Consider the following 57,671-nt stretch of genomic DNA (forward strand, 5'->3'; position numbering starts at 1 on the left):
TCTAAGGAAATGAGTAAAAGTCAGAATATTAACTGTAGAAAATACAGCTAGTTCATCAAAATGGTGAATTTCGGCTCAAATAGATGGAGGAAATCCAGTTAAATCGAAAAAGCCAACCGCCACAAGCGGCAGTTGGCATTGACCATTGATCATTCCGCGTCGGCTCGGCTACTCAGGTCCCACAAAACGTTTGATACGCACAAGCCGATGGCTCAGGCAGCGCAGCATACTCCTCCTGCTCAGGTGAGTGCGCAAAGGGGTTCGCTAGCACAGCAAGCAGTCGCTCCATCACACTATTGTCACCATGTTCGACCGCGGCTTCTAGCGCTTCTTCTACTCGATGGTTACGCGGAATGACTGCAGGATTGCTGCTGCGCATCAATTGCTGTGAGGCCGTTTGGTCTTCCTGTTGTCTGCCTAGTCTCGCCTGCCATTGTTCCTGCCAAGGGGCAAATTCTGGCGCGCTAAACAAGGCTGATTCCTCTATTTTATTAAACGTCAATGCTAAGAACGTATTCGTATAATCCGCATTATGCTTCTCCATCATGCTTAGCAAGCCTTCGATCAGCGCAAGATCGTCTTGCTCTTCATGAAAGATCCCTAGCTTCGCTCTCATTCCCGTGAGCCACGCTTGTTGATATGTCTTGGAAAACTCGGACAGCGCACCCTCGGCAAGTTTAATAGCTTGCTCCTCGTCAGCATGCAGCAGCGGCAAAAGGGTTTCTGCAAATCTAGCGAGATTCCATACTGCAATAGGTGGTTGATTGCCATAGGCGTAGCGACCATGCGTGTCGATGGAGCTGAACACCGTGGCTGGGTCATAGGCATCCATGAAGGCACAAGGACCATAATCAATCGTTTCACCGCTAATGGCCATATTATCGGTGTTCATCACACCGTGAATAAAGCCAACAAGCTGCCATTTCGTAATGAGCTTGGCTTGACGCTTGATCACTTCCTGAATGAAGCGAAGGTAGCGTCTCTCACTGCCGTTCTCACTCGCATCGACTTCTGGATAATGTCTCTGTATGGTATAGTCCGCAAGAGTCTGAATATCCTCCACCGTCCCATATTGTGCTGCATATTGGAAAGTACCAACACGGATATGGCTTGCCGCTATGCGTGTCAGAACTGCGCCTCGCTGCTCCGTTTCACGGTAGATGGTATCGCCGGTTGTAACCACAGCTAGACTGCGCGTCGTAGGAATGCCAAGACCAACCATCGCTTCGCTGATAATATATTCACGCAGCATCGGCCCAAGACCTGCGCGGCCATCGCCTCGACGGGAGTAAGGTGTTCTGCCTGGCCCTTTCAATTGAATATCCACTCGCTCACCTTGCGGAGTGATCTGTTCGCCCAGCAGGATGGCGCGGCCGTCTCCCAGCATGTTGAAATGCCCGAATTGATGAGCGGCATAAGCTTGCGCAAGCGGTATCGAACCTTCTGGTATATGGTTGCCAGTGAGCGTTGCAACACCTTCATCTCTTCGCAAAGCCGAAGCATTTAATCCCAGCGCCTCTGCCAATGGCTCATTCAGAACAATCAACTTCGGTGCGCGCCCGGGTGTAGGGGCAACCTTCGTAAAGAAAGTTTCCGGAAGTCGTGCATAACTATTATCAAAGTTCCAGCCTGTATCTGGTTTTGCAATATTCGTAATGTGATCTGTCATCGTATCTCCTCTTTCTTACTCCAACATGCTACTTTCCTAATTATATCATAGTCGACAAAAAAACCTCTTCATAAGCATAATCGAAGAGGCTTTCTTATCGTTCGTTTCTATTTCTGATGCTGCGTTGCAAATCGTTTTAATATGGTAATCGTATTAAAGTGCATGCCCTCGTGATATAAGGTGAAGTTTAGGAATTCTCCAATAGTATTTAGGAGTAGACCGCTGCCCGTTGTAAAAGGTTTTTCGACTTGCTCATCTAAGCGATTCTGTAAGATACTCTGAATCCGCTTCGGTTGCTCAGCAAGCAACGCAAGTAATGTCTCATGCGTAGGAAGTTCCTCCTGCCAATCGGATGGACGGGTACCTTTTGCAAATAATCGCTCAAAGTTTTCAGGTATTTGTATCGGCTCGCCAGCAAAATGAAAGGCAAACTTCTCTTGCACGAAAATAATATGCCCCAAATTCCATCGGATGTTGTTATTAAATCCTTCGGGGATGTGGTCTATTGTGCTTTCCGATAGTCCTGCAACTGCTTTGATGGTTGATTGACGAATAAAATCCAGTTGCTTGAGAGTGATTGATTCCATAAGTTATCCTCGCTTTTTTTACTCTACTGTAGCACGTTTCCAGCAAGCTTGCGCCACATTTTTCAAAATCAAAGCTTGCTCCCACCGACTAGAGAGCTCCCGACCATCTTGCCCCCTGATCGCATAAGGTGCAGGACCCAGCTCGCAGACGAAAGGAAGCACATCGCCGGGCTTAGCACCCTGCAGCCAATAACGCATCGCTTGGGTCCACCATTGCTCATAACGCGCTAACATCGCATCCGAATAGCCCACATCGATTTGAATTTGCTCACCAGACGATATACGGCTATGAATCGCTGACGTTCGTTGCAGCACCCTATCAAGAAGAGGCTCTCCCTTTTCTTGCTTCTCCGTCATTTCCCCTGCCAGCACATAGTGGGAAATATCCAGAGTAAACCGCAGATTAGGCAGCGCTTGCGCGTATTGCACAGTGCGGATCAAGTCTTGTGTAATTTTGCCACGATGCGTCTCCACATAAAATGGCAGGCTATTCGCAGCCGACACAGCGGCGAGTCCACCTAGCAGATCAATGGCCTCTTCGTCAATTACAAAAGCATCCGCCACCTGCCCATTCACATACAACATATCCATATCAGCGGCATGCTGAATATGTGCTGATAAGTCAGCCGGGCTGAATGGGAAACAATGCGAGCCAAAGCTTAGACTGTATTGATTCAGAAGCCTTTTCCACTCATTCCTAGCATCTATCTCCGGCACTCTCGCCAAGATGCCAGTAAAGCCTGCGCTTGCAATGCGCTCAAGCTTTGCCTCTAGCGAAAGCTCAGCTTCTAACTCCATCATCGCCCACATGGATTGATGAATTTCGAGCCGTGGAGGGCGATTAGAGCCATCATTGATCCTGGTTATATCGAATTTGCCCATCATTCGTATTAATAGCCTCCTAGGCTACCCGCCGGTTTATTTTTATTCAGGTCACCATGCGCCTCCATGTACACGGCACGTTTCTTCACCGTTCGCTCAGCTTCTTCCTGTGCCGCACGCGCATCTCCGCCATGTACATCTTCAATCATCCAACGCTGTCCAAAGCCTGCATGCACGACCTCATCTGCCCAGTCAAAATCTTGAAACGTCGTCATAAGCGGATCCTTCGCGATATCGCGGCAGAACTCCCACTCTTCGCGCTTGCCTGGCGGATACTTCATTGCCGCCTTCTCAATAGCAATCGTGAGATGCGAATATGCCTCCGTTCCTTCAAAAAGCTGCGCTGTCATATCGTACCACCCCGTCCAGTTCGGGAATTGATAAACATCGTACCCTTTCGCACGAAGAGCAGCCTCGCCGAACCAACTGTGACGAACCTCATCCCACATATGCCTAGCGGTATCCCGGTAGAAATGCCATGGTTTGCCCTCTGTTGTGACATGGACATAAGCCACGCCCTCCGCAGGTGACATCTCATAATACCTCGACAGCATCATCGTCATGAATCTTCCTTCCGTATTATCCGGGAGATTCATGCCCTGCATTTTCACAACTTGTGACGTGAAACGAGTGTCCCGTGTACTGACTTGCGGCATGACGAATGGCTCCGTTACGATTCGCGCAGATGGATCTACGGGAACTCGTTCCTCCCATCCTGTAATACCGCCCGCTGCTGCAAGCAGCTGTTCCACATACATTCTCCAGCTCTGCGCTTGTGCCTTCTCCGTGTCCGATGCGGATTGCAGCAGATATTGAAGTGCCTCGCGACCCCAGTCCACTTGCTCCTCGCGGTCGATGAGCTGATGCTTCAAGATATGAAGCGTAGGTTCATCAACGAGAGGCTGTGCTTTGCCTTTATAGGCATGAATAGCCGCAATTTGGGCAGGCTTCACCACGTCAAAGAGTGCAGTCAACAAACACAACGTATTTGCTGAATTCAGCACCGTTTGCATAAGCTCATTGAGCGATGCGTCTGGACATTTATCGAATGCAACCGTGCTCATGCGCAGCTGCTTAATTCGATTGCGGAACTGATCGTGATGCTCCGCATCCTGCGAGCTTAGGCGTGCAAGCGCTCCTTTTATTTCATATTCAGGTCTAGCCGCCATATGAGCAGCTTCGATCCGCATAAGTTGACGATCGACATAAGCAATTCGTTGTAAGGTTTTGGCCGATTCCTCTACGGACATGCCAATACGATCCCAATCCTTGATTCCCATGAATGGATGCAGCATAAGTACCCCTCCAGTATCTTTGCACTATAATATGAACTCATAAACTTATCATAGTGTTATTTACTATAAGAATACATGCATTGAATCACATATAAATTTGCACTAAAATACATAGAACCGCGGTTTACAGTTCCTCATTGGGCCCGATAAAACCTAGTCGGACGGTCATTGCCCATTTGGCAATTTTCAGCGTTTCAGCTATGTTCGAATACGATAACATCGATTGTTTATCGGTTCCTTGCAAACCCCATACCACAATACTTTCATTCTGCGGCACTCTAACGCTCTGTTGTAATTTCATTTCACCTGTCATGCCGATTCCCGCTGGTTTATCCACTCTGACTGCCGAACTATAGTAACCATTACGTCCGATGATTGCATATTCCAGCTCGCTATAGACAACACCGTTAGGATCTTGGCGATCTTTAAACGAATACACAAAATCACCTTCAAAATGGTAATTACCCATCTCGTCTTTGTCATTTTCCATCATGCTCATACTCATTCCCGCTGACGTATTCTTCTTCACACCATCATTCCAATAGTCGAAACTGACTGCAAGATTCTGTTGTGGCCCCTGATATTGAAGCGCAATTGAACCTGACATCAGCCCCATAAATGGCTTCAACTTTTCGTTGTTTTTATCAAATAGCGGTTCAGGAGAAGCTGACCACGTGGATCTGTCTGTTTTATCATCCACCTGAAACTCAGGAACACTCATAACTTTACGGCTTGAGACGTCATTCACAACGGCCCAAGTGATTAGACCTGCCAATACGATGACTGAAAGTATCTGCGGTATTTTAGTTGCACGCATTCCTGTGCACCTCCACGAAGTAATAAATGCTTATATTTTATAATACTACCACAATTTGGTTGAATCAGCGTGTGAACGTTTCGCAAGTTGATCCTCAGATTGCCTTGGCAAATTCCGCTTGCCAGAATTAACTGGATTTCCTACATCTATTCCCGGGTAAAACCAGCCTTTGGGGAGTTTAACTGGATTTCCTGCATCTAATTTTGCTCGAAATGTCCCATTTGACCAAATCGGCCTGAAATAACGGGAGGAAATCCAGTTAGTTTGCGAAATGCCGCCATTTCGCTTAAATTAGCTACAGAAAATCCAGTTATTCGCTTGGCCGCTAGGATCCCCTGTGGATAGCACCGAGCTTATATTTGTACCCAGACGAGGCGCAACGCCTGGTGCATGAGAAAAAGGACGATAGTCCGCTTCGTCAAATGACTTTACGGGTATCGTCCTTTTATTTAGCCTCTTTTTATCGGTGCTGCAAGCACGATTTTCCCTCTTGGATTATCTCCAACAGCATCTGGTTCAAGGGTAATCGCCACCGTATCGTAATTCTGAGGATTAAACGAATAATATAACGCCCCGTTGCCATCCTGAGATAAGAAGGTACCGGCATTATACGTATTCTCGCCTTTGATCAGCCAAACTTGATATGCCTCCGTGCCTTTTAGTTCTGGCAGATTCTCTGCTTGAACAACAAGATTTTAGATTCTTTTAAGAAATAAATAAGCACCTGTTTAGATCTCCAATTTACAATAAGAGAGGAGTGAGTCAATTAACGGGGGCTAAGCCATATATGAGTAAAAAGCTAGGAATAATCTCGATTATCATCATTATGGCGGTTGCGATCGTGGCGATATCCCCATATATCACCTTAAATCCAGCAAATAGTCGCGTTACACTTGATGCGAATTTCCCGTTGCACTACATCGTGCTGACGAGTCATATTGCACTTGCTTTGGTTGCTCTGGTCAGCGGCTTGTTCCAATTTCATGCACGCTTTCGCACCAACTATCCTGCCTGGCATCGAGCGCTCGGACGCATCTATGTCTATAGCATCATGCTTAGCGGATGTCTAGGTCTTGTCTTAAGCTTCTACGCAGAAAACTTCACGAAAGCCATGGCGTTCCTGGTCTTAAGTGTGCTTTGGCTGATCACCACGTGGAATGGTTTCCGCTTTGCGGTCAAAGGGCAGCTCGCCCAGCATCGGATCTGGATGATGCGAAGCTATGCTGTCACACTCGTTGCCGTAGCTGCCAGAGTTATCGTGCCGATCTGCATACTCCTTTATCTGGCCATGCATGGCTTCCATCTTCCTGAGGGTGGCCGAGCGCAGATGGTTGCAGAGATTCTCAACATCAACGTGTGGTTCGGATTGATCCTTAATCTTGTTGTCGTGGAATGGTATTTACTGCGGCGGATGAAATGAAAAAGAGGGCTTTCCACCTAGTCTTGTAACTAGTGGAGAGCCCTTTCCTATGAGATGTATATCCTACTTCTCGCCATTGTCCAAAATAAGCATTTCCTCATAATTGATCGCCTGCAATAATTCAAGAACAGTTCCGCTTGAGATTTGATTAGCCTCTTCCAACTCTTGGATCCCATCCCGCTTCATCTGTACGCTTCGCAGTTGAACAAGCTTCAGTTGATGTAGGAAATCACCTTCCGAATGCTCACTGAACCGCTTGCCTTCGCGCTTCTGCATGCGAGCATAATGTTGGATAACGAGCAGTGTCTCTAACTGATGCTTCGACGACTTCACGTTGCGAATGGCCGTAACCGCTGCCTCTTGCAGCTGCTTCTCAATCGATTGCAGCTCTTCAAACATCTCGGTGACGGACCTAAACCTCTCCGGAAGCCCTTCTCTTCGGTGCTGCTGAATCTTGCGATTCATCAGGCCCAGTTTTAATCTGACCCAGAGATACTGCAGCCTTGCAAGAAAGAACGATTCCGACTGCGGCTGATGCAACAAAGTAAATACGGACTGCAATTGCGGTGAAATTACACCTTGCGCAATTAACTCAGCAAGCCTTGCGGCTTCGGCTGTACGCCCAATTTGTTGAAGTTCACGAATGTAAGCCCCCGATACTTTGACCGTTCCATAACAGTCCATCCGAATTTGCTCTTCCAGCTGTTGAACAACCGCGAGAGTCGCTTCCATATTTTCCTCATTCTTCTCCGATTTGAGCGATTGAATCGTTTTCTTGGCTAGCTGGATACTTGCTTCTTTCAACGACAAGGCTGCCTGGTCGGAGGTTGCCGCGGTTACTGACTTTCCGATAAACGGCATTGCGAAGGTAGCAGCTAACATACTGATCAAGATCACACTAGCCGAAATAAACAAAATGGTATGGCGCAGAGGAAATGGCGTCCCATCTGATAATTCAAACGGGATCGATAATGCCGTTGCTAACGTGATCGTACCGTGGACTCCGCAAAAACTAGCCGCAAGAGCAAAGCTCCTCCTGCTCGTATAGGTATTCGGCTCTGTCGTACTTTGATTTGTAGGAACGAACTCATCGTGGAAAAGATAGACCCAGATGTACCTAGCCACAAATAGCGCCGCGAAGATCGCAACCGCTAATCCAAGCTCTTTCAAGATAGAAGCCTCGCCACTATGCACTAAACCTGTTATGACCTCTGGCAGCAATAAGCCGAGCAAGGCGAATACGAGTCCATTCAAAATGAAGCTTAGCACTGACCATGTATTGGTCGAAATGATGTGTAGTTTGGTTGTTGTTTGCTGTAACCGATCACGTTCTAACCCGTGCACAATCCCCGCAACAACGACGGCTAAGATGCCTGAAACATGGATTTCCTCAGCAACCATAAAAATCACGAACGGTGTCAGCAACTGAATGGTGACGAGCGAGTTGACTTCTTCCAGCCCTTTCCTTCGTAAAAATAGTCTGAAATTCACCAAGAGTGCCCCTAGTACGAGTCCAACGATGATGCCGCCAATGGCGACAAGCAGGAATTCCCAAGCTGCTGATCTAACCGAAAAGACACCTGTCATCACAACGCCCAAAGCTACTTTGAAGGAAACAAGACCTGCCGCATCGTTAAGCAGCGACTCCCCCTCTAGGATCGGCATTAAACCTTTGGGAAACGTCCGCCCCCTCGTCATCGACTTCACAGCAACGGCATCTGTTGGAGACATGACGGCCGCTAGAGCGAATGCGACGGGTAGCGGCATCGCGGGTATTAGATAATGAATAAAATATCCAATACCTATGACGGTAAAAACAACAAGCCATAATGCCATAAGCAAAATGGGTTTGCGGTACTCCAGCAATTCTTTGCGTGAGATGACACGACCATCTCCAAATAAAATGGGTGCGATCAGACAGACCATAAAGGCTTCTGGTTCGAAATCGAAATCCGTAGGAACGAATGGCAGCCATGACACCAAAGCACCTAAACCAATTAAGTAAAAGGGCAACGGGATTCCGGGAAAGCGCTTATTGAGCAGTGTAGCTGTTACGATTACTGCTGCCACTATGAATAAAGGCAACAAAAGTTCCATCAAAACTTGCCTCTCTTTCATTTCCTTGTAGAGGGAATTATTGGGTAGCATCCGCTATTCAGTAAGGTTCTATTCTGCCATGCAAAAGTAAACATACTGGTTTCTATCTAAAAATACCATAAATCTTGAAAATAAGCAGTTGTGCTTAATTCCAGACTAATTAATGTTTATGGAATGGTAGTTATACTAGGTGTAAGTCGTTTGATGAACGGCTAATTCGCTTATATCTGGAGGGATGCTAATCTAAGATTCAAAAATGTATTCGTCAGTCGAGTTCGGAAAAAAAGGTTCACTATTGAATACAATCGGAAAGGTGCTGAAATTTAATGATCTATGATCGCTGTATGCGAAAACTTATTCTACTTATTTTCATTAGTGCTATTGCATTACTTACTCTCGCTGGGCATTGGACAAGTCGGGCTTATGCGGCCGATGATCCACCACTACCAACTAATTTATCTGACGTAGAGTTCTTCGGACAATGGCATGCAGGAACCGCTACATGGACCACTGAGGGTAAAATTAACTACAGCTATAGCAGTGGATTGTCACCTGTTGAAACCGCTGTCAAACAAGGCGATTACATAGAGGCTAGAGCAGCCTTACTGACTTATTTCAAGAATAGAACAGGACGCGGGGTCATTCCTTTCGGCAGTGTAGGTTCATATCTAGGCGCTGATATGGCGGGTGACAATATTCTGTCAACGGATGCCGACACCCCAATCGGGACTTTAACCCTCTCCGGAAGCGCTAACCAAACCGTATCTACGGATGTAACTTCCGATGTACAAGCGGTTGCCCTTTCAGCAGTAAAAACTGCCTCTTACTTCTTGCTGGGGTACGATAAGGATACTACCCCTATCGTCTTCAACAGTCGGGAAGCTTCTGCCAACAAGCCTCGCCTGGAGCTTATGGTTAATGGCGTACTTCAAACACTTGAGCCTGCTCAGGACACCTACACCCGGAGTGGCACCTTCTCCACAACCAATTACGGCTCTAGCACCGAATTGCTTGTGCAGGATGGATTAGGCACAGCAGGCGTGGATAATATGCGTCCCTACCTGGCGTTCGATCTAAGCGGAATTACGGGGACGATTACCTCCGCTTCGTTGAAACTGTATGGGAAAAATACAGGAACTGAAAGTTCACGAAAAGTTGTCATCTTCCGCACCTCTACGACCGGTTGGAATGAGTCCAGCCTCACCTGGGATACTCAAAAATCCGGCACCTTCTCCTGGAACGGGGTGTCCACCGGGCCGACTTGGGTGCAGCCGACAACCGGAGCTTTTGATGAGTATAACTATCTCATTACACGCTTTCAATTTCTGGGACCACTGACAGCCGCCTATCTGCAATCTGGCGACCAAAAATATGCCCAGAATGCGATTCGCTTAATGCTCGATTTTATACAGGATCAGCTCTACTCATACCCACGCTCACTGGATACCGCGCTCCGTGCCTACGGTTGGGTAAGATCGTATGATACGCTGCGGAGCAGCACGTCCATGAGCAGCGATGCTAATACAGCGATTTTGAAAAACTTGTGGTTAACTGCTGGTTATTTGGCTACGCCTGGCGGGTACTCAGGAAAAAACTGGGCCGTCAGCGAATCCCGAGGTTTGCATACGATTGCAACTTATTTTCCTGAGTTCAACACGTCAACAGATTGGATCACCCTTGCCAAAAAACGTTTAGATAACCTTGTCACCTCTCTCATCCTGCCAGATGGCGGATACGTAGAAGCTTCTAGCAACTACACCGCAGTTACTTTGCAGACGCTCTATGAGTTAGAAACGCTGGCACGAATTAACAATGACTCGATGTCACCGACATTCCGCAATGCGGTCATTAAACTAGCGGTGTTCGTCATGAATTCCGCACTCCCGAACGGAAGCCATCCGATGTACGGGGACGGAAGTGCATGGAACGTCCAAAGCTTATTGAACAAAATCGATCAGCTCTACAACGTGCCTGAACTGCGCTACTTTGCCACTTCCGGTGCAAGCGGAACGGCCCCTTCTTATACCAGTAGCTACTATCCGGATCATCAGACAACGACGATGCGCAGCGGTTGGCAGCCGAACAGCAATTATCTGTATTTCACGAATAGCGGCGGGGTACATGGACATATGGATCAGAATGCTGTGTTAGCTTACGCTTACGGCCAAATGCTGCTTACGGATACAGGCACCAAGTGCTATGTCACGGATCCCATATGTTCCTGGCAATTCAATGACACCGAGTCGCACAATACGATCAAAATTGGTGGACTCAGTCAAATGAAATACCACAACACATATGACGTCAACACCGATACGGTAGATGCTTTCTCGACCAATGATGTCTTTGATTTTGCGGAAGGAACGACGATTGCTACGCCAGGTTACGAGCACAAACGGGATGTTCTGTATGTGCGGCCTAATTATTGGATTGTTTCGGATCGGGTCACCGGTGGTGATCAGACCCCTGTTAACTACCAGCAAAACTGGCACACGCTTCCGGGGGCTAATCCTGGCATAGACTCGGTAACGGGGACCGTCTATACGCAATTCGCAGGCGCTCCTAATATTCATATCATACCCGCAGATCCATCTACCCTGAGCGCCTCGAAAAAACCTGGGTTTTACGGATCAACAAGTGTGACCAATGAAACCTACGCAAGTTATGTGAAATCGGTTGCCGGCGATGTCACATTCGATACTGTCCTCTACCCAACACCAGCAAATGTAACGAGCAATGTGTATGTTACCCGACTGCCCGTCTCCCCGACGGTCAATACAACAACCTCAACCGCTTTGCAAATCACTTTCAATGACGGCAGCGGTAAGACAGGGATTTACTATCTCTCTCACGAGGATAGGCCTGACCAGCTTCGCAGCTTTGACAACTTTGCCTTCGACGGCAAGATGGCCTACATCGAGAAACCCGCTTCCGGCAGTTCACTTGTCGTTGGCATCCGTAATGGCCACACCTTGCTACGCAATGGACAGGCCCTGATTCAATCCGCTGACGCCATCAATGATATGGGGCTTGCGTGGGCAAGCACTTCGCTGCGCATTAGCGGCGACGGCCTGCTTCCTGATACGGATACAGCCCATGCTGTGGCCATCTACGCCCCTGGCATCACGAGCGTCATCCTCAATGGGACTACGGTCCCCTTCACAAGAAGCAGTGACTTTATTTATGCGGTGCGCCCGTCGGTACAGCATCAATGGGCGTCTTATACGGATTTTGGCAATGAGCAGGGAGCCAATCATTGGTACTATGAGACAAGCGACGGCACGCCGCTAGCGTGGCATGAAGCCGGCCTGCCTTCCGGCACGGTTGGCAGCGATGAATTTAACTCAACCACGCTGGGTACTCAGTGGCAATGGGTGAACGAGGTGCCAGCCAAATGGAGTTTAAGCGCTGCTCCGGGTTCGATGCGCATTACGACTACCTCCGGCGATATTTGGGTAGACTCTCCTGCGCAATATAATATTTTGCTGCAAGACCCTGCTTATACGGATTTTGTTGCAGAGACGAAACTTCACTTCCAGACGAGTGCCAACTATCAAGCGGGTGGCCTCATTCTTTATACGGATAACGACAATTATATTAAAGTCGAGACAGCCTACAACAGTGCGTATACGGCTACTGGCAGCAAGGGAATTCGGATGTTGTCCGAGTTTAATAAAGTCAGCCGGACGAATGTACAATTGGCGAATATAACGCCTGGCGCCGATGTGTACTTGCGACTGAGCAAAATCGGTTCAACCGTAACCGGTTATTACAGTACGGATGGCTCCACATGGACGAAAATCAATCAGTTGGCCAACGTCAACCTCATTGCTCCACGCATTGGCATCGAAGCCATGCACAGCGGATCAGCGCCTGCGGTGCTGGCTGACTTCGACTACTTCCACATCTCGAATGCAGAGGCGCTTCCCGCCCGCTGGTCGGCGACCGGCGACGTCGCTCCCCTTATTACGAAAAGTGGTATGGTTCCGGGCGAGTCTAAAGATGCCGTACGGCGGTGGGTAGCACCAACAGTTGGTACCGTCCAGCTGTCCGCTTTAGTCAAAAGCCATGCAAGTTCTACAACAAGTGATGGTGTACAAGTAAAAATCACCCGCAACGGCAGCCCCCTCTGGCCGAAATCAGGCTGGCAGCCGATTGCGGCAACGGATACAAAGGGCGTCTCCATGAATGAGATATTCTCTGTAGAGGCCGGAGATACATTGGCCTTTATTACGAACCGGAATGTCACGGCCACCAAAGACAATGTCGATTGGACGATCTCACTTGAACTGAACACTGCGGTTGCAACGCCGGATATCAGCACTTTCGAGAGTGGCAACGCCAACGGCTGGACGCCTCTGCATGCGGTGAATTGGTCTGTTCAAGCAGATAACGGGAATTTGGCCTACACGATTGTCACAGCGGAGCCTGCCGCACAAGGCGGTACGCCGGGCGAGTATACCCTGCGCGATGGCAGTGATTACGATGACTTCCACTTGTCGCTCAAGATGCGGCTAACCGATACGTCGGCTTCGGCGGAAACTAACGGCGTTGTTCTTTTCAATTATCAAGATGTGAACAATTACTATTATGTCAGATTCGATAATAACCCCGCTAAAACGGAGCTGTTCAAAGTCGTAAATAGCGTGCCAACGCTCATCGGCAAGTCAAACGGCGAAGAAGAGGCAGATTTGCTCAAAAACACCGCCTATCACACGATTGGCATTCGGCGAGAAGGACACAATGGCGCCATTGTTGCTATGTTCGATAATAAGCCGATTATCCGGGCTAACGATTCCCAATTCCGTGGCGGCAAGATCGGGATGGGGGCTATCAACAGCCGCGTCTATTGGGATGATGTGGCGATTCTAAATATACAAGAGGCATCCACACCGGCAAGTCCGACGGAATTCCCCGTCGCCACGCTGACAGGCGCTTCACAAGCAGCCACCTCAAGTACATTGCATGTCCAGTATGGGTTGACGAATGCTCCTGCCGTTTCAGCCCAAGATGTCATTGTGAGTTATGACAAGGAAGTGTTCTCCTATGTAAATGCCCAACCGGCCACGGGGCAAACCGTCGTTCAATCTGTCTACCACGATGCCAACGCTGGCACCATCCGTTACCTGCTTATTCACCCTGGCGCCGGACAAGCCATAAACGGGACCACCGCTCTGCTGGATCTGACGTTTAAAACAGGAGCTGCCCCAAGCAGCGGACAAATTAATCTCACTAAAGCGCTGCTTTCCGACGCCAATGGCTTGAAGACATCGGCATCCATTCAGCAAGCTTCACTACTCATTCAAGTAACGGACTTATCCGCGCTGAAAGAAGCGATTACCCTTGCGCAGAATTTGTACGATACGGCAGTCGTCGGCTATGCCATTGGTCAGTATCCTACGTATGCCAAATCCGTACTCCAACAGACCATTCAATCTGCGATTGCGGTGCGTAATCTCCCTTCTCCGACCGGAGACCAGATTACGCAAGCCACATCTGCTTTAACGGATGCTATGGCCGCATTTCATAGCTTTGTCATCACAAGCAGTACAGGCGATCTAAACGGAGATTTACTGATTGATGTCAGTGATCTTGGCATCGTTGCTGGTCACCTCGGCATGCAGCCCGGTGATGCAGGTTGGAATCCGAGCTATGATCTCGACGGAGATCATCTGATTAGTAGCTATGAACTAGATCTTATCACTCTCAAAATTATGGCATCATAAACCGATAATTGAAGCTGTTCTACAGGTCCAACAGGCCTGTCAGGGCAGCTTTTTATCACATGTATAGACGTAAAAAAACCTCAATCCCCACTTTAGATGTGGAATTGAGGCTAATCTCTCTTACGTTACGATTTCATTATTCCTTAATTGCTCCTAAGATAACACCTTTCACAAAATATTTCTGCAGGAATGGATATAACAGTAGAATAGGCACCGTAGCTACAACGATCATGGCGTATTTGATTGTTTCCTGTAGTAAACCTTTATCAAAGTCACTGACGGACGTCATCATCGAATCCGAACTATTGCTAATCAATATTTCTTGCAGTACCAGTTGGAGCGGGTACAGTTCGCGATTTCGCAAGTAAATCATAGCATCCAGGTAAGAATTCCAATGGGATACACCATAAAACAACACCATAACGGCCATAATTGGTAGCGACACAGGGATAAAGATTTTAAACAATATGGTAAAATCATTCGCCCCATCCATACGTGCTGACTCTTCCAACGCGACCGGCACGCCTTGAAACGAGGTCCGCATGACGAGCAAGTTCCATGTGCTGATCGCCGAAGGCAGAATCATAACCCATCTCGTATCGAATAGATGCAAGCTTTTAATAATCAGATAAGTAGGAATCATGCCGCCAGAAAAAAACATCGTAAACACGATTGCAAACATAATCTTGTTGGCCAGCAAAACATTTCGGCGTGATAAACCGTATGCAGCAAATGAAGTCAATATGATATTCAATGCCGTGCCCACTACGACGTAAAATAACGTATTCGAATAACCAATAGCAATCATTGGATTACTAAAGACGAGTCGGTACGATTCCAGACTGAAACCGATTGGAGCGAAGAGAAGCCCCCTATGCTGCAGCAGATCTGCTGGTGAACTTAATGAAGCGAAAACGACATAGAGGAAGGGATACAAAGTTACAACAATTAAGCCTAACATAAATACAATATTGATAACGTCAAAGGCACGTTCGCCCCTACTTGGGGGTATGTTCATTGTGTACTCCCTCCTACCACAGTTTATGATCGCTTAATCTTCGGCTGAGGGCATTGGCAGACAGAAGCATAATAAAGTTGATGATATTATTCAACAGTCCAATCGCTGCTGAAAAACCGAAATCAAATTGCAACAGACCTCTCCGAAATACGAAAGTCGATATAACGTCGGCCGTTTCGTAGGTGTTGGAATTGTAGAGCAGCATAATTTTTTCTAGACTGCCTCCAGCCATTAAATGACCGATTCTCAGTATAAGCAGAATAACAACAGTCGGCATAATCCCTGGAATCGTTATGTTCCATACTTGCCTTACCCTTCCCGCACCATCCACGCGAGATGCTTCATATAAGGAAGGGTCAATGCCGGACATTGCCGCCAAATAAATGATGGATCCCCAGCCAACTCCCTGCCATACACCGGATGAAATGTAGATCGATCGAAACCATTCCGCTTTTAGTAGAAAAGAAATCGGCGCTATGCCGAACCAGTCTGTAAGTTGATTAACTAATCCTTTGGTAGAGAGGAAATCCACCATCATCCCAGCAACAACAACGACCGATATAAAATGCGGCAAATACGTGATAGACTGCACGATGCCTTTGAAGAATCTCTGTCTCAACTCATTAAGTAGCAGCGCAAGCACGATGGGAGCCGGGAAATTAAACAAAATTTCATAGAGGCTGAGCAGTACCGTATTGCGGAATATACGCACGAAATAATAACTGTTAAAAAACGCAATAAAGTGTTTGAAACCGACCCAATCGCTATGCCATATCCCCTTCGATGGAACGAAGTCCTTGAAAGCTACTTGCAAACCATACATGGGCATATATAAGAAAATAAAGTAATACACAACAACGGGAAGCAGCATCAAATAAATGTATTTATTTCTTCTCAAATCACTTTGTAATGTTCGAAATCCATTTGTTTTCATGGGTTGATCTCCTCATCCTGAAGCGTTATTCAGCAGTTGTCCTTGCAAGAATCTGCTCCTGCAAGGACGGTTAGCCTATAATTAACGTTTCAAATAGCGGTCATATGCGGCTTGTTGGATTTTTATTGCGTCCGCCATACCCATCTTATTCAATTTCTCAACAAATTTATCGAAGTTTTCCAGAGGTTCTGCTCCCATGATAAACTTGTCAAACATCTCGTCATTATACGTTTTCATATCCGTCATTAAGCTAGCTATTTTCGATGATTCTTCCGATGTAAAAGAAAGTGGTGGCAATGCTCCGCGATTGTCCGTATTGGTCCAAGCTTTCAAAGCTTCACTCTGTTGAGGAAGAGCGGCATTCTGTTCCATGTAACGCTTATCCTGAGAAAGCGGTGCCCCAAATGGGATCGCGTATTTCGTAAGTGCAACACCAAATGCCAGTCCATCTTTGTTTTTCATCACATCATCGGTATATTTGGGATAACCATTTTCCAGCGTATAACTCTTACCTTCGATACCGAAGTTAAACAACAATGAGCCTTTCTCGCCGTACTTATAATCTAGCCATTTGACCGTCTCGATGACATGCTTGTTAGCCTTGGTAATCGCAGCACCTAATCCGTTGAATATAGCATCTTGTTGGCCCAGTACAGGCTTATCGCCCTTTTTCAAGGTCGGATACGGTGCCCCTACAAGATCGAAGGCAGCGTTCTTATCCTTCATAGCTGCCAAATATTTACCAATACCTCCACCTATCGCCATATCCGTCGCACCAACAAGTTCACTTGTTACTTTGGCATCCTTCTGCTTGGCATCCGTAGCAGCATAATCTTGATCAATTAAACCTTCTTTGTACCAAGCTCGCATCGTTGTCAGAAATTCCTTGTACGCCGGCAATACCGCCCCATGCTGCACCTTACCGTCAGCGATATAGAAATCATTGCGGATTCCCCAGGCATTAATGAGGTAATTCCCCCAATTCAAGTTACCTTTGTTGATCAAAAGAGGCAGTTCATCTGCCTTCCCGTTGCCGTTTGGATCTTTTTCTTTGAAAGCTTTCAACACGGTATGCCACTCATCAATTGTAGTAGGGACTTGAAGCTGCACTTTATTCAGCCAATCCTTGCGAAGAGCAAGGCCGAAATAGGTCTGAAGCGACGGGTCGTTCCGAATGAAGGGAAAGGAATAGATATCGCCATTATCCGTTGAAATTTGCTTACGGATTCCCGGGTTCCCATCTAATATTTTCTTCAAATTAGGTGCGTATTTATCAATGTAATCGTTTAACTTGATAATAACACCGTTATTCAGTGCATTTTGTCCACCACCAGGATAACTGTTCCAGTTCCATTCAATAACATCCTGATAATCTCCAGAACTGAGCATGAGATTGAACTGGTTCGTTTCCTGACCATTGGTCGGATGTTTGAAATCCACATGAATGCCAGTGATTTTCTCCAGTTCTTTATAAGCCTCCATGCCGTTCAAATCCATCATCCCGCTAGGACGGCTAGCTGCAAGCTGGGAATAATAGCTGATTGTAAGCGGACTGCTGACAATCTTGCCATTATCCGCTGTAACCGGTGTTTGCGTTCCGGCAGGTACATCTGTACTTTCCTTTTTCGTCGTACTATCCGTGCTGCAACCTGCCATGATGGCTGCCAATGCCACTGCAATAACCGTAGATGTAAACACCGTTCTGTTCCGTTTTTTCTCAGCCATTAACCATTTGACCATACTTATTATTCCCCCTGCTGTTCTGAAATTAGATCATGCTTTATGACCTTGGCTCGATTGTACGGTCATTTCCCCTTTACAGAAACAGTCAGAAACTAAGATTCATGCATCCAAAATAAGATTCCTCTGATCCATTCTTAATCTGCATGTTCTCATCCTAAGCTACTGCGGAATTGTCCTGGTGTAATCCCCTCGTATTTCTTAAAAACACGGATAAACCCTACATCATTCGCATATCCAACCTTGATCGCCACCTGCGCTATCGTAAGTGTTGGGTCTTTCAGTAGATGCTTGGCTTCCTCAATTCTTATCGTCACAATGAAATCAGCGATGTTTCTGCCACTCGCTTTTTTGAAGAAAGCGGATAAGTACGGAGGTGTGATTCCCAAGTGGTCGGCAATAGACATAATACTTAGCATGTTATCTCCGTAGTGCTGCCTAATATAGCGGTTGATTTGCTCCAGCATTCGTTCGCTTCTGTCGCTGCGGTTCTCTTTCAAATGTGTGCAAACAAGACGGTACTGCTCTTTGATACCATCAAACATGCTCTCTGCCGTCTCGACACCAGCCCATTGGCCAATGGATTGGAAGCGTTGAACCATACCTCCATCGGAATCAGGGAATACTTGAACGACTTTCAGCAGTGTGCTTGTTACATTAAAGAACAAGCATTTGCTAAGTTCAGGTGTTATATGATGGTTAATGAAATTTTCCTTAAACACTTCATCCAGCAGCTTCTCTACTTTGGCATAGTCACCCGATTTGACCAAATTCACGAGTTGTAGTTCAAGCTCCAGCGGATAGTAGTAGTAGGTTTCCAAATCTTTCAATTCGCTTGGCACAATAACCCGCTTACGTTCCTGAACCGATTGATAGTCCAACGCTTTGAGAGCGTCACGATAGGCTTCGCCAATGCCGTTGGCATCCGATTGAATGCCACTTATACCTATCGTCAATGCTAGATGAAAACGACTCTTCAACACTTGAACAAGATTACCTGCGATTTTACGCAAATCCTCATCCCACTGCCCCGTCCGCTCTTCGTTTAAATTCATCAGGATCGCAATTCGCCCACGCTCCAGTTCTACACTGAAGCCAAGATGCTGTTCTCCTGCTAACTCATCGGCAATATTAGCGATAATGAAGCTGACAAAAGGCCATTCCCGTTCCTTTCCATCTGCTCCTAAACTATCTTGATCATTCACTTCGATCATCATTACCGCATAATAGTTCGACACAAAAGTAAGTCCAATAAACTGCAAAGATTCCGGTTTCAACTCACTGGATTCCACATAGCCTCGAACGAGTCTGCTCAGGAAATTGACCCTGATAATCGGTGCTTGCCGTGATAGCAGCCCCCTCAACTTCGACTCGGTTAGTTGCGCTGATTCGATCGTTGTTTTGATCCATTCGTACTCACTGATTCCATCCCTCGCACCGCCAGTGCCGTGTTTCGAGATCGCATTAAGAACATCACGCACAGGTACATAATTCCGATACGTCAGATAAAGGGAAATGGATACCCCTCCTAGAATGGCGAGAATCAGCATGGCAAGCGCCCATCTTTTAACCGCGGCTACACGATCCATAAACACGTCATAAGGAACCGCATAGACATATTTCCAGTCGTTCACTTCCGATGATGTATAAGAAACCACCACGTGCTGGTCATCCCAATTTTTTTCCAACTTACCTTGACACATCGACATCTCCTCATAGCGAACTTGGAGTTTCTGCCCTTTGGCCAGATCCTTTGTCGAGCTGATGATTTGATTATCTTTGTTCAAAATGTAAATATCTCCACGATTCACACGAGCTAGCTTCTGCAGTAAGCTGCGGAACTTGTCCTCGTCAATCATCACGAATAACATTCCTTTGTTCGACGACCTATCTAGCAAAGGCAGGGCTCGCATATAAGGAATGATGCGCTTGGATGCATCCGAAGTCTGTATTGTCATCGCAGGCAGAAACGTCTTAACATGGGAGCCCTCACGGAAGTCCCTGACCCAGCTCACAGCATCCTTATTCTCAAAGCGATATACGTGATCAAATAAAATGGATGGTGTCGTCTTCGTCTCCGGACCGATCATCATCTCGCTTGCAGTGATGTATACATAGAAATCGTCAACAAATGGGCTAATATTGCGATATCGTTGCAAATCTTTAGAAAATTCAATGGCACTATACACATCGGCATCCGTCAGCTTCTCTCCATTGCTGAGGAGCAATTGCAGCTTCGGATGAAAGGCTATTTGCTGCTCAAGCTGATCCAGTTCCTTCAGTCGACTGTCTTCTGCCTCACGCAGTTGCTCGAGCAAAGCTGCATTCGTGTTGCCTACCGTTATTTCCACCACATTTTTGGCTTTCCAGTACAACATGGCGCCAATCATAACGGCTAGCATAAGTATCGCAATATAAGACCAGAAGAATGGCACAATGACACTTTTCATCCCGCTGCTGTTTCGAGGTATCAATTTCCTTAAGAACCCATCAGCCATCCAATATCCCTCTCTCATTCACATTAGCCGCAGCGGTTGAAGACATGTCAATCCTTAGAATGACCACAACTGCCAGTTCCGTCCCGTGGCTTTACATAATGCTTCCAAATAATAGAAGTCTCCCCAAATAGCATAGAGATGTTGTTCACCGCGTTCTGTTCTGCCGTAGCAGCATGACAAAACCCCGTTTCGCGTCAAATCCGCCGCTGATGAATACGATTGTAACGCTTCGAGTAGTTGAACTCCTTTGTTTATATAAAACTGTTGCTTGAATGGATCTTCTACATCCTTCGCCAAGTCAAATATACCCGAAGCAGCGATCACGGAGGCCGAGCAATCTCTTAACTGATGCCCTTCTGCTTGCAGACGGAAATCCCACATAGGAACCATGTCGTTCGGGAGATTCTCCAGAAAATAGTCCGCCATTCGCTCCGCTGTTTCGCGATACATCTCATCACCCGTCTGTGCGTAAGAACAAGCAAATCCGTATACTCCCCATGCTTCGCCTCTGGCCCACGTCGATTCGTTCGCATAACCGTCCACCATAAATCCGCCAATCGGTTTGCCGCTGTCCGGATCGAAATCAAACGTATGATACGTCGAATAGTCGCTGCGAACTAGATGCTTTCTCGAGCTGCCTGCATGCGCTTCAGCAGCATTCCGATAGCGGTTATCTCCCGTGATCTTGCTAGCTGCATACAGAAGAGGCAAATTCATCATACAGTCAATTATAATCTTGCCTCTTCGTACGTCACTGTCCACAGCTCCCCATGCCCGAATGAATCTTCCCTGCTCATTGTAACGCTCCAGGAGTTTATCCGCCGCGTCGATCGTCAGTTTGCGGAATACTTCATCACCGGTGAGCCGGTACATCACGACCGCATATAACTGATAGAGAAAACCAAGATCATGGTCTATATACCCTGAACGCAATCTTTCCTGATACAAAGGCAAATAACCGTATAAATAATCCAAGTAGCGTCGCTCTTCGGTCAATAAATAAGCGATCGCTACCATCCCTGTCCAGAACGATCCTGTCCAACTGCCGTCCTCGGCCATGTTCTCCATGTACTGGCCATCCGAATGAATATGAGGAAAGCCATATCCGTATTGCTCCATATTTCGATCTACCTTGGCTATAATCCTTTGAATTTCTTGCTCAAAACTCTGATACATGTGGAAGTACCCCCTATGATTGTTAAACTCTGCTCCGTCTCCAGCAAAGCTTTAGCTAATTATATCTGTGGGATGGTTACATGCGAACGATACATACTCATGATTCATAGCTTGTTTATAAGATTTAGGGGAAAATTGTCGTACAAGTAGGCATCCATAAAAAAAGAAACCTCTCATGGCGTTAAACGGTCGTAACGAGCAACCATATAACGTCATGTAAGGTTTCTAATGTAGAAGCGGAATGTTCAAGCCACTCAATACCAACTTGTAAACACCGAAGAAGTTCCATAAGTTAGCGGCACCGTTGCGCCCATCATCACAACTGGCCCCCACCAAGTATGCAGCGAGATGCCCGTCACTAGGCTAATGATCATCATTGCAGGCAGCACTAAGATTGGGATGGCCGTCTGAATTGCTTGGTGTTTCATCGGATCTTTAATCGGGAATAGAGATAGGAAGGGTGCCGTCAGTTCATCTTTGCAGAACGATTTGCGCCAGAAGACAAGCAAGACAGCTGCAACAATCCAGACGAGGATTTTAATTGCACCTGGCAGAATAAACAGAGCTCCGCTGATGACAACTACAAACTGAATGGATTGCCGCCATTGCAGACCATTCCGGAAATACGATTTCACTAGTAGCTCCGCAATGCCAGTGCCAGCTCCCTTTCCTTTGAGCAATCGTTGCGATCTGCTGAACAGAAGCGGGTAGCGGCGGGTTGGCTTTCTTTTGCGCTCCATCACACGGATGAGCATGAGAGAAACGATCCGCATCCGAGCATCACGTTCGCGTGCGACATCCGCGAAGAAGGTACCTTTTTCACGCAGCCGTACCCGAGTTAGAAGTAGGAATGTTCCGATCAATACCAAGATCACAAGCCAACTGTACAGAAGTTGATCCCTGATCTCCACGACTAACCATTGGAAGACGAAGACGCCGGCTGCAAAAATTACAATGCGCAGCAACCACAATAGGAACCGTTGGAAGCGAAGCGCTAGCAATTGTCGAATGAGGCCGATGTTCAGCTTCACCACATAGGTCAGCAGCCAAAAACACACGACTTGTGCAATGCTAAACGTGTAAACAGGCACTAATAAGGGTAGGAAAAGAAGCGTAGCAAGCAACGACGTAACCCCTTGCAGCACCACCGAATACCGATAGCCAAGATGCATGAGATGTCGAAACCAGCCTTCATTTTGCCGGAGAAACAACTGATCTCCTTCTTCAACAAAGTAACGCAACGTGCCCAGCCATGTGAATATGTAAAAAAGTGTAGCCACCGTATGTATGGATATCCCGCCTAACCATGCTGGGGGCGTCATGTACCACGCATAATAGTGATAGCCCGCCACGATCAGCAGAGGAATGACGAAATATATGGCGATGACCCAATCCACAGCCATGCGTATAGCTCGATACTGAAATTTCAAATCCGAACGTACTCTGCGTGTAAATACCTGAAAACTGCTGTTCAAACCGCTCTCGCCCCCTCTCATAGTAAGGAATGGAAGCAGTCGAATAACGTAGCATCCGGCATGTCGCATTGTTTTTGAATGTCTTGCAAGGTTCCGTTCGCTACCAATCTGCCACCCGAAAGCAGTACAAATGAACTGCAAATCCGCTCCGCTGTATCCAGTACATGGGTACTCATCAGAATGCCTGCCCCACGCTGCCGTTCCTCTTCTAGCATCCCCAAGAAATCCTTGATCGCCTTCGGATCTAGTCCAATGAAGGGCTCGTCCACGATATACACATCGGGTTTATTCAAAAACCCAAGAATGAGCATGATCTTCTGCTGCATCCCTTTGGAAAATTTCCCAGGCAATTGATGCTTCTCATCTAATAGGCGAAACCGATGCAAGAGATCGTCAGCACGCTCTAAGAACACGGTGCGATCCAGCTCATATACCGATGCCGCGAACTCCATATGCTCCCACAACGTCAATTCATCATACAGAATAGGATGCTCAGGAATATAGGCGTAGCTTTTGTTCTCACCCATGAAGGAGATTTTCCCTTTAAAATCCTTCAACAAACCGAGTAGGCTCTTGATTGTCGTGCTTTTGCCGGCACCGTTCGGACCTAACAATCCCACGAGCTCCCCTTGCCTCACTGTAAAATGAATGCCCTTAATAATATCCGGCACCTCATCGTAGCCGGCCTGTTCAATATATACATCTAATACCGCTAATTGTTCATCTGACATTCCGCGACTTCCCTTCCATCCTAATCATGCAACCTATTCACATTGCTTTGCCATCATCGTATCATGAAAGTTTGCCCAAAGTATGAAGTTTAGATAAAAACGCGAAAAAAACCTTTAAGCGCGGTCACTCTTAGACGAGCGACCGCGTTAAAAGTTGTCTATCACACATGGAACTTACACGTGGTGAAACCATAATTAAGGCTGAATTACTTTTTAACCAACATATCCGCAATCAGATCAGCTTGTCCCAGAATAGAGATCGGATCATAATGCAGATACGTCTTGTAATCCAGAATGTGTACCTTATTGTTTTTCACAGCTGGGAGCGTCTTCCAAATCGGGCTATCCAGAATCGCCTTCACTTGCTCATCCGTCGTACCAATATTCATACAGATAAAAATATGATCGGTATTCGCATAGGTAGGCAATGTCTCCATCGAGATCTCGACAAGCTGCTTCCCGCTATCGATGGCTTCCTTTTGAACGAAATCAGGTGCTTTCAGCTTCAACATATTGTAGATAACTTCGCCGCCGCGACCGTAATTATCTCCGAGCAAGGAAATCTTCTTCTCCCGGACATTGATAATAACGGCTGTTTCGCCTTCTTTCACGGAGCCTTTAATTTTCTCGCGACTTTCTTTGGCTTTCTGCTCATATTTGGCCAACCATTGTTCCGCTTCTTTCTGTCTGCCAAATGTATCTCCAAGCAGTTTCACTTCTTCACGAACATTTTTATAGGCTGTATACGGAATGAACACAGTTGGAGCAATCTTCGAAAACTTATCGTAATTGTCCTCCGAGAAGCCATTAATCACGACTAAGTCTGGATCCAGCGATGTCACCTTTTCAAGCGAAGCCGGTGAGCCGATATCCGTCATCTTCGCTTCTTGCTCAGTAAGGAACGGACTTCCCATCCACCATTCTTTACTAGCGGCAATCGGTGTCAAGCCTAACGCTGTCAATGTACCATGATAATAAGCTGCTGCGACCCGCATCGGTTCTGCCGGAATCGTAACATCCCCTTTGGCCGTCTTCGCAACAATCGTCTTCGGGGCAGCGGGAGCTGATGCTTCGACTTTCGCCGTAGGTGCTGCTGTTGGTTGTGAAGTTGACTGGCTTGAATCCACCTTATCTGTACTGCTGCCGCATGCACTCAAAACTAGCAGCAGGGCTGTCATCCCCGCGGATAACCATGTTTTCTTTGCAATCATGCTGTATATCTCTCCTCTTGATAATGATAATAGTTCTCACTAGGATCATATCAATGACTTTGCAATAACGTCCATACACATTCATGACGATATTTACTTACGAATGTGATGATAGCCGCCGGGCCATTTCTTGTAGTTGCAGCTCTAGCGAAAGAGGATCAAACCCATAAAAGATATCCGGATTCACATCGTATACTTGATTTTTGCGAACGGCAGCTAGCTTCTTCCAGTTCGGATGCGACTTGAAGGACTCTGCCCCCTCCAGCCAATTGGATTCGTAGTTAACAAGAAAGATGTGATCCGCTGAATATTCACTAAGCTCAGCAAGCGTGACACAACGGTTAAGCAGCTTGGCATCGATAATCTGTTCCTTGACGATACGCGGAGGTGGCAGCTGTAAGCCTTGATAGAGCATCGGTCCGCCTAAACTTCGCAGATCGCCATAGACATATATTTTGCCCGAAACAATCTTCATGATCAGGAATGTGTCTTCGGGATCGATAATTCGTCCGAGCTTCTCTCTCGCTGCAGCAATTCGTCGATCAAGCGCTTGAAGCCACGCCTCTGCCTCCTCCTGCCTCCGTACAACATCCGCAATGAATCGCAGTTGCGCCCGCCAATCCATCTTCTCTAGATTAATTTCAGCTACGGGACCTAAGGTCCGAATCCTTGTCATATCCTGTTTATTTACATTGCTAAAAATAAGATCCGGCCGCAGTGCTTTGACCTCTTCGGCACTTTGTTCGTCCAAGCCTTCAATTGGCTTAAACTCAGCTTGACTCAGTATTTCTTGAAAGTGTGAAGTCATCCACGGATTGATCATCCCTACACGTGGAACAACACCCAACGTGAGTAAACTTGATGTGAGGAACGCATCCAGCGATACATATTTCTTCGGTTGTTGCACGTAAGTACTTGGCGATGAGCCCACCAATTGTTTAAATTTGCGGCTAAAATAATATTGACTCTGAAAGCCAACCTGCTGGGCGATTTCTTGCACATTAGCCCTCGAGAGCTGCAGCAATTCACGCGACCTCTCCATGCGAAATTGAAGCAAGTAATCGATAAAGCCCATGCCTTTCTCTTTTTTAAACAATCGGGAGAAATGCTCTGGGCTGACACCGAGCTGCTCCGCGATCTGATCACGTGTCAAATCGTCGCGATAATGCTTATGAATCAATGTGACCGCATGCTCGATCACATTGTGCGCCTCCGGTGGCCGTGCTTCACCTGTATTTTGAAGAATCATATCCATCAACGTATAGAATAAGATTTGCCTTTTGAACACCTCATGCGGCAGGCTATTGACTTGCTTCTCCTCAAGCTCTTGGGACACTTGCAACGCCCAGTAGGGCGTTTGCAACTGAATCGGCTCCTGAAACATCCGTTGTATGTTATAGGGAAGGTAGGTTCCCTTCTCTGCAGGCGACCCGCTCCTGATGATCACATCGAAGGCAATCCGATCCAACTGCAGCACAATGCTGCTGGTGTTGACGACATGCATTCCGCTGCCAGAAGGCGCATAGACGACCGTTCCGTACTTAAGCACGATTTTTTTGCCATCCATGAAGAGCTCGCCTGTCCCCTCACGAACAAGCAGCAGCATATCCACCTCTGTCACATTCCACTGTTTCTGCACGAAAGGTTCATAGGTCAACCGTTTCGCATCATGTAAGACAAATTGCGGCACTTCCTGGGGCAAGTGAATCGTGCTCTGCGCACCTATTTCGACCGATTCCACGACGTTCCCCGCCTGCAGTTGACTCTGCTCCTTCAGTACCCTGCGCACCTCAGCTACTTCCTCTTCCGTGAGCTTACCGAGATGCTTGACTACACGATGCTTACTCTTACCAGACTCATCTTTATATGTGCTGACGATTTTATAGTAGACGTAGGACTTGCCATTTCGAGTAAACATGCTTTTTTTTACAAACATGATTGCAATTCCTCCATCCTATTGGTGACTTTGTTGGGTACTCTTGCTATTGCATACTATTATACGTTGAAATAGCTAAGCTGTCCCGCTAACCCTAGACTTAATTTTTTCGACTATCTGGGGTACGGCAGGAGCTTTTGGAGGAGAGTTAGTCGATTTTTTCGACTATCTCGAGTACGGCTGGGGCTTTGGGAGGAGAGTTAGTCGATTTTTTCGACTATCTCGGGTGCGGCTGGGGCCTTGGGAGGACGTTAGTCGATTTTTTCGACTTACGCGGGCGCATCACGGCTTTCGGAGCTCTCCAAGTAGATTTTTTCGACTTACGGGCGTGCAACTCGGCCTTCGGTGCTCTCTAAGTCGATTTTTTCGACTTACAGGCCCCCAGGCGCTCGATCCCCAAAAAAAGAAATCCTTATCCAGTCTCAACTGGATAAGGATCTCTGTATATCTATCAGTTACTGCTGCATCTCCTGCACCTGATAACTATTAATGATGGCCGCCGCAAACGTGACGCGGTTGTTCCGAAAAAAGTGATACAACACACGCGCCTCGGGACACTCTTCGTCATATCGCGGAAAGTTCAAAAAATCATCTGCCGTCCAACCTTCACCACGTAGACTCTCAATGGACTCAGCAATTTTACTAGGAATGATTGGCTTTAGTATCGTTGACATCGAAACACTCCACCTTTTCACTAGATTTCATACACTCTAGTAAAAGGATACCCAACTCTAGCACAACCTAAACTAGCCTCCTCGCCTAAAACTCCACATAGCTCGTCACAGACTTGCCCGGCAAGGTAACCGTAATGGCACCGCCTGTCACAGCAATATCGGTCAATTTGGCCAGATCCTCCATGGCGCTGGTGCGTCTTCCGGATACATTAGCCAATGTCAGACCGCTAATCGTTGTTGTAATCGCCGACGTGCTGTTATTGATCAGCACAACAGATGCGCGCCCCGTCCCATTCTTCCCACCGATAGCAACAAGGTTGCTGTCGCTCGAGGATGCCAGAATGCGGGTATCGTCCGGACGCAGGTAACGGCTGAATTGCCCCATGACATAAAGTCTTTTATTCACTGTGTACGTATTATTAGCCCCTAGATTAATGAGACCTTCACCGGAGGTGCTTGCAGCCGGATTCACTGCCCACCAGTACAGCCAGCCTCTCTCGCCTCGCTTCAAATCAGCGGCAATCATATTCGCCCACTTCAACCCATCCGTGATGCTCGGATCATTGGCGGTTTGGAAATTGCTAACCTCCGTCGCGATCAACGGTTTACCATAATGGTTCACATCGACATACGTGCTGTAATCGTGGACCGAGACAAAATCCAGCTTCGCCCGCGTCGCCACACTGAAACCGTTCATATAGTTGTTGGAAGCTGTTCGATTGGAGCCCTCTGGCGCCCCAACCAACACGCCTTGATTCAAGCTATGAACCGCATCAGCAACCTTCGCAGATACTTGATCCAGTTCACTGGTCGTATACTGCGCCGATGCATAAGGCGTCGCTAAATCGGGTTCATTTTGCACACTGACCCATTTGATATTGAACCCGAATACATTCCGATATTGATTCACATACGTCTTCATGTAATTGGCGAAATTATCGTATTGCGAGGTGCTCAGATGCCCGCCGTTGTTGGGCGAACCATTCGTCTTCATCCAGCCAGGGGGACTCCAAGGCACCGCATAGAACTGATTCATCCCGCGATTCTTCGCCTCTTGGGCGAACCATCTTTGATGCAGATCCGTGTTCCAATCCGTCACACCCGAAGAAGGCATGAATGTCGTTTGCACAGCATCCTGCGCAGCCGTATAGGGGTTGATCTCCATCCTGACGATCGACAACCCTGCGTTAGAGGCATCCGTCCGGAACAGTTTATCTAGAATTTGTCCTTGCGTGGTTGCATTGTAATTCGTTTTCAACTCATTCACCGGGTGATTAGCTGCGGCACCGAATCCCCAAATCGTTTGGTACGTCGTGTCTTTGTACAGCGTCACCGTACTTGCTGCCAATGCCGGGGGAGCCACGCTCACCAACATTGAAATCGCTAACCCAATTACACCATAAACCTTCTTTCTGCGTGAAATCATTCTGCATGCACCTCATTTCTCAAATTTGGCCCACGTTCAACCTCCCTAAATTTATACTGAAATCGCTTTCAACACACTGAGGTAAAAAGGTTATTTACTGCACGAATGCGATACAAATGCGGCAAGGTGCTTGCACTGTGCCCGCTCCGCACCTCAATCCCCTTTAAACCGGTCCTTATACTCCATCGGGTTCAAGCCATGATATTGTTTGAAGATACGCGAGAAGTGAATGCTGTTTTCATAGCCCACTTGCAGAGCAATTTCGTAGCTCTTCAAAGAGGAAGTGAGCAGCAAATCCCGTGCTTTGCGCATTCGAACGTTGACGCAATACGTCCAGATCGTCATCCCTGCCTGCTCTTTAAAAAGCTTCGCTAAATACGAACGACTCATCGCAACATGATCCGCTAGCTCTTGTAGACCCCAATTCTCCGCATAATGCTCTTCGATATACCGTTTGACTTGGTCGACAACGCTCTCCTTCTGCAGGTTCTTCGCCTTGCGCGCGCGATCCATCAGAATGTTCGCCGCTTGTTCCAGCCTTCTTACCGCACATAATCGGAAATACTGCCGCACATCGGAGTGCTTCAGACTATGCTTGCCTAGTTCGACGTCCTCACCTTCCTCATACTTCACATGGATGTCCTGCTTCTTCAACTCTTCGATGACAAGCGACGTCCATGCCATGGATAGCTCGTTTAGAATCTCATAACGTCCTTCTACCCACGACTCCAACATCGCCAAGGTGTCGACGATAATCAGCGGCTGCCCGTGCAAATAAACGGATAACACCATCTCCAGCCAGCTGTCCAGCATCGGCTTGTAGACGGGCAGTTTGTGCAGCAGAAGCTGATTCGCCTCATTACGCCGGCTGCTGCGGATGCGAGCATTGGCCTTCTCGACAGCCTCTTGCAAGAGGCTGCTATCCGTAGGCTTCAGCACATAATCGACGGCGCCAAGCTCAATACTCTTTTTGGCATATTGGAAATCATCATAACTTGAAATCACAATACAGATCATCCAAGGATACAGCTGATTAATCTCTTTCATTAACTGCAGCCCATCCACGAGCGGCATCCGAACATCCGTCATGCAAATGTCTGCGTAATGATCCTTGAGCCAATCCAGCGCTTTTTTGCCATTAGGAAGCGTTCCGGATACGGTAACTCCTTCCATTTCTGACACTTGTATCGACAGGCTTTCACGGATGAGATCTTCATCGTCTACAATAATAAGTCTGTTCATCTGATCGCAATCCCCTTTCTACGTATCCAAACTATCTTGTAATGGCAATAAGACTTCAACAACTGCTCCCCCATCAATGGGATCATTCAAGAACGTAATCTTAGCTTCCCCCGCATAAAACATATGCAAACGATATATCAGATTCGATAGCCCGACTTGATTGTGCCGGTACTGATGGGCGTGTGAATCTGCTTGCTCCTGCGTTAATCTGACTAACGTCTCCGCCGAGAATCCAGGTCCATTATCAGCAACGGTGAGAAGCAGCTTGTCCCCCTTATCCCCCTGCACGACTTCCCCGCGAATATGGATATGTACGGATTCTCCCGTCGTTTCTCTCCCATGCTTAATGCTGTTTTCCACCAGCGGCTGCAGAAGTGCTTTCGTACATATCGCCTCCAAATGCTCCTCAGGTACCTCAATGCTATACGTGACTTCATCTTTGAATCTGACTTTCATAATGGTCAAATAATTCTCCAAGTGCTTGATCTCTTCTTTGAGAATCACTTTCATATTCTTGAAATCCGACGTGTAGCGCAGCATATTGGAGAGATTAACCGTTACATGACCAATATGCGATTGCTTCGCAATGACAGCCATGGAATTGATCGTTTCGAGCGTGTTGTATAAAAAATGCGAATTAATTTGCGACTGAAGCGCCGAAATGACAGCCCGATGCTGCAAAACACGCGTCTCCGCGTGATCATGAATGGACTGCTCCAAATGACCGAGCAGATTGTTAAAAGAGATACTCAAATCAGCAACCTCATCGACTCCCGCTACCTCAGCTCGCAAATGGAAGGAGCTCGTCACTTGCATCGCTTTCATCATTTTACGCAGAGCCAGAATCCGTCTTGTAATGGATGAAGCTGCAAAATAGGTAAGCAAAACCGAAATAATCAACGCAGAAATCGCGATTACAATCGTGACATTTCTCGTGTAGTTAATGCTTTTGGCTATTTCCTGGTATGGTAGAATCGCAATAATTTTCCAACCTGTCATCTGAATCGTTTGAAAAATGATGAGCTCTTTTCCCGACTTATCAAACACCGAACCTTCCTTCTGATCTTTCACAGCTTTCACAATGTGGTCATCCATATGCCCCATAACCTTCTCGGATTGAGAATGATGAATAATCGTACCGTTCTGATCCATGACGACAGCAACGCCCGAGTTGGCAATATCAATTTGTGACATGACACTCTGCGACGGTTTCAGTGAAATATCGATTTTGACATATCCGTTGCTCAGTTGCTTGAAAAGAGTCAACACGGGGATCTTCATTTTCTGATTCGCCGCATCGATGTAATTCTCAGAAATGCCGGTTATAAATTTAACCTTCTCATAATTGCCGCTTTGAGCGAAATAAGGTTCATTTTTGATTGAGTATTTCAAGGGAAGGGCGTACGTATTGACGAAATGCTGCTCATTCCCGTTCGGGTTATATAAAGAGACGGACAATACCTCTGGGTATTGCAAAAACAAGCGATTCAAATAATTATCCTTAATCCGCTCATAGGTCCGAATCAGCTCAGAAGACACATTTGGGGAAGAGACACGCATCCAATCCCGAACTTCGAGGCTGTTGCTTAGCATAAGGAAAGCCAGCTCATACTCGGAGTAGTAACGGTTTAAGTTCATATTTGCTTGTTTAAGAATCTGCATACTTAGATGATCAATATCCTTACGGACAGAACTTTTCGTCTGGATATAACTAGAAATACCAATGGTTGACACTGTAAAAATAAGAATGGTGACAATGATGGAGATGAGCCGCCATTTCAGGGAACGTTTCAGGCTTTTGACCATATAGTTAACCAAATTGATCTCCCCTTGTAGACAGACAGTAATGTGCCTAGAGTCTGGTAGTTAAATAATATGCCCAATTTCAGTCCTGAGCAATGAGGTAAGCGTTTTATTCACTGCAGGAATCGTACTTTTTTATTTAAAATACGACAAAAACCGCGCCTACGAATAGGCACGGTTGGCGTACTGCAATTTATTGGTAGATAAATTGGAATAATCTGTACAACATAACGGCAGTTTCAGCTCGGGTCGTATTCCCCAGTGGATTCACTTTGCCGGCGTTGCCTTCGACTAAACCTTGCTGAACGAGGGAATTAATGGACTGGACCGCATAAGGAGCGATGTCGGCTCCATCCGCGAATTCACTTGCCCTATTCGCCGTAGGTAATGATGGGTTCACTTGAGCCAAGGCTCTCGTAATCATAACGAACATATCCTGACGCGAGATATTCGCTTGCGGGTTAAAATGTTGATCGTCTACACCATTGGCAATGCCGAGTTTATTCGCGATGCCAATAGCTTTCTCATAATAAGCACCTTTCTGAACGTCCGTAAAATGCGCCTCAGACGCCGCTTGTAACCCAAAGGTTTCGACTAGTAATTTCGTGAAGTCTGCTCGTGTGATCGTAGCCGTCGGATTGAACGCTTGAGCCGTAACCCCTTGAATAATCCCTTTGGCAGCAAGCGTTTCAATGGCTTTCTGCGCCCACGTCGTGGAAGCGAGATCCTGGAAAGCTGGCTTGTTGTAAGAAACTGCGTACCTACTGAAATGATTCGTGCTGAACTGAATCATGCCAGTAGCAGCGTTGTAGCTGCCTGTCGGTACAAGCTGCGCTTCACCCTGTGCGTTCACGTACCAGACATTTAGAAACTCAGGATGAGCTTTCTCTTCTGCAGATAGAACGTATGGAATGCTGACGGATACGATAGCATCCTTGTTCTCGAATTTCACTGGTTGGCCGGATGCCGTGAATTGCAGATCGACGACGGCTCCTGTTTTACCCTTCAGATCTGTTTGTGCAGGCAGTTTATCGATCGAAATGTTGATCGTAAGCGTAGACTGCCTAGCCGCTGCTGCGTTATTAGCAAACATATTGCTAGGTAAAACAACTGTGCCAAGTACCGTTGAAATTTCAAGCCCATGCTTTGAGGCTTGCTGTGTCAGATACTCCGTTGGCAGTTCAAGTGCGTAGCTGTTCGCTCCTGCGACTTGCGGTACTTGCAGGGTTACTTTTGAACTCGTGCCACCTGCTTGTGCATCCATCTTCTTAAAGGCTTCTTCAAGTGTTGTTTTATTAATGCTTGCTGTGGCTTTCCCATCTTTTGTTGTTACGCTAGTTGCAGGGAATGTAATCTTTGCTTCCCCGTTGCTGACTGTAATCGTCGGCTTCTCAGGTTCTGCTTGCATCCCTGTCCCTGTAGATGGCCCAGTTGGAGCAGGAACAGCTTGTGTTCTGATGCTCAAGCTTGGACCACTCGTTGACCAATTGCCCGCTGCATCTGCCGCTTCAACCTTGAAGTCATAAGCGGTATCCGCAGACAATCCCGTTACCTGCCACGTCGTGTTTGGCGTAGTTGTAACTACGTTGCCATTCATCAGCAGTTTATACTGGGTTACACCCACACGGTCAATGGCTTGACTCCATGAGAGTTGAACCGAATTCGATGTCACTGCGCCCTCTGTCAGCGCGCTTTCAGCTGGCCATCCTGGCGCTGTTGTGTCCGTTGGAACAGGGATTTGCGGATCATTTGTGCTCGGTCCGAAGACTGTCGTGTTGCCTAAGAAGTCCTGCGCTTCTACTTTGTAAACGGCTGCCTCGGGATCCTGCAGCACAATGCTGGTTGCTCCCGCAACGGAAGCTGCAAACCCGCCATTGCGGTATAGGTTATACTGCATAATCCCAACATTGTCCACGGCGGCATCCCACTCTAAGGTGATTTGATTACCTACCCTTGTCGATGTTATCCGCGAGCCAGTCGGCCATTGCGGCGTAATGGTATCAGCTATCATCGTACTTTCGTAAACTTGCAGCGGTTCGGAGACGTTCACAGCTTCGTCCACAGCTCGAACCTTAAACATATAAGCGGTTTGCGCTTGTAATCCGTTGATGAAATAACTTCGAATATCTTTCGATACTTCGATGATCATTGAATCACCTTGCTCGATCCGGTAGCTTGTGACGCCTGAATCATCCACTGCCACAGGCCAGTTCAACTGAAGGCCAGATGCGCTGATAAGCGTGGGATCCAGCTTACTTCCGATGCTCCAAGTTGGCAGCGTCACATCTCCAGCAAGTGTCGCCGAAGATAGTACCGGGCTGCTCACTGTGTTGCCTGCTGCATCGCGTGCCACGACATGGAACGAGTAAGTAGTTCCCGGTGTCAGAGCGGTCACCGCATACGTTGTATCGGTCACGGTACCCAGCAGCGCAGCACCCTGGTAAACATCGTAGGCCATTACACCGTAATTGTCTTCAGCGGCTGACCAATGCAGGTTGAGCGCTTTGCGGCCCACATTTTGTGCAGTCAAACCTGCGCTTGTCGGCCATAATGGACTGACCGTATCGACGGCAGGCGTCGTGAATGATGCAGATGGCCCGTTGGTTGATTCTAACGCGATATCTACAGCCTCCACCTTAAAGGTATAAGCCGTCGCAGGCGTTAAGCCATTCACCTGATAGCTGTATACATCCGATGCAACGGTCGCAATTGCCGTACCATTCTGGTACACCTTATAGCGGTTAATACCGGAAAGATCTTGCGCACTTGGCCATGTTAGGGTCGCCGTATGCGGGGCAACTTGTGTAACCGCCAAATTCGCGCCTGTCCATGTCGGTGCAGTCGTATCCGTTGGAAGTTCTTCCGTTCCGAGCGTTAGATAAGGTCTAAATGCGACATTTGCTCCTGTCGCTTCCTTCGAATAGAAATCGACGTTCTGATCAAGCCAACTATCGTTTTGCAGCTTGAAGCTGATCGTCCCGTCGCCGCTCTTCTCTGCAGCAGCTTGACTGGTCACATTGAATTTCTTCCAATATCCAGCATTCCGCACAATTGTACTGCCGATCAGCGAGCCATCTACAGGCTTGTTCTGCCAATTGATTGACGCCCCACCTGCATCGCTTACTTCTCTCCAGTTGTCGCCTGTATTGTACAGATCCATACTAATGTCCATATTAGCCGTCTGAACTGCAAAAACGTAGAGATTCAAGGAAGCATCGTATACATTACCTGTGACCGAAGTCAGCGGGAATTTTAAATACGCTCTCCGGTTGTTACCTGTATTTTTATTCGCATCGCTACCCGATACACCGCCCGCATTCTTGAAGCGCAAATAATCCAAATTGTTAGTTGTTCCCGCTTCACCTAGCGTGCTAGGCGCTTGGATGAACGCATCAGCGCTCGGATAAATAACCGTCGACTTGCGAACTACGCCTTGATACGTCGTAACCGAAACGGCTGGTCCGTTCGTTGACCTGTTTCCAGCGGCATCTTCTGCTTCAACACGGAACGTGTATGCCGTACCGGCAGTCAAGTTCGTCACCGCAAAGGTTTGTATGTTGCCAGCGACAGTTGCAAGTAACGTATTATTCGCAAAAATCTTATAGCCTGTAACACCAATCTGATCAAAAGCTGTCGTCCAATTCAAATTCACGCCATGGTCGGCCAGCCCGCTGTATGTTAAGCTCCGATTAGCCGGCCATGTCGGACGGACTTCATCTGGTCCTGCTTGGGTTTTCACCGACAGCCAAGGACCTGTTATTGACCAGTTATCTTTGCCATCCCCCGCTTCAACCCTAAATACATGCGTCGTATTCGGTGTTAAGCCGGTGATGGTAAAGCTTTTCGCCAAAGCTGGCAGCGTCACAACCTGCTTACCGTCTTGGAACACACGGTATGCGGTCACTCCACCGCTATCTTGCGCAGTGTTCCAATTCAATTGCAGCCCCGTCGTCGTCACATCCGATGCGTTCAAGCTTGCGGCAAGGTCCCACGTCGGTGCTGTCGTGTCTTCTACGCCCAGTGTACGGAAAGTCACGATGGGCCCGCCGACCGACAAATTACCATCGCTGTCTTTCGACTCTACGCGAATCGTATACAGCTTGTTCGGGTCCAATCCTACGAGAGCATAGCTCGTTCCGCTCACATCAGCCCAGATTTGCCCATTCACATAAATCCGATAGCCATCCGCACCATCATTATCCACGCCATTTGGCCAGGAAAGCTGTGCACCGGTTTGACCGAGATCGGCAACCTCAATCGCAGAACCTTTATTCCAACCCGGCAGTTCACTGTCTACACCAGAAGTTGTGGACGTCTTGATCGGCTGACTAATCACGGACGTGTTGCCTTGTGCGTCCAACGCTTGCACCGTGAACGAGTAGCTATGGCCCGGCGTTAAGCCCGTGATGTCATAGCTGGTCACATTCGCTGGTACCTGCTTCACGAACTCGCCATCCTTGTATACCCGATAACCGCTAATCGCTAAATTGTCATGCGCTCTTGGCCATGTTAAGCTAACCGACGTTGGAGATGTATTGGAAGCACCGAAAGTGCTGCCATACGGCCATATTGGCGCTGTGATATCTGTATTTTGGGCAGGTAATGATACGGGTACGAAGGGTTTTGTCGTTCCACCTTGCGAAGGTGCTCCCCATACGACTGACACTTTATGATCTTGCCCCTGCAATAAGGAAGCTTTTACCGTCTGGCTTACGCCGCCACGCGTTACGATAATGTCATAGTCCCCATAAAATCCACGTGTTTGAAACTGACCATTGGCATCCGTTGTACCCATCTCGTTCGTCCACCATGTCCCGTAGATCAAATTGCGCCATTGCTCGCCTGAAGGCTTTAATGTCCAATCGGATCGGAAAAGCGGCGCATTATTCTGCCAGTGAGCCCCGTCCCAGAACCCCCACATCGTAAACGACTTTACATTGGGATGGCTAAAAGAAGCAAGCAGAATATCTCGAGTAAATTTCCCCTGGATATCTTCTTTGGGCGAGTTTACGTCAAATTCCGTAATGGCGATATCAGGCGCATACTGTGTGAAATGAGTAAGTTGATTGTAGAAAGCCATTGGACTCACCGGCGTACTGCCGAAGTGCGCCTGAATTCCTATACCATCTATCGGAGCGCCATTATCTTTCATCGATTGCAAAATACCTGAGAAATTCGCAATCACCGGCGCATCTACGCCAAGAATTTGCGTTTCATTGACATAAAGCTTAGACGCAGAATCAGCTTCTTTGGCCATTTTGAACCAATTCGCCATCAGCGCGCCTTGGTCTGTGTACGTACTTCGGATCATACTGTTCAGAACAGGCTCATTCAGCACATCCCAGTTATACAATCTGCCTCTGAATAAACCGGCCAGTTCATGAAAATGATCCTGAATACGCTTCTCAAGCGCCGTCTTATTGCTCACAAGGCCTGGAATATCCGCCGGTAATCGTGTAGAACCATCCCATAGCAAGGCATGGCCACGAATATCAAAACCATTGGAACCTAACCAATTATAGAGATTGACGGTTCGGCTTCGATCCTGTTCCCACCATTGCCACTTCATCTCATTTTCCATGACGACTGAATTGAAATTTTCTTTGAGCTTGGTTCGATACGTTTCTGCATTCGCATCCGTACCATTAATCATCGTACTATTGACAGCCGTACCAAACTTGAAGTCATGCTTCGTCATCTTCACTTGAACAGCTGCGCCTTGGATAGGATGGCCATCAGCATCCTTCACTTCGACCTGCATATCCCCTTTGCGAATCTGCTCGATACGTTCATTGGCTTCTGCACGCCATGGCGCGTCTTCTTCCATTCCTTCGTAAATCACCGGAGTGCTTGGCAAACCATCAAATGTAACCGCTTTCTTATAATTTACTACTTTAAGATTGGCGATTTCGATCTCCTGTGGCTTATAGCCAAGACGGAAAGCAATCTGTGGTGTGTTCGCTTCCATCAATAACGCCGCTTTAATCGGCACAAGAAATTTCTTCCACTGCGTAGGAACCGTTAACGTCTCGGTAATCGACTTTTCGAAATTCCCTCTTTTCTCCATGACCAATGCGACTGTACCTTCAGCCGTTTCAACCGTAGATCGCAGCGTTCTTGCGTAAAATGTTGCCAAAATAACATCGTCTTTCTCGATGCTCGCTTCAATTGGTAGTACATATTGTAAAAGATACGTACTAGCTGGCTGCACATTCGTCGCAAAGCGTAATGCTTCTGTAAATGCTTGCCCTTCAACCGTTGAGTTTGCAACCGTTCCGTACAACGCAGCCTCCGGATTAAGTGCTGCTCCCTGCTGTTTAAGATCAGAAATCAGCACTTCACTGCCAGGCAATGCCGCCAGTTCCTCTTCCGTCAGTGCTTGCGCCATGGACATATTCGGTTGGAACGGTACAACCAGCATCGCGCCGATTAACAGGAGAGCAAGTAGTCTTCCCATTTTCCCCATTCTCATCATCATCAATCTCTTCCTTCCTTTATTCACATCCATTATCCATAAAAGAGGACCCACCTGAGCGAGTGTCTTACCAGCTTCAGATGGGCGTGTCTCTAGCAACTACCTTATTTCTTACGGTTTGCGTTATACCAATCCGTCAATTCCTTGATCGCTTTGTCTCCACCTTGTTTCTTCCAATTAGCCACGTACTCATCAAAGTAATCCACCGGCTTCTCGCCGAGAATAATTTTCGCTGCTGCTTCTTGGAAAGAACCTCTGTACTGCAAGTCAGCATTCTTCGTCAGCGTATCAATTGGCGGCATTCCTGCAGTTGGGTTGGCAATACCCTCTTTACGGGACGTATCGATCGTTTGAAGAAGCTTGTTGTAAGCTTCATCGTTGTTAATCAACAACTTCTGAGCTTGCTCATTAAATCCATGCATTTGGAACACAGCAGAACGCCATTTCAAATCTGTATCTTTATCTGCCAAATATTTAATCGTGCCGCCTTCTTTGGTATAAGATTGCCCCTCAATACCTAACTCTGAGAACAATTGACCTTCATCTGAGACGAGCCAATCAAACATTTTTACAACCGCTTCTGGATTTTTCGTATCTTTGTGTACAATGAAAGTTTTAAGTACTGGTTTCTCAACACGTCCTAGTTGACCTGTATAGCCTTCTCCTCTTGGAGTAGCGATGCCGATTACGTTAGGCTTTTTGTCTGGCAATAATTTGGTTAGATCCTTTTGCCATGAATCCCAAATACCTAATACGACGTGGTCCCATGAGCCAACAAGGTCGGACTTAATTTTTTGATCCCAAATTGCCCGAGTATTCGTCAGGAATTCCGTATCAATCAATTTTTCTTTATACATCGTGTTGAGCATGCCTAATGCTTTTTTCATATTCGGATTCACATAGCCAGGCATAACTTCACCATTGTATAGGCTGTTGGAATCCAAGTTAACGCCGTACATACCGAAAACGTTATCCGCCCACTCAAATTTCTCACGGGAGGAGAAAGGAATTTCATCCTTTTTGCCATTACCGTTCGGATCTTTATCACGGAAAGCTCTTAGCATATCAAGGAATTCTGCTGACGTTTTTGGCGCAGCGATGCCCAATTTATCCATCCAATCCTTACGTACATAAATCACACGTTCAGATGGCGCATTTCCTGCCGCAGGCTGTGGGATAGCTAGAATTTTCCCATTGATCGTCACAGCGTCCCAGGCAGATTGCGGGATATTTTTCTTCAAATTAGGACCATACTTATCAATTAACGGCTTCAAATCCAGTGCTAAATTATTGGTAACAATATCCGATGTTTCGATGCCCCAGACCATGTGGACATTCGGAATATCACCAGAAGCGAATTTCAGCTTCAGCTGATCTGCGTAGTTTTCGTGCGGTAAAAAAGTAATATCCAAATCTGTATTTGTTTTTTGTGCCAAATATTTCACAGTAGCCAGGTCCATCGATTTACCAGAAGGAATTTGTTGTGCGTTATTGGATACGAACATCGTGATTTTCTCAGGCGCAGCAGGCTTTGTACTTGCCGTTGTACTTGCACTCGCTGCTGGTGCTGTTGAAGCTGTCGTCGTGGAACCTTTATCGGATGAACATGCGGCCACCGCCGTGGATAAACATACAACACATGCAAGCGTAACCATTTGTTTATAATTAACTTTCATTGTTTAGACCCTCCCTAGTAAGCTTCTTCATTATAATTTAGATCGTTCGTCAACATCATCTGGATATTACTGTCTGGACCTATCCCACCTCCTGATCAGAGTATGAAGCTACCTCGGCAATACCTTATTCTTTAACCGATCCCAGCAAGGCACCTTTGATAAAATGTTTCTGTAAGAACGGATAGACAATAATAATCGGGATCGTTGCGATCACTATCGTCGCCATTTGCAATCCTTGTGGCGTTATCGTACTGGATAATTCTAGTACAGATTGCCCCCCTGCCGAATCCGCATCAAATTGCGAAATCAATTTGTACAAATACAACTGCAAGGGCTGTAATTCCCGGTCTGTAATATAGAGCAATGGACCAAGGTAATTATTCCAATGTCCCACGGCATAGAAGAGAATCAGCGTCACGTTGATTGGCATCGATAACGGAGCCACAATGCGCCATACAATTCGGTACTCCGACATGCCGTCCACCCTCGCCGCTTCAAACATTTCTTCCGGAAGCGACCTCATAAAGGTGATGCACAGCATCATATTGAAAGCGCTAAGCGCACCTGGAATGATTAATGACCAGATCGTGTTGAGCATGCCAAAGCTTTTGACTAAGATATACATTGGAACCAAAGGTGCCTGAAAGATCATCGTGAAGATGATAAAAAGGAGAATCACTTTACGGCCACCTAACCACCCTTTTGAAAGTGGATAGGACGTTAGAATGGTCAGCAGCATATTGATCGCTGTGCCTATCAATACAATTTGGACCGTAACACCGAACGACCTCCAAAACACGGCATTCTTGATAACAAATTCATAGTTGTGCAGATTGAATCCTACAGGCCAGAGCGCTACTTCGGAATGAATAATAGCTTCATTCGAGCTCAATGAACCTGCAATTACATTCAATAATGGAATGGCTACAGCTGCACAAAAGAGCAGCAACAGCACGACATTCGCAGAATCAAAGATAACTTCTCCAATAGATCGTTTAATTTTCATCGTGTATGTTTCACCCCTTTAGTAAAGCCCTTCACCTGTTGTCCATTTGCTCACGCGGTTAGCAATAACGAGCAACAGAAAACCAATGACCGATTTGAACAACCCAACAGCCGTCGTTATGCTGTATTGACCTTGTAGAATCCCTGCCCGATAGGTGTAAGTATCCAAGACATCCCCCGTCTCCTGTGTAGCTGGATTAAGGAACTGATAAATTTGCTCAAAGCCTGAATCCAAGATATGCCCTGTTTTCAGCATCAAAAGAATCATGATCGCAGGCAGCATGCCTGGCACCGATATGTGTAGAAACTGTTTCCAACGATTGGCCCCATCCATTTTGGCCGCTTCATATAAGGAAGGATTAATTCCCGCTAGCGCTGCGATGAAAATGATGGCATTCCAGCCCATTTCCTTCCAGATACCCGAAATAATAATGATAGATCGGAAGTACTCCGACTTCTGAAGGAACGCGACGGTATCACCACCGAAAGCCGTAATCAAATGATTCACAAGCCCCTGCGTTGGCGAAAGCAACATATACGTAAGTCCGAAAACAATCGTCCATGATAAAAAGTGTGGTAAATACAGCACCGTTTGCGTAATTCGCTTGAAAGCCATCGTTCGCACTTCATTGAGCATGATCGCCAATAAAATCGGCAACGGAAAGGCGAACACAATTTGATACAAGCTGATTAGCAGCGTATTTCGGAGCAGTCGTCCGAACTTGTCGTACGTGAATAGTTGATGGAACCACTTAAACCCAACCCATTCACTTCCTGTGAAGCCTTTGAAAATGTTGTAATCCTGAAAGGCAATGAAGCTCGCCATCAGGGGTACATACTTGAACACCAGGAAATACAGCAGTCCAGGAATCAACATGATATAAAATGCCCGATGCTGTAGGACGTATTTCCACCAACCTTTTTTCTTTTTTGCTTGGGTTGACCGCTGAACAACCTCATTCACAGTAGCGGATTTCATCTGCTCTCACCTACACTATCTATTTGTCTTATGTGTTAATTATAGGTTTCAAGGCATGGGACCAACAATGAGGGCGGATGTCGATTTACTGTAGTAAAAGTCTTTTTGTGGGGGATGGGGAGCAACACCTCTTAACCACTCCTTAACTGAATTCCACCTCTGCAACTGTATTGTGACGATACATTAGGAATTCCCTGCCACCGCACTCTAATAGCACTTCACCACCACAACTCAGAAAGTCCCAGTCACCGCACTCGAATAGAACCTCTCCACCACAAACTAGCAACTCCCTGCCACCGCACTCGAATAGCACCTCTCCACCACAAACCAGCAACTCCCTGCCACCCCACTCGAATAGCACCTCTCCACCACAAACTAGCAACTCCTTATCACCGCACTCTAATAGCACTTCACCACCACAAACCAGCAACTCCCTGCCATCGCACTCGAATAGCACTTCATCACCACAAACCAGCTACTCCTTACCACCGCACTCAAATAGCACTTCACCACCGCCACAAACCAGCAACTCCATGCCACCGTACTCTAATAGCACCTCACCACCACAAACCAGCTACTCCCTTCCACCGCACTCTAATAGCACCTCTCCACCACAAACCAGCTACTCCTTACCATCCCCCCCTCCGCTACCAAAATGTTCCCTCTCTCCACCTCCTCGTGGAAAATAAATGGAAATTATACAGCTAATTCTGGCTGATTCATCTGTTTATTGCATTTAGATGGAAATTATGTAGTTAATTTCGCCCAAATCGATAGTTTCTGCCCGAATGGATCGAATTAACTGGAGGAAATACAGCTATTCACGTCAAAGGCGTGTTTGGCCTGAAATTAGATGTAGGAAATCCAGTTATTGTTACTGAAGAGGTGGGGCGACGTGGACACAACGCAAAAAAGAGCTGTCCCCTAGCAGTTGTAGCTGCTGAAAGACAACTCTTTTATCAAATTAACCAAACTTACCAGAACAACTCGCCATGCCCGAGCAAACGGGAAAGCCCCTCTACAAAATAGTAGTCACCGTAGATGAGCGGTACGTCGATGTTTTTCCCTTCTGGGTAGTGGCTTGTACCATGGGTGACTAACCCTTCTTCGGTTTCGGAGTCCCACGCACCGTAGTTCGTGTACAGCGAGTGCAAGATGCGCTCCCCCGCTTCGCGGTAGAGGGATGCCTCTTGGCCGTTCACTTGCTCCGCGATCAGGAGCAACCCGCAAGCCGCACACGCACCCGCTGAGGAGTCGCGGTACGCCGGAATGCCATCGGGCAAGCGGAAATCCCAATGTGGCACATGATCTTCCGGCAGGTTCGCCAGGAAGAAGTGCGCAGCACGCTTGGCCGCATGCAAATACTTCTCATCGCCCGTGTACTTGTAGCTGAGGCTCATACCGTAAATCGCCCACGCGGTTCCACGTGACCAGGCCGATTCCGGCGCAAACCCTTGCCCACCGTTCACGGAAAGCTTCTCACCGGTGGCCGGATCAAAAATCACGATATGATTCACCGATCCATCGGGACGAATAAAATGATCGACCGCCATGTCGGCATGCCTTACAGCGACTTCTTTGAACCGCGGATCGCCGGTAGTCAGCGTAGCCCAGTGCAGCAACGGCAGATTCATCATGCAGTCGATAATCGCCCAGCCTGCATTGTCTTCCCCTTCGCGCCAAGGATTCCACGCGCGAATGTAACTGCCCTTCACGTTGAAACGTGCAGCCAGCAAATTCGCCGCTAGCAACGCGCGGCGCTTGGAATCGTCTGCACCCGTTAGCTTGTAGCGTGCAACACTCGTCAGCGTCCACATGAATCCGATATCGTGATCCAGACGATAGTAGTCCGTTACAACTTGATCCAACTGCTGCTCACAGGACTCGGCTAATTGCTTTAGGCCCTCATCCTTCGTGTCACGATATAATAACCACAGCAATCCAGGCCAGAAGCCCGCTGTCCACCAATAAGCAGGCTCCAGCTTATACTCTCCGCCTACACTTGCATGTGGGAAACCATCACCAATGCGTTTACTTGTTTTGTCTACTTTTGCTACGGTATGTGCCCATGCTTCTTGAGCCCAACCCTTCTGAATTGTCGTCATCCATTACACTCCTCGCCAGGTTTATTGAAACGTTTAACCTATTATACCACCTGGCTTCGCGGAATGCTCGGCTTGTTTAAAATTGGTTATCCTGTTGGATCTACAATGACATTTGCCATGCATCCAAACTTTCTAAACAAGCTTCACCATGCCTTGCAAAAAGCTTAACACCTAGACTGTCACCATTCGGATAAATCCGATTCGTTATCGTTTTCACCCCGTTATTCGCGAATAGCTCCAACGAAGACCGATCCACGAACAGATGCAGCTTGATGCTCCCATCCTCCATCGGTTCCACCTCTACTATACTCACACCTGCTTCACTTGAACCTGCGTGTGTCCGATCAACGCGGAGTGTATGCTCCGCTACCGAGTACGAAACTTCCGTATACTCAGACCCATCCTCTGAGCAGCGAACGAGAAGTCCAAACACGGCCTCCACGTCAGATTCCTTTGTGTTAAACACGGCAATCAGTTCTAGCTGATCGCCTTGTATAGCTGGCAATGAAACATTCGATTCCGCAGGTATCACCTGTCGATCGACGAACTCCCTGCTCTTCCGCAGTGCCGCCAGTTCTGCCACAGGCTGCATCCGCAACGTGCCATCCTCTGCCAGCGTCAACTCGCGCGGCAAAGTAAAAGCCCCCATCCAGCCATCTACTTGCTCCGGCATTTGAGCACCCCAAATGTTCATCCATCCCAGCAGGATGCGCCGTCCCTGTCCGTCCACCAACGTTTGCGGCGCATAGAAATCGAAGCCATAATCCAACCGTTCGGCATAACGGTAATCGAATTTGCCTATCTCGTAGTTTAATCTGCCAGTGAGGTACATCGTCTTTGTAGACCCCATGTTCATCGGGGAAATAATAAGCACATGATCATCCGCATCACCGAGTGGAAATAAATCAGGACACTCCCACATATCTCCCATGGTGCGGTCACTCTCTGCTGCAACACCCAAATAGCGCCATGTAAGCAAATCAGAAGACGTGTACATCAGCGCTTTCCCCAAGCCGTCTTTTCCATAACCGATGACCATGTACCACTGACCGTCATGCTGCCAAACCTTCGGATCGCGGAAGCCGAACCCACCCTCCTCCGGTGCGGCACCAATAATAGGATTTGCCCCTGATTTGTTAAAAGCAACCCCATCCGCGCTGGTCGCGAGACACTGCACCTCCATTGGCGTTCGTCCATCTACATGCCCCGTATAGACCAATGTCAGAACGCCGTTATTATCGACTGCACTGCCCGACCAACAGCCATAACCACCCGTTTCCCCGCTATCATAATCTTCGGAAGGCGCCAAGGCGATAGGCAAGTGCTCCCAGTGCACCAAATCCTTACTTTTGGCATGCCCCCAATGCATCGGACCCCATTTCGACTCATAGGGATAATGCTGATAAAACACATGATACTCTCCATTCCAATAAATAAGACCATTCGGATCATTCATCCAACCCGCGGGTGGCATAAGGTGATAACCAAGCCTATATCCATCCCCCGCGATTAACTTGGCGGCTTGCCCCAACGATTGATTTGCTTGTTCCACGCGTTCCATGTGGAGCTGATTCTTTTCGATTTCTGTCCGCTGACTCATCCTAGCTCATCCTCCTTATCTCCATCTCGAATCAACGCGCGAATCTCCTCCAACGTACCGAGCGACGGAATCGCACCTTTACGAGTCGTCGCCAAAGCTCCCGCCGCATTCGCAAAGCGCAATGACAAGCGAAGCTCTTCTTCGTCCCACGATGACAACGCCTTCCCCTTTTCCAACATCCCATATAACAATGCCCCGAAAAAAGCATCCCCAGCACCAGTAGTATCAAGCGTATGAACGGGGAAGCTCTCCACCTTGCCCCACCAATCCTTCATTTGATAAAAAGAACCCGCGCTTCCTGCCGTGACCAAAAGCAAAATAATTCCATACTGTTCAACTAGTTTTCTCGCTGCCTTTTCTAAATCCTGCTCAGCCGTCAAGAAGACAAGCTCCTCTTCGGAAACCTTTACCACATCTGCGAGGCTTAGGCCAACGCGGATGACTTCTAGCGCATGCTCCCCATCCCGCCACAAGGAAGGACGCCAGTTTGGATCATAGGAAATAAGGGCACCATGTTCCTTCGCAAGCTGGACAGCTTTTAGAGTAGCCGCGTACACAGGCTCCACCGTCATTGAAATAGAGCCAAAATGGAAAATCCGTGTTTCCGCTAGCATGCCGAGATTCAACTCATCCGCTCTCAACAGTTGATCAGCACCAGGATGCCTTGCAAAATGAAACGATCTATCTCCATCTGCATCCAGCTGGACGAAAGCCATCGTTGTATGCGCCTCGTCCGTCTTAACTAGCCCACGTTCTGACACGCGCACATCGAGCAAAGTTTCTCGCAAATACGCACCGAACGGGTCACTGCCCACCTTCCCGATGAACCCCGTTTTCTTGCCGAGCTTCGCCAAAGCGGCTACCACATTCACAGGTGCTCCGCCTGGATTGCGTTCAAACAATGGCTGTCCTGCTTCAGAACGACCATACGGCGTAAAATCAATCAAGTACTCCCCAAGCGCAACTACATCGTAGTTCATGCCATCGGCTCCTTTCTTTTTATAAACAAACCATTAACCCTTGATGCCCGACATCGTAATCCCTTGAATATAGTAACGCTGCAGAAATAAAAACAGCGCAAGAATCGGCACGGTAGATAACGTATTTGCTGCCAAAACCTTCGACCAATCCGTCCCCTCATTCGAGGAAAACGTGGAGATCCCGACTTGAATCATCTGCATTTTCTGATCATTGATCACAATGAGCGGCCATAGATAGGAGTCCCAGTTACCGAGGAAAGTCATCAGTCCGAGTGTAATTAGCGCTGGAACGGCTGCTGGCAGCACGATCGCTACAAAAGTACGCGGCAAGCTCGCTCCATCAATCCGTGCAGCTTCCATCATTTCGTTCGGAACCTCCGCGAAAAATTGCCGCAACATAAAGATGCCGAACACCGACAACATCGAAGGAATAATAAGTGCTTTATAAGAATTGAGCCAACCCAAATCGTGCATCAGTAAATAGTTAGGCACGAGTGTTACTTCACCTGGGATGATCATCGCTGACATAAATAAAGCAAATACAACCGTTTTAAATGGAAATCTTAGCTTCGCAAACGCAAATGCCGCCATCGAATTAATGATCAGCACCAGTATCGTTACGATGGAAGCTACGAGCAATGTATTCCAGATATAGCGTAAGAACGGATTTCGCGTATTAAAAATGACATTATGGAAGTTCTTCCATGTCCATTCTACGGGAACTATTAAGTGAATATTCAATGATGTATATTTGAAAAGCTCCTGATAGGGTCGAAAAGCGCCAGTAACCATCCATAGGATAGGAGCGACAGAAATCAGAGCAATCACGATCATGACGATCATTGTTATGACGTTTGTTAGTCTCTTCACAGCGAATCCCTCCTCGTTGTTAGTCTGTGTCTTTGTTAAAAAGCTTCATTTGGATCAGCGAAATGGTCAATACAATCGCGAACAGCACAAACGCCGCCGCCGTCGCATACCCCATCCTCATTTGCGTGAAAGCCTGCTTATAAATATAGAAAACAACGGTTTCCGTTGAGCTATTAGGTCCACCATTTGTCAATACGAAGACTAAGCCCGAGAGTTTGATCGCATCGATCGTCGTCATGATGACCACGAAGGCCATCGTCCGATGGAGCAGCGGAAGTGTGATTTTGAAAAACTGTTGTATCCGTGATGCCCCATCCACTCTGGCTGCTTCATAGAGATCGGGCGAGATATTGTTCAAGCCTGCTAGGAAAATAATCATGAAAAACCCGGCGCCCTTCCAAATTCCGAGCACAATAATGCCGTTCATCGCTGTTTTCGGATCAGATAGGAAGCTTGTAACAGGCATATGCAGCGCTTTGAGCACACTGTTCAGGAGGCCAAACTCCTTGTTATAAATGAGCTTAAAAACCGTAGCCGCCACCGCTGTCGAGATAATAACCGGGATAAAATAAAGCGTTCGGAACAGCCCGGCTGCCGCGGTTTTCTTCTGAATTAATAAGGCAAGGCCAAGTGCGATGCTCGTCTGAATCGGAATCACAATCAGTGCGAAATAAAACGAATGCTTCAAGCTATTAAAGAAGGCACGATCCTTCATTAGATGCACATAATTGTCCATGCCGACGAACACATCACCGGCGCCGACTAAGGAATAGTTTTTGAAACTGATCAGAAATGCTTGCAGCATAGGATAAAACACGAACACAAACAGCAAGGCTATTGCCGGGAATATAAACCAGAAGGCAGTAGCTTGCTCATGCTTGCGAAAGCTTTGCGATCTTTTCTTGCTTGAACTAACCGATTTCACTGTTTTCATCGTTTCAACAGTAGCCATACCTCACCTCTCCATTCACATCTGTCATTTGCCATCAAAAACATACACTTGGAGACTCGACATGACAGACCCATCCTGGCTAGTCGCCTTGATTTCAGCCTGCCCGTTCTTAACCCCCCGCACCGTTGCCCCTCCGTTATTCACTGAAACGGACGCGATTCCTTCATCGCTAGATGTCCAATTCAGCTCCTGTGGTGCGCTCAGGGGAATAACGGATGCTGCGATAAGTTGGCTACTGTTCACCGCAACATCAAGCGTAGTGTTATTAAACACTACTCTTTGTGGCGTTGTACCGTTCACATCCTCCTTACGCCAAACTGTCCCCATCGGATAAAACTGCGCTTTTTCCAGCGTGACATTGCCTTCAGACGCACTCAGCTCCAGTTGATTGCTCGTGGGATCAGGGAAGATTAGGCTAGTGACAACCACCTCACCATCATTAGCGAATACCTCCAAACTAGCCTCATCCACAAAAAATTGAAGCTTAAGCTTGCCATGCTTCAGCTTTAGTGGTGCAGATACTTGTTCAGCGAAGCCTTTCTCGAATGAGGTGATGCCAGAGTGAGTTCGATCAATAGTTAGCTTTTCAGCGTTAGCGTCATAGATGACGTTCGTTGCTTGATCGGTTCCTTTACGAAGTTGGAATTCGACCTTACTATTCGGCTGAACAGTAAGCTCCGAAATTAACTCATAAGATGTTCCTTTTAATCGGTCAAAGGGATTAACTCCTGCCGCTAACTGCTGTTTCGTTACGAGAACTTCTTTGCCGCGCTGCGTCTGCAATTCTTGGATCGGGTCTTGAATCAAACGTATGCCTTGATCGGGAGTATTCCTCAACCGCAGCTCGCGCGGGATGGACATATTGCCCTTCCAAGCCCCTGTCGGCATCGCGAACGGATAACGCCAATTGGACATCCAGCCTAGCCAGATGCGACGTCCATCTTTTGCCGGAATATCCGAATAAGACACAGCGGCATAGAAATCCTTCCCATAATCCGTCCATAAGACATCGGAAGCTGGGTTATCGTTCTTGAACGTGTGACCGTCGAACGTGCCAACGAAGTATTGGGCCGTGGAGCCTTTGGTCGTGTTGTTGCTACCGATGCTGACGGCTAACACCCACTTCTTCGTTTTGGTACCCTCTACAGGTAGCTCAAACAAATCCGGACATTCCCAAACCGCCGCATGCGAGCCCTGATCGCTTCCAAACTCACTTGCTAGCTTCCATGCTTTGAGGTCAGGTGATGTGTAGAATTGAACACGATTATCCACAGACACTACCATCACCCAGGATTTCGTAGGCTCATGCCAAATCACTTTGGGGTCTCGAAAATCCTTCAAGCCTGGATTCGGAATCACTGGATTCCCTTCATATTTGGTCCATGTACGGCCTTTATCTGAGCTATATGCAATACTTTGCGATTGCAGGCCGCCTTTGAAATGCGTAAAAATCGCGACTAGCCCTGCCTTGCCACCAAAAAATCCGCTCGTATCCTTCGCATCCACAACTGTGCTGCCTGACCAAATTTCACCGAGCGAATCCCTAGCTAGCGCGACCGGCAGATGCTCCCAATGAATTAAATCCCGACTAACCGCGTGACCCCATTGACCGCTATTTTGATAGAATTGATGATACTCCCCTTCAAAATACACCATGCCATTCGGGTCACTTAGATTGCCTGACTCCGGTGACAAATGATACTGCGGGCGAAACTTTTCCGTATAATAAGTCGGATCTTTCGCAAAGGAGAAAGCCAATTCCTCCGCTGAGTCCGTCGATTTGTTATTACCTGCTACCAAAGCCGTTGCCCCCCAACCCAGAAGTATGATCACAGCGCTACCCGCCACCCATAATCCAAATTTCTTCCGCATGGTTCCTCCCTCTACTCGCTGTCTATTATGATGTATCGTTATTGTACCGAGTCAGCGAATAGAAAGATTTCAATATCATTGGGAGTTGTGTTTTAAAATGATTTGCAAGAGCGTGACAGGACGAAAAATACCCTCATCTTTTGGATGAGAGTATTTAAGCCCGTTGATGGTAATCGGAATTGAATATTGTACATTATAATGCTACAATATTGTCATAATAATCACGGGAAGGAAGGTCAGATTATGCCGCATATTAGACCGATAACGGATTTAAGAAATACAACTGAAATCTCTGAGCTTTGTCATAAACAAGACGAACCTATTTTTATTACTAAGAACGGATATGGCGACTTAGTCGTAATGAGTATTGAAACCTATGAACGTCAACTTGCGCTAGTTGAAGTTTATAAAAAGTTAGCTGAAGCTGAAAAGCAAATTGCTGAGGGTCAACCTTTATTAGAAGGTGAGGCAGTTTTTAAAAGGCTGCGAGACAAATATGCAAACAAATGATTATGGTTTGAAATTCACACCATTAGCAAGTGATGATCTTGAGCAGATTTACAGTTATGTATCGCATAAATTATTTGCTCAAGCTGCGGCAGACAACCTTCTAGCAAAGATTGAATCCAGTATTATGAGTCTCACTAGAGTCCCGTATTCAGGAAGTATTTTATTAGATGAGTCTCTAAAAAGCAGAGGATATCGTAAGTTGATCGTTGATCACTATCTTGTTTTTTATTTGGTCAATGAGTTAGATAAATATGTTGTTATTATGCGTATCATGTATGGTGCACAAAACTATACAGATTTACTTTGACTCTCCTCCCGATACTCCTTCGGTCCCTTCCCGTAGAACTTCTTGAAAGCCGTGCTAAAATAGCTCGAACTCGAGTACCCCACCAACGTTGCAATATTCGTTAGCTTGAGTTCACTTTCTTGGAGCAAAACCGCCGCCCTATTCAGACGCAGCCTCGTCACATAGTCACTGAAAGTTACACCCACACTTTGCTTAAAAAGCCCAGATAAATACGTTTCATTAAGATGAAACATATCGGCCAACGAGGCCAGCGTGAGCTCATAGGAAAAGTTCTCATCCACGTAATTGCGAATGGCTTTCATCATTTGCTGACCACTGGAGAACCTGGTTTTCCTCACTTCTTCCATGACGAGCCAAGCCATGTCGTGCAGCTGGTCGAGCACTTGCTCCCGAGAGGAGTAATCTCTCACGCTCATCTGGCAGTTCCAGAGGTAGCTCTGCAGGGACGCATCCCCTAGCTCAAATTTCTTGGCAATGGCATTAAACAAGAGAATAAAACGCAGCGTCAAAAAGGTGAATACAAACATTGGCGTATCTCGATCCGAAGAAAATATAGCGTGTAACTGCTTTGTAAAAGCAGGCATATCGAGGTTTTCGATGGTCTGCATCAGTTTTCTCTCCACCTCCGGTGAAAAGCTGTGCGTCATGGCGAGCATATTTCGATCCGGCTCAGCCTTATCGGAATGAATCGTGCCCTGACTCCAGGCTAGCATGCTAGATGCGTAGCCGTCCTTCAGCTGCCTCAACCCATTGATAGGTTCGCCAATACCGAACACACTGTCTACTTTGAGGTAGCTCTGAATATCCCGCTTCAGCTTACGCACGAAGTCGGCCAGGAAGCGGTCATGTTCGGCATTTTGAATCCGAATGACAAAATGTATCATCGCAGGGTGACTCATCGCGTAGAACGGATAGATGGACTCCCATTTCTGGGCGGACTCCCGACATAACATCTGAAAAGCCAAGTAAAGCAAGTCTTTGCGCTCGCTCCAATCGTCCAAGCGCCCTGGCGGAATACGCATTTCTACGGTGACAAACTGCGCATGAACATCATCAACCGCTAACGCTGATAACTGCAGCTGCGCCATTCGTTCCTTCATGGCGGACACACTGAACCATTCATCCTTCACTAGCTGCCAAAGAAGCTGCTCCTGCATCAACCCTAGCTGTTGATTGTTTTTGATTTCCTCTTGATTTTGCTCCCGCAAGCGGTTTCGATCCTCTTCCAATTCCGCGGCTAGCTTGCCGAGAAGTGCTGTTAGCTCACTGCGAACCACAGGTTTGAGCAGATAATCCTTCACCCCAAGCTGAATAGCAGCCTTCATATATTCAAAATCCGAATAGCCCGAGAGCACAATGATACGAAGCGCAGGGTGCTTTTCCTTGCATGCGCTAACGAAGGAAATCCCATCCATTTGCGGCATGCGAACGTCTGTAATGACTACATCTGGGAGCGGAAATGCCTCCAGAAGCTGCAGAGCCTCCAGACCATTAGCCGCTTCCAGGGCAATTTCGAAACCGGCGGCTACCCAATCGATTTTGGCCTTAATACTATTACGAACGCCGACCTCATCATCAATCAGCATGATTTTGTACATCTCGGTTGTCAGCTCCTTATCAGCGGCAGGATTAGGTTCAGTTCCGTCCCCTCATTCTGCTTGGAATACAGCTCTAAATGAAATTGCTTCCCATAATTCAATCGACATCGGGATAACACATTGCGAAGCCCGATACTCTGCCCCTCGGTACTGAGGATTGCTACAGGATCGCCCGTTTGGATCTCTTCCATCAGATTTCGGACCAATTCCGGAGACATGCCAATGCCATTATCTTTCACGGAGATCAGCAATTTATCCTCCTGCAGCTTCGTCCTTAGGGTAATCTGCGCGATGCCATCCTTCTCTAAGCTATACTTCACCGCATTTTCTACCAGTGGTTGAATGATGAATTTAGCGATCAAGAAATGGGCTGCCGCGGGATCTTCTTCGATCGCAATTTGCAATCGTTCCTCATGCCTCAAATGGAGGATGAACAAATAATCCCGAATATACGCCATTTCTTCTGCTACTCGAACCAAATCACTACCCAGGTTGAGCGAGTATCTCATCATTTTGCCCAAAGCTTCCGTCGTATCCATCACAAGGTCTTCCCGCTTCATCGCCGCCAGACCGCTAATGATTTCAAGCGTATTATTATAAAAATGCGGATTGATCTGCAGCAGCAGTGCTTTGTACTCGGCATTTTTCCTGCGCAAGTTCGTCTCGAACTCTGTCTCGATTAAATAGCGAAGCCGATGGGTCATCTGCTCGAACACCCTTGTCACATAGTTCACTTCACTATGGCCCTGGCCAACCTTCGGCATCACATGCAGCGCCTGATGAAACTCCCCGCGCTCTACATGCCTCATTGCTCTTCCCATCACACTCAGCGGCTTGGTAATGCCTGCGGACAGCCAGAAGGCTGTTAATATCGCAACAATCAGCAACATAACACTAACGACAAGCATCGTTTGGCGAATGTGTGTGATTTTTTCATACAATTCAATCTCAGGAACACTCCCAATAATTGTCCAATTCTGAGCAGGCAGCTTGCGGAAAAAGAGCAGATACGTCTCTCCCTTCGCCTCCATTGGGAAAACTCCACTGGCATCCCCGTCAAACCGCGAATCAATCTCCTGAAGCCCCTTCCCCAGCATGGCCCTGTCTTCGGACAGATTTTGGTCCAGCACACTGTTGCCTTCATGTGTCAGCAAAACGACCTTTCCCGTCTTCCCCACATGAATTTTTTCAATCGCATTGCGAAGCAGGGTTGTTGGATAATTCACCTTGATGAAGCCCATATTTCTTAGCGATTGTAGCTGTACGAGTGGAAAAAGGAAGCTATTAATCGATCGCGCCCTCATAAATTCGTCTGATTGATCGACATCCTTATGTGCGGTCGTCCAACGGTTACTTTCATTAATAAAATCCTGAAACCACTCGCTGTTCTTATAGGTTCTATCCTGCGTCCACACACCGCCAGCATCCTCAGTGAACGCACTTATGGAAATACCGCTGGAGTTATTCACCGCATAGGAGGAGAAATACTCCCGCAATCGCTGCTTCGTGAGAACGCGTTCTTGAATCGTACTATCTGAATTCAAATGTACGGTCAGCCAGTCCTGTGTGACTCGGGAGCTCACTACCTGATTGCCCGCATCCTCAACTTGTGTCAACAGCGTCCCCACATGCGAGGCGAACTGCTCGATCGTTTGTGATGTTGAAGCTTCGATTGACGACTTGATTGTTTTGGTTGCTTCCTCACTAAGAATATAGGCCAAAGTGGCAAAAGGGAGAAGCAGTAGAACCGAGAAAACCGCCATCAAACGGCTCCTCAATGAGAAAAACATGATATCCCCCCATTATGTGTGATTCTTAATATCATACCTCTGAGCCATCTGGCGAAACAACGACAAAGAGACGATCATCAAAATGATTCGTCTCACATATCTGGAGCTGCTTACTTCTTCTGCTGTGCTAGAACATCTGCGTACGCTTTATCAATTGTCGTAACGGCTTCTGCGATAGACGCATCAATATTTCTTTTGCCAATCGTGACATCCTCGATCATTTTGTTCACAGCATCTGACATTTGCGGGAAGATCGGCGTGATTGGACGCGGTCTGCCGTACTTCTGATTTTGAATAACGAAGATGTTCTTCGGATACTCACTCAGCTCTGGGAACGCCTTCGCAGATGAATATCGGGATGGAATATCCTTCGTCATACCTGCATACGTTTTCTGTCCTTCTTCCCCTGTAACCCAGTTAATGAACTTCCAAGCTTCATCTGGATGCTTGCTTTTCCCCGAAATACCCAGCGCCCAACTGCCATTGGCTACCGCTTGCGCTGTTCCTTTTGGCAATGGTGCAATATCATAGTCTTCGCCCAACTTGAAATTAGGGAATTTCTCCTTCAAATTAGCCAAAGACCACGAGCCGTCAATCGTAATGGCCAACTTACCGTTCGGGAATGGATCTGGTGGATACTCCAGTGCAGATACCTTATCTTTGTTATACAGATCGGAGAAGAACTGGACGGCTTTCTTCGTTTGTGGGGAATCTAGGTAGCCTTTGGACGTTTTACCGTCTGGGCTCATGATCTCACCGCCGAGCTGCCAAATGATTGGATATTTGAAGTAGGCTGTTGCACCTGCATTGCCAAAGCCTTGTGCAGGATCGATACCGAAAATTCCGTTCGCAGGATCATTCACTTTCTTTGCAGCATCCAATACTTGATCCCAGGTCCACGGCTCATCTGGGTTTTTGGAAGGAAGCGGAATGCCTTTCGCTTGGAAAAGTTTTTTGTTATAGAACATCGCAATGGAAGATTCCGTCAGCGGTGCCATGTAAATTTCATTTTGATACGTATAAGTCGCAAGTGTTGATTTCGGAACATCCTCCATATTTCCGTCTGCTTTGAAGTAGGCGGTTAATGGTTTAAGCGCTCCCGCGTTTGCATACGAACCGACGGTTGGTGCATCTAATGCCATGATGTCTGGTGGACTTCCGGAAGCGATGGATACACGCAATTTCGTATCATAATCCGAGTATGGAATCGGTGTCATTTCCACGGAAATATTCGGGTACTTTTGCATAAAAGATGCCACTAATTTGTCGTAGGCTGCATTCTCCGTATCATTCCCCGAGTTTCTCCAGAACGTGAGTTTTACTTTCTCTTCTTTTTTCACGGTTGCATCTGTTTGGCTTGGTACTGATGACGAAGATGTGCTGGCTGATCCCCCACTGTCACTTTGGGAAGAACATCCCGCCAGCAATCCACCAACTACGATAGCGCTTACGACTGTTTGACTAAGTTTTTTCATACGATTGTTGCCCCTCTCATTACTCTGTTGTTGTTCTTGTCATCATCTTATCAAAGGGGACGAAACAATAAATTCAAAATGCTCTGCTTCTAACTTATAAAATTATCATGCCTTGAGGAGAAAGTAAAAGGGGCGAAGAATCAATTCTGTTGTATCTACAACAGTCCCCCAAAGCACATCACATCACGCAAAAAAGAGCCCCGAAGGGCTCGCTGCATATTAATTCGTTTTAATTGGTAGTTGTCGACACGCGCGTCACGGCTTGAGCCTCGTCCAACTCCGCTTTCCGCGATTGGTAGCTTCCAATATGAAAAGCTTGCCAACAGCTGACGCCAAAAACGAGCATAGCCGTAATAAACCAGCCACTTATGCCAAAATGAGCGACGATAATGCCGCCGAGCAGAGGCCCGGTTAGGCAGCCAAGGAACATCCAAGAGTTCACCATGGCGAAGGTCTGCCCCTCCATCCCCTTGCGGACTAAGCCTCGTACCTGGGCTTGAATGTTGGGCATCATGCCCGCTACGCACAAACCGAGTGTAAACCGACACGCAAGAATAAGCGGATAAAAGTGCGTCACCGCTTGCACGATGCAGAGGAGAAACGCAGTGCTGGTCGCTATTTTGAGCAACAATAAAGGTCCTACGCGATCGGAGAGCATGCCCAGCAACGGGGAAAATACGATAACGGCGAGAGAGGTCGCCGATAAGGTGATGCCGAGCAGCCACTGATCGTTGAGAAAGGTGAGCGTATGCGTGGATTGCCGCACGTAGTAGGGGATAATCGGATTCGTCCCGACTAATGCGAAATTAATGCATAGGGCACTAAGCAGCAGCGAGGGGAGCGGCTTCATCCGCCAGATGTGCTTCCAGTCCGTTAGCAAAGTGCTCCGTTCCATTTTAGAAACGACAGGTGCACGGGGACCTTCTTTGACAAAGCAAAGCACGCTGACGGTCGCAAGCAAAATGCACACACTCATAGCCGGATACGCGCCTCGTACCGAGTAAAATGTAAGTAAAGAGGACGCAATTAGTGGTCCGATTAGCGAACCTGTCTCGCCCATCATTTGCATGGTGCCAGCCGAAACGCCAACCTTATTCTTGGCAGCTCCAATCAAGATCAG

General features: G+C 47.3%; 37 protein-coding genes and 1 pseudogene (1 of these 38 running past the window's edge). 4 read left to right on the forward strand and 34 right to left on the reverse strand.

All coding sequences use genetic code 11. The features are described 5' to 3' along the window. Positions 1-172 precede the first annotated feature (172 nt). The 6 genes and pseudogenes from GC096_RS27010 to GC096_RS27035 form a co-directional block, all read right to left on the reverse strand. Positions 173-1,669, reverse strand: coding sequence for a protein adenylyltransferase SelO (locus GC096_RS27010; protein ID WP_171634529.1), 1,497 nt, complete (start codon positions 1,667-1,669; stop codon positions 173-175). 107 nt (positions 1,670-1,776) lie between these two features. Further along, positions 1,777-2,256, reverse strand: a complete 480-nt coding sequence (locus tag GC096_RS27015; protein ID WP_171634531.1) for a DinB family protein — start codon at positions 2,254-2,256, stop codon at positions 1,777-1,779. A gap of 18 nt (positions 2,257-2,274) precedes the next feature. Beyond that, entirely contained in the window at positions 2,275-3,141 is an 867-nt protein-coding gene (locus GC096_RS27020) for a sugar phosphate isomerase/epimerase family protein (RefSeq protein ID WP_246302989.1), read from the reverse strand. Positions 3,142-3,146: 5 nt separating this feature from the next. Next, positions 3,147-4,433, reverse strand: coding sequence for an RAP domain-containing protein (locus GC096_RS27025; RefSeq protein ID WP_171634532.1), 1,287 nt, complete (start codon positions 4,431-4,433; stop codon positions 3,147-3,149). A gap of 124 nt (positions 4,434-4,557) precedes the next feature. After that, positions 4,558-5,250, reverse strand: coding sequence for a hypothetical protein (locus GC096_RS27030; protein WP_171634534.1), 693 nt, complete (start codon positions 5,248-5,250; stop codon positions 4,558-4,560). Between the two features lie 449 nt (positions 5,251-5,699). Then, positions 5,700-5,930, reverse strand: a pseudogene (locus tag GC096_RS27035) (anti-sigma factor); the annotation flags it as partial. A 107-nt stretch (positions 5,931-6,037) separates the two neighbouring features. Here GC096_RS27035 and GC096_RS27040 point away from each other — a divergent pair. Further along, positions 6,038-6,670, forward strand: a complete 633-nt coding sequence (locus GC096_RS27040; RefSeq protein WP_171634535.1) for a DUF2306 domain-containing protein — start codon at positions 6,038-6,040, stop codon at positions 6,668-6,670. Between the two features lie 63 nt (positions 6,671-6,733). Here the strand turns inward: GC096_RS27040 and GC096_RS27045 are convergent, their stop codons facing one another. Then, positions 6,734-8,767, reverse strand: coding sequence for a Na+/H+ antiporter (locus tag GC096_RS27045; RefSeq protein ID WP_171634537.1), 2,034 nt, complete (start codon positions 8,765-8,767; stop codon positions 6,734-6,736). A gap of 326 nt (positions 8,768-9,093) precedes the next feature. On the opposite strand from GC096_RS27045, the gene GC096_RS27050 reads away from it, so the two are divergent. Beyond that, positions 9,094-14,493, forward strand: coding sequence for a heparinase II/III family protein (locus GC096_RS27050; RefSeq protein WP_171634538.1), 5,400 nt, complete (start codon positions 9,094-9,096; stop codon positions 14,491-14,493). A gap of 136 nt (positions 14,494-14,629) precedes the next feature. Here the strand turns inward: GC096_RS27050 and GC096_RS27055 are convergent, their stop codons facing one another. From GC096_RS27055 to GC096_RS27165, 23 genes are all read right to left on the reverse strand, one after another. Next, positions 14,630-15,511, reverse strand: a complete 882-nt coding sequence (locus GC096_RS27055) for a carbohydrate ABC transporter permease (RefSeq protein ID WP_171634540.1) — start codon at positions 15,509-15,511, stop codon at positions 14,630-14,632. 13 nt (positions 15,512-15,524) lie between these two features. Continuing rightward, positions 15,525-16,445 (reverse strand): ABC transporter permease, encoded by a 921-nt coding sequence (locus GC096_RS27060; RefSeq protein ID WP_171634542.1) that lies wholly within the window; start codon positions 16,443-16,445, stop codon positions 15,525-15,527. Positions 16,446-16,526: 81 nt separating this feature from the next. Then, on the reverse strand, positions 16,527-18,185 hold the full coding sequence (locus tag GC096_RS27065; protein WP_246302990.1) for a type 2 periplasmic-binding domain-containing protein: 1,659 nt from the start codon (positions 18,183-18,185) through the stop codon (positions 16,527-16,529). 152 nt (positions 18,186-18,337) lie between these two features. Beyond that, positions 18,338-20,683 (reverse strand): helix-turn-helix domain-containing protein, encoded by a 2,346-nt coding sequence (locus tag GC096_RS27070; RefSeq protein ID WP_171634544.1) that lies wholly within the window; start codon positions 20,681-20,683, stop codon positions 18,338-18,340. A 54-nt stretch (positions 20,684-20,737) separates the two neighbouring features. Beyond that, complete coding sequence (locus tag GC096_RS27075; protein ID WP_171634545.1) at positions 20,738-21,859, reverse strand: glycoside hydrolase family 88 protein; 1,122 nt, start codon at positions 21,857-21,859, stop codon at positions 20,738-20,740. Positions 21,860-22,113: 254 nt separating this feature from the next. After that, positions 22,114-23,334, reverse strand: coding sequence for an ABC transporter permease (locus GC096_RS27080; protein WP_171634547.1), 1,221 nt, complete (start codon positions 23,332-23,334; stop codon positions 22,114-22,116). 17 nt (positions 23,335-23,351) lie between these two features. Next, positions 23,352-24,065, reverse strand: coding sequence for an ABC transporter ATP-binding protein (locus GC096_RS27085; RefSeq protein WP_057308850.1), 714 nt, complete (start codon positions 24,063-24,065; stop codon positions 23,352-23,354). A gap of 206 nt (positions 24,066-24,271) precedes the next feature. Next, on the reverse strand, positions 24,272-25,276 hold the full coding sequence (locus tag GC096_RS27090; RefSeq protein ID WP_171634548.1) for an ABC transporter substrate-binding protein: 1,005 nt from the start codon (positions 25,274-25,276) through the stop codon (positions 24,272-24,274). Between the two features lie 97 nt (positions 25,277-25,373). Next, a complete protein-coding gene (locus GC096_RS27095; RefSeq protein ID WP_171634550.1) occupies positions 25,374-27,212 on the reverse strand; it encodes a helix-turn-helix domain-containing protein in 1,839 nt (612 codons plus the stop codon). 455 nt (positions 27,213-27,667) lie between these two features. Next, the gene (locus tag GC096_RS27100; RefSeq protein ID WP_171634552.1) at positions 27,668-27,886 is read right to left on the reverse strand and encodes a hypothetical protein; all 219 of its coding nucleotides are present in this window, start codon (positions 27,884-27,886) and stop codon (positions 27,668-27,670) included. Positions 27,887-27,971: 85 nt separating this feature from the next. Beyond that, positions 27,972-29,312 carry a glycoside hydrolase gene (locus GC096_RS27105; protein WP_171634554.1) on the reverse strand — a complete coding sequence of 447 codons (1,341 nt, stop codon included), beginning with the start codon at positions 29,310-29,312 and terminating at the stop codon, positions 27,972-27,974. 153 nt (positions 29,313-29,465) lie between these two features. Then, complete coding sequence (locus GC096_RS27110; protein WP_171634555.1) at positions 29,466-30,554, reverse strand: response regulator transcription factor; 1,089 nt, start codon at positions 30,552-30,554, stop codon at positions 29,466-29,468. Positions 30,555-30,572: 18 nt separating this feature from the next. Then, positions 30,573-32,372: a sensor histidine kinase gene (locus tag GC096_RS27115; RefSeq protein WP_171634557.1), complete on the reverse strand. Its 1,800-nt coding sequence runs from the start codon at positions 32,370-32,372 to the stop codon at positions 30,573-30,575. Positions 32,373-32,550: 178 nt separating this feature from the next. Next, on the reverse strand, positions 32,551-38,835 hold the full coding sequence (locus tag GC096_RS27120) for a fibronectin type III domain-containing protein (RefSeq protein ID WP_171634559.1): 6,285 nt from the start codon (positions 38,833-38,835) through the stop codon (positions 32,551-32,553). 101 nt (positions 38,836-38,936) lie between these two features. Further along, on the reverse strand, positions 38,937-40,508 hold the full coding sequence (locus tag GC096_RS27125; protein WP_171634560.1) for an extracellular solute-binding protein: 1,572 nt from the start codon (positions 40,506-40,508) through the stop codon (positions 38,937-38,939). 124 nt (positions 40,509-40,632) lie between these two features. Beyond that, complete coding sequence (locus tag GC096_RS27130; RefSeq protein ID WP_171634562.1) at positions 40,633-41,514, reverse strand: carbohydrate ABC transporter permease; 882 nt, start codon at positions 41,512-41,514, stop codon at positions 40,633-40,635. Positions 41,515-41,532: 18 nt separating this feature from the next. Continuing rightward, positions 41,533-42,492, reverse strand: coding sequence for an ABC transporter permease (locus tag GC096_RS27135; protein ID WP_056623360.1), 960 nt, complete (start codon positions 42,490-42,492; stop codon positions 41,533-41,535). 974 nt (positions 42,493-43,466) lie between these two features. Beyond that, entirely contained in the window at positions 43,467-44,597 is a 1,131-nt protein-coding gene (locus GC096_RS27140; protein ID WP_171634563.1) for a glycoside hydrolase family 88 protein, read from the reverse strand. 100 nt (positions 44,598-44,697) lie between these two features. Beyond that, positions 44,698-46,197, reverse strand: a complete 1,500-nt coding sequence (locus GC096_RS27145; RefSeq protein WP_171634565.1) for a glycoside hydrolase family 32 protein — start codon at positions 46,195-46,197, stop codon at positions 44,698-44,700. Continuing rightward, positions 46,194-47,177 carry a carbohydrate kinase family protein gene (locus tag GC096_RS27150; protein ID WP_171634567.1) on the reverse strand — a complete coding sequence of 328 codons (984 nt, stop codon included), beginning with the start codon at positions 47,175-47,177 and terminating at the stop codon, positions 46,194-46,196. Before GC096_RS27150 ends, GC096_RS27145 begins: the two co-directional genes overlap by 4 nt. Before the next feature lie 33 nt (positions 47,178-47,210). Then, on the reverse strand, positions 47,211-48,047 hold the full coding sequence (locus GC096_RS27155; RefSeq protein ID WP_312886351.1) for a carbohydrate ABC transporter permease: 837 nt from the start codon (positions 48,045-48,047) through the stop codon (positions 47,211-47,213). 19 nt (positions 48,048-48,066) lie between these two features. Beyond that, positions 48,067-48,999, reverse strand: coding sequence for a carbohydrate ABC transporter permease (locus GC096_RS27160; protein WP_246302991.1), 933 nt, complete (start codon positions 48,997-48,999; stop codon positions 48,067-48,069). A 24-nt stretch (positions 49,000-49,023) separates the two neighbouring features. Further along, positions 49,024-50,871, reverse strand: coding sequence for a GH32 C-terminal domain-containing protein (locus GC096_RS27165; RefSeq protein ID WP_171634568.1), 1,848 nt, complete (start codon positions 50,869-50,871; stop codon positions 49,024-49,026). A 243-nt stretch (positions 50,872-51,114) separates the two neighbouring features. On the opposite strand from GC096_RS27165, the gene GC096_RS27170 reads away from it, so the two are divergent. Then, positions 51,115-51,381, forward strand: coding sequence for a type II toxin-antitoxin system Phd/YefM family antitoxin (locus GC096_RS27170; protein WP_171634570.1), 267 nt, complete (start codon positions 51,115-51,117; stop codon positions 51,379-51,381). Beyond that, entirely contained in the window at positions 51,368-51,688 is a 321-nt protein-coding gene (locus GC096_RS27175; protein WP_171634571.1) for a type II toxin-antitoxin system RelE/ParE family toxin, read from the forward strand. Before GC096_RS27170 ends, GC096_RS27175 begins: the two co-directional genes overlap by 14 nt. Here GC096_RS27175 and GC096_RS27180 read toward each other — a convergent pair. The 4 genes from GC096_RS27180 to GC096_RS27195 form a co-directional block, all read right to left on the reverse strand. Further along, positions 51,670-53,286: a response regulator transcription factor gene (locus tag GC096_RS27180; protein WP_171634573.1), complete on the reverse strand. Its 1,617-nt coding sequence runs from the start codon at positions 53,284-53,286 to the stop codon at positions 51,670-51,672. The genes GC096_RS27175 and GC096_RS27180 overlap by 19 nt on opposite strands. Positions 53,287-53,294: 8 nt before the next feature. Next, positions 53,295-55,049, reverse strand: coding sequence for a sensor histidine kinase (locus tag GC096_RS27185; RefSeq protein ID WP_246302992.1), 1,755 nt, complete (start codon positions 55,047-55,049; stop codon positions 53,295-53,297). 137 nt (positions 55,050-55,186) lie between these two features. Continuing rightward, the gene (locus GC096_RS27190; protein ID WP_171634576.1) at positions 55,187-56,551 is read right to left on the reverse strand and encodes an ABC transporter substrate-binding protein; all 1,365 of its coding nucleotides are present in this window, start codon (positions 56,549-56,551) and stop codon (positions 55,187-55,189) included. Positions 56,552-56,780: 229 nt separating this feature from the next. Continuing rightward, positions 56,781-57,671: the 3' portion of an MFS transporter gene (locus GC096_RS27195; protein WP_171634578.1), read on the reverse strand. 363 nt of this gene lie beyond the right edge of the window; the window shows 891 of its 1,254 coding nt (coding positions 364-1,254); its start codon lies beyond the right edge, outside the window; the stop codon is at positions 56,781-56,783.

The organism is Paenibacillus plantarum (assembly GCF_013141695.1).
Lineage (GTDB): Bacteria > Bacillota > Bacilli > Paenibacillales > NBRC-103111 > Paenibacillus_E > Paenibacillus_E plantarum.

Coding starts and splice junctions, on each gene's coding strand:
- GC096_RS27010 (WP_171634529.1), bottom strand. CDS start 1,669: ATGACAGATCACATTACGAATATTGCAAAACCAGATACAGGCTGGAAC.
- GC096_RS27015 (WP_171634531.1), bottom strand. CDS start 2,256: ATGGAATCAATCACTCTCAAGCAACTGGATTTTATTCGTCAATCAACC.
- GC096_RS27020 (WP_246302989.1), bottom strand. CDS start 3,141: ATGATGGGCAAATTCGATATAACCAGGATCAATGATGGCTCTAATCGC.
- GC096_RS27025 (WP_171634532.1), bottom strand. CDS start 4,433: ATGCTGCATCCATTCATGGGAATCAAGGATTGGGATCGTATTGGCATG.
- GC096_RS27030 (WP_171634534.1), bottom strand. CDS start 5,250: ATGCGTGCAACTAAAATACCGCAGATACTTTCAGTCATCGTATTGGCA.
- GC096_RS27040 (WP_171634535.1), top strand. CDS start 6,038: ATGAGTAAAAAGCTAGGAATAATCTCGATTATCATCATTATGGCGGTT.
- GC096_RS27045 (WP_171634537.1), bottom strand. CDS start 8,767: ATGGAACTTTTGTTGCCTTTATTCATAGTGGCAGCAGTAATCGTAACA.
- GC096_RS27050 (WP_171634538.1), top strand. CDS start 9,094: ATGATCTATGATCGCTGTATGCGAAAACTTATTCTACTTATTTTCATT.
- GC096_RS27055 (WP_171634540.1), bottom strand. CDS start 15,511: ATGAACATACCCCCAAGTAGGGGCGAACGTGCCTTTGACGTTATCAAT.
- GC096_RS27060 (WP_171634542.1), bottom strand. CDS start 16,445: ATGAAAACAAATGGATTTCGAACATTACAAAGTGATTTGAGAAGAAAT.
- GC096_RS27065 (WP_246302990.1), bottom strand. CDS start 18,185: ATGGTCAAATGGTTAATGGCTGAGAAAAAACGGAACAGAACGGTGTTT.
- GC096_RS27070 (WP_171634544.1), bottom strand. CDS start 20,683: ATGGCTGATGGGTTCTTAAGGAAATTGATACCTCGAAACAGCAGCGGG.
- GC096_RS27075 (WP_171634545.1), bottom strand. CDS start 21,859: ATGTATCAGAGTTTTGAGCAAGAAATTCAAAGGATTATAGCCAAGGTA.
- GC096_RS27085 (WP_057308850.1), bottom strand. CDS start 24,065: ATGTCAGATGAACAATTAGCGGTATTAGATGTATATATTGAACAGGCC.
- GC096_RS27090 (WP_171634548.1), bottom strand. CDS start 25,276: ATGATTGCAAAGAAAACATGGTTATCCGCGGGGATGACAGCCCTGCTG.
- GC096_RS27095 (WP_171634550.1), bottom strand. CDS start 27,212: ATGTTTGTAAAAAAAAGCATGTTTACTCGAAATGGCAAGTCCTACGTC.
- GC096_RS27100 (WP_171634552.1), bottom strand. CDS start 27,886: ATGTCAACGATACTAAAGCCAATCATTCCTAGTAAAATTGCTGAGTCC.
- GC096_RS27105 (WP_171634554.1), bottom strand. CDS start 29,312: ATGATTTCACGCAGAAAGAAGGTTTATGGTGTAATTGGGTTAGCGATT.
- GC096_RS27110 (WP_171634555.1), bottom strand. CDS start 30,554: ATGAACAGACTTATTATTGTAGACGATGAAGATCTCATCCGTGAAAGC.
- GC096_RS27120 (WP_171634559.1), bottom strand. CDS start 38,835: ATGATGATGAGAATGGGGAAAATGGGAAGACTACTTGCTCTCCTGTTA.
- GC096_RS27125 (WP_171634560.1), bottom strand. CDS start 40,508: ATGAAAGTTAATTATAAACAAATGGTTACGCTTGCATGTGTTGTATGT.
- GC096_RS27130 (WP_171634562.1), bottom strand. CDS start 41,514: ATGAAAATTAAACGATCTATTGGAGAAGTTATCTTTGATTCTGCGAAT.
- GC096_RS27135 (WP_056623360.1), bottom strand. CDS start 42,492: ATGAAATCCGCTACTGTGAATGAGGTTGTTCAGCGGTCAACCCAAGCA.
- GC096_RS27140 (WP_171634563.1), bottom strand. CDS start 44,597: ATGACGACAATTCAGAAGGGTTGGGCTCAAGAAGCATGGGCACATACC.
- GC096_RS27145 (WP_171634565.1), bottom strand. CDS start 46,197: ATGAGTCAGCGGACAGAAATCGAAAAGAATCAGCTCCACATGGAACGC.
- GC096_RS27150 (WP_171634567.1), bottom strand. CDS start 47,177: ATGAACTACGATGTAGTTGCGCTTGGGGAGTACTTGATTGATTTTACG.
- GC096_RS27160 (WP_246302991.1), bottom strand. CDS start 48,999: ATGGCTACTGTTGAAACGATGAAAACAGTGAAATCGGTTAGTTCAAGC.
- GC096_RS27165 (WP_171634568.1), bottom strand. CDS start 50,871: ATGCGGAAGAAATTTGGATTATGGGTGGCGGGTAGCGCTGTGATCATA.
- GC096_RS27170 (WP_171634570.1), top strand. CDS start 51,115: ATGCCGCATATTAGACCGATAACGGATTTAAGAAATACAACTGAAATC.
- GC096_RS27175 (WP_171634571.1), top strand. CDS start 51,368: ATGCAAACAAATGATTATGGTTTGAAATTCACACCATTAGCAAGTGAT.
- GC096_RS27180 (WP_171634573.1), bottom strand. CDS start 53,286: ATGTACAAAATCATGCTGATTGATGATGAGGTCGGCGTTCGTAATAGT.
- GC096_RS27185 (WP_246302992.1), bottom strand. CDS start 55,049: ATGGCGGTTTTCTCGGTTCTACTGCTTCTCCCTTTTGCCACTTTGGCC.
- GC096_RS27190 (WP_171634576.1), bottom strand. CDS start 56,551: ATGAAAAAACTTAGTCAAACAGTCGTAAGCGCTATCGTAGTTGGTGGA.